Here is a 57,671-nt window from a genome sequence, read left to right on the forward strand (position 1 = left end):
ATGCCGAATTGAAAATTGGAAATGCGCACACGGTCTTTCTTGATCTCCCCCGCCTTGAAATAATGGGCGAAACGGTTGACCCATTCTTCCGGCAACATACCGATAGTGCCGTCATTCAGTTCAATGTAGTTTTGCTTCTTCAAAAAGGCTTTTTGTACATCTTTCAGGCTGACTACCTGATCGCCGTAGGAAATTTCAATATTGAGGTCGAACCAGTCAATGCCGGATTCCACATGAACAGACAGATGGGGTTTGTGCAAATTGTACTGGAACGATTTCAGCTCTTGCGCTCCCAATAAGGAAATATCCATTTCTTTCAGGCGGGCAGCAAAATCAATAAACCAGAAATTCTCGATTAATTGCTCAGGTGCCAGCACATAAGCACCTTGTGCATGCTGGAAATCAGGGTGCAGACTTTCAAAAGCATCAAGAAACTCTCGCTCCGCTTCCTCATTGCGTTTATTGTGATGAAAGCGGCCCTCCTCATCCAGATGCAGGCGCAAGGCCCGGCTATGTACGGGAATCAACTGATCGGCATATTGTGCGGCGGGACGGAACAGCACGGCACCATCCTGCTCGCTGACATACACTTGCCGGGTAAAAGTCAAATCCCCGGCAGAAGGATTCTTGTGTTCGATAAAGTCTTTGCTCTTGATTTCGTAACGCTCGGACAAGGGCGATAGAATCATGGATTGTAATTGGCCGACATTTTTCTTGATAACAGCCATGCTGGGTTGCGCCACACTGCGCAGCACATCGCATGCCGTTTGTACATCAGGATAAAGCACACTTTCGGGCTGGCGATAAATAAAGAACGGGGTAACGCTCTTTTCCAGCATTTTGGGTTGATAAGATTTCTTACCTATTTTGATACGGCTTTCCATGCGATATACTAAATCATCATCCTTGAAGTGATATTCCAGTCCGGCTTTTTCCGAGCCGATAACCATCGGGATGAGACTCTTGCGCGTATAGCCCATATGATATTTGGTCGCCGTATGGGTAAACAGGGGTAAATCGGGGAATTTGTTCAGGAGCTTGTTGAAGAGATTAACAATGTCCGCAACAGCGTCCGTTTTTCCCTGAGCCAAAAATGCTTCATAGCGGCGGGATAAGCGGCGCACAATTGCCCAGATTTCTTGGGTTTCCGATGGCAAGCCTTCGGCAAGCAGGACTTCTTCAAAATTGTATGGATTGACCTCACGAAAATTGGTGGCAAGTTCGCCTTTTTTATTATATTTGCCAACCAACAGGTTAAGATCGTAAATTCTGTCGCTATCCGGATCGATATTAAAGACCAGTGCCGGGCCATATTTTCTTTCCGCCTTTTCAACCATGTTTTCAGGGACAGTTGCGACGCGGGCAAGCGTAAAGTCCGCCGGCAACAGATCAGGTACTTTGCATTTGACACTTAATCCCTGAGCCTCCATTGTAAAATCAAAGAATGCCTGGTAATCATCTTCCAGTGTCAGGTTATAGGCTTTGAGAAATCCGGCAATTTTACGTTCGCGATAATCATCGCTCAGGCAGTCGTCACCCAGATACCTCCGGGCGAAATTAATCGCCTGCAATTGGTGGAAACAGTATTGCCTGTATTGTTTCCTGTTACAGTCGCAGGTCAACGTGACTTCTTGTCCTGTGCTGTCTTTTTGCAGCCCGACATGACAACCGTTATTTCCCCGGTTATAGAAGTCGTTTACTGCGATTTCCCATGCACCGGGCGCAAAGGAATGCACCGCACAGCGGTCATCACGCGTGTCGATATGATGCAAACGAAAGTCTTCCACGATGGCGGCAAAGTCGATGCGAGCATCTGTTACCAGTGGATAATGCAGCAGCGAAGCGGTGGCGTTATTTGTTGATACTGTGGGTGAGGTCAAAATGCCGACTCCTCCGTTGGCATAATCCGACATGATTTGCAGTTGGCGCAATGCGGAGACGATATGCTTGCAAATACCGCCATAATCATAAGGGCAGGTGCAGGATGCGGATAGTGGTTTTTTATCGTTAAAGGTAATGACCTGTTCATAAGTTGCTCCATATGAGCCCCGATAAGAGAATCTTGCTGTATTTTCGTCTTCATCAATCAGTTTGGAGGTGTATTGACTGGCCTTTTTGATACTTTTTAGCCCGGCTTTTTTCGAAATAAATAATTTGATCGCTTCGTATGGCGGATACATGATTTTTCTGAAAAAAAATTTATATAGCGGCAACCGGTGTGTTTCCGGGCAAATATCCGAGATGACTGTCCTGTCCGGGTTGCCCACGTACTCAGCCTGTTTCCTGGAATGGGTATCAGGGTCTGTTGGCCTTCGGTTTGCGCAGCGGATTTCTGCGACAAGAGCGGCAGATGCCGGATTTTGCCCGACACGCCGCCGCCGAGTGTCAACAAACCCTGATGGTGGTCATATGGATGGTGTGGCCGTCAGGCTTCGTAACGCACCGCGATGATTTCCAGCGTTTTGCGCCCGCCGGGGATGGCGACTTCCACCGTCTCGCCCTCTTCTTTGCCGAGCAGGGCGCGGGCGATGGGCGAGGTGTTGGAAAGCAGGCCGCTTTTGATGTCCGCTTCGTCTTCGCCGACAATTTTATAGGTCATTGCTTCGCCGCTGTCGGCATCTTCGAGTTCGACGGTGGTGCCGAAAACGACTTTGCCGTTGCGCGGCAGACTGGCCACGTCGATGACGTGCGCGTTGCTCAGTTTGTGTTCGAGTTCGCGGATGCGCCCTTCGATGAATCCCTGCTGCTCGCGCGCGGCGTGGTACTCGGCATTTTCTTTCAGGTCGCCGTGTTCGCGCGCTTCGGCGATGGCTTCGATGACACGCGGGCGGTCTTCGCTTTTCAGTTTTTCAAGTTCGGCGCGCAATGCCTGCTCGCCTTTTTTGGTCATGGGGATTTTGGCAACCATGGTTTCCTCTGTTGTGCAAGGGTTAAAGGCCGGATGTTCTCACGCCTCACCGCAGCGGTACTGCGGCGAGGCGAAAAAATCATGCGGCGGGGTGATATAAGAAAAAGCCTTGCGACTGCAAGGCTTTTGGTGCGGTGTATTTTACTGGATTACGCGCTCTTCTGCCTGCTGTTTTCCCACATTAGAATAATGCCTCGTCGTTGCCGCGCTTGCCCTGTTTCGGATGACGGAACAGCCGGCCCTTGATGCGTTTGCGCTCGCTGCCGTTGTGCATCCGCGCTTTCCAGGCGAGCATGACTTTCTGCCGCAGGTTTTCCTGCGAGGCCGCCATTTCGCTGACGATACCGATGCCGGAATCAATGCTTGCCTGACGCAGATCGTTGCAGAGTTCGTTCAGGACGGGGTTGTCCTCGACAATGGCATTGATGTCGCTTGCCATGACCGGCTCTTTGCCATAGAAGAGGCGGGCGGCGTTGATGTAGGCCAGCATTTCGTACATAACATCCGCACAGGCGAAGAAGCTGTCTTGCAGCGCCTCACTGCGCGCTTTCTGTTCCAGATAGCGGCGGTAGAGTTTGTCGTATTCCGCCTGGGTGTAAACGGCTTCCCGCTGCTCTTCCGCCGCAGCGGCGGCCTGCACCACCACGGCGGGGTCGATGTCCTGCTGGAGCAGTTGCCAGGCAGGGACGAGCGGGTTGTCAATCTCCGGTTCTTGCATGGATTTCGTGTTTTTTTGTTAATGCGGGATGCGCATTATAGTCCGCCTTGCGGCGTTTGCGGCGCTTCTTCTTGCGCCTTGTCTGCCGCCGCCTGCTGCCGCAGTTTGTCTTCCCAGAAGGTCGCGCCCTTGATGCCGAGCGCCTGCGGGTCGAAGGTATAAACGGGCAGGTTGGCTTTCTGCTGCCGCTCGTAATCGTAGAGGGCGACGATGGTCGGACGGCCAACGGTGAGGAAGATGATGAGCATGCCGATGATATTCAGCCAGGTGGTCATACCGACGCCGATTTCGCCGATATTCCAGATATAGCCCGCGCTGTTGATGGAACCGTAGCCCACCGCCAGCATCGCGCTTATTTTGACGATCAGGGTGGCGTTGCGGCGCAGCCCCAGCTTGTGCGCGAGGTAGATGATGTTGGTCTCGGCGATGTAGTAATAGGCGAGGATGGTGGTGAAGGCGAAGAAGAAGGTCGCAACGGCCACCAGCACCGGCCCGGTGGCACCAAAGACGCTGTGCATCGCTTCCTGGGTGAACGCGGTGGTGTTCGGGTCAATATGCTTCACTGCACCGGCGGCATCGTGCAGATAGGCGACGACGTATTGCGTTTGCGCACCGGCGAAGGTTTCGTTGGCGACGACGTTGTACTGCCCGGTGGTGAGGATAATCAGCGCGGTCGCAGAACACACCAGGAGCGTGGTGATATAGACGGAGAACGCCTGAATCAGCCCCTGCTGCACCGGGTGTTCGACATCGGCGGCGGCGGCGGGGTGCGCACCGGTACCCTGCCCTGCTTCGTTGGAATAAATGCCGCGCTTCACGCCCCAGCCGATGGCCGCGCCGAAGCCCGCTTGAGCGGTAAAGGCGTCGCCGATAATCAGGCCGATCAGGTGCGGTATCTGGGTGAAATTGAGGACGAGGATCAGCAGGGCGAGGCCGATGTAACCGAGCGCCATGAACGGCACCACCACTTCGGCGAAGTTGGCGATGCGCTTGATGCCGCCGAAGATGATGAAACCAAGCAGCACCAGGATGAAGGCGGTGGCGGTAAGGCGGTAGATGCCGATTTCGCCGGCAATGCCGCTGTTGACGGGCGTCCCTTCACCAAGCACCTGCACCACCGCGTTGGTCATGCCGTTTGCCTGCGGGCCGAGCAGGAAGATGCCGCAGGAAATCACGGCGGCGACGGCGAAGAGGATACCGTACCACTTCCAGCCGAGGCAGCGCTCGAAATAATAAGCGGGGCCGCCGATATGCTGGCCGGTGGCGGGGTCACGCGTCTTGTAAATCTGCGCCAGGGTGGATTCGACATAAGCGGTCGCCGCGCCGAAGAAGGCGCCGAGCCACATCCAGAACACCGCGCCGGGTCCGCCGAAACCGATGGCGGCGGCAACACCGGCGATATTGCCGATACCGACCCGCCCGGAGAGCGACACCGTCATCGCCTGAAACGAAGAAATCCCGTGTTCGGACTGCCCGCCCGATCTCAGCAGCAGGCGGCACATCTCACCGAGATGGCGCACCTGCACGAAGCGGGTCATGATGGAATAAAACAGCCCGACGGCCAGAATCAGCCAGATAAAGCCGGGGTTCCAGATAATACCGTTCAACCAGGAAACGGCGGATTCAAGGGAAGAAGCGTGCATGATAAATACCTCTCGGATGATTCCCCGCGACGTGCGGTAACTCAATCTAACACAGAATGAACGAATATCCACAATGTTTGGGACGATAAGAAACGGCCGCCTTGCCGCCTGCGAAGACAGCCGTTGTTTAAGATAGCGTTACCGTTTCCCCCAACCTTCCGGCGACATGAACGATTACGAATCCCTCGCTCTCACCGCTCTGCGCAACGCCATCCGCTCCCTGCAAGAAGCGGTGGACATCGCGGGCGATCACGATTTCATGACACAACAGACCCCGCCCGTGCAACGCACCCTGACCGCCGGGCTCATCCAGAACTTCGAGTTCACCTACGAAATCGCCGTCAAGCTCCTGCGGCGACGACTGGAACGCGACGCCGACAGCCCGGAAGAAATCGATGCCGGCAATTTTCGCGAACTGCTGCGCACCGCCGGCGAAAAAGGTCTGCTGGCAGACGTGGCGGCCTGGTTCGCCCACCGCAAAATGCGCAATATCACCCCGCATACCTACCGGCAAGAAAAAGCCGGGCAGGTTTGCCGCCATATACCCACCTTCCTTGCCGATGCTTACCGGCTCTTGCAGCAACTGGAAGCACGCAATGCCTGAACCCGCCCTCGATATCCGCCCCGAGCACCTGCGCATCGTGCAAGACATCCTGCAAGCACACATCCCGCAGCACACCGTCCGGGCATTTGGCAGCCGCGTCAAGCAGCGGGCCAAACGCTATTCCGATCTCGACCTTGCCATCATCACGGACACCCCGCTGCCGCTTCCCGTGCAGGCTGCTTTGGTTGACGCATTCAGCGAATCCGACCTGCTGTGGAAAGTCGATATCGTTGATTGGGCGAGTACCCATGCCGCCTTCCGCGACATCATCCGGCGGCAGCACATCATCCTGCAACAACCCGCCTGAACCCCGCCCGCCGCCGTATTGACAGGCTACAAGCCCGCCTTATACTGCGCCGCCTTACCCTATACGAAACAAGGCAGAACAACGTGAAAACCGTGGCAATCGGCATCATCGGATACGGCACCGTCGGACAGGGCGTGGTCGAAGTCCTCGCCCGTAACGCGCATGAAATCGAACGGCGCAGCGGCTACCAGTTACAAGTCAAACGCGTCGCCAAGCGGAGCTGGCAAGGCATTGACACCACCGCCCTGCCCTTTGCCTGCGAAACCGACCCTTTTGCCATCGCCCGCGACCCGGACATCGGCATCGTCATCGAACTGGCTGGCGGCGAACACCCTGCCTTCGAACTCATCAAAACCGCCCTCGAACACGGCAAACACGTCATCACTGCCAACAAAGCCCTCATCGCCCGCCATGGCGACACCCTCTTCGCTTTGGCCCGCGAAAAAGGACTGGACCTCACCTTTGAAGCGGCGGTGGCGGGCGGCATCCCCGTCATCAAAGTGCTGCGCGAAGGTATGAGCGGCAACGAAGTCAAACGCGTCGCCGGCATCATCAACGGCACCAGCAACTACATCCTGAGCGAAATGGCGCAGAAAGGGCGCGACTTCGCCGACGTGCTCAAAGAAGCGCAAGCGCTCGGTTACGCCGAAGCCGACCCGTCCTTTGATATCAACGGCACCGACGCTGCGCACAAAATCACCATCCTCGCCTCGCTCGCCTTCGGCATCCCGCTGCAATTCGACAGCGTCCACATCGAAGGCATTGATGCCCTCACCCCGGACGACATCCAGGACGCCGCCGAACTCGGCTACAGCATCAAACACCTCGGTCTCGCCGTGCGCCGCGATAACGGCGTGGAAATCCGCGTTCACCCGACCCTTGTGCCGCAAGACGCGCTGATTGCGAGCGTGAACGGCGTGATGAACGCCGTGCAAATCCAGGGCAACGCCATCGGCAACAGCCTTTACTACGGCCCCGGCGCGGGCAAACTGCCGACCGCCTCGGCGGTTGTCGCCGACCTCATCGACGTCGTGCGCGAGCTCAACCTCAAAGGCGAAGACCGCCTCGCCGAATTCGGCTACAGCCAGGTACTGGACCGCAACACCCTGCCCGTGCTGCCGTCCGAGGACTTCCATAGCGCCTACTACCTGCGCCTGACCGTGGCCGACCGCGCCGGCGTTCTCGCCGACATCACCCGCATCCTCGCCGACAACGGCATCTCCATCAACTCCGTCAGCCAGAAAAACCGCCGCAAACACAACGGCCATATCCCGCTGGTGCTGCTCACGGAAAAAGTCCGCGAAGCCGGGATGAACACCGCCTGCGCCCAACTCGCCGCCCTGTCCGCCGTCTCCGGCGCTGTCAAACGCATCCGCGTCGAAAACTTCGAATAACACAAAACCTTCCCTTCCCCCGCTTGCGGGGGAAATGGCGTAGGGCGATGGGGGCTTACTGCCCTCGCCTGCCATCACCTACGCCTAACGACCACATTCGCCTCGCGCTGAAAAGACCACAGCACACACCCCATGATCACCCCCCGCCCCCTGCGCATTGACACCGCCGCGCTGCCCGCCGACTGGCACCCGCTCGTAAAAAACATCTACGCCGGCCGTCTCAACCATCACGACGAAATCGAAAAACGCCTGCAACACCTGCTGCCGCCGGACAATCTCACCGGTCTCAACGCCGCGCTTGACCGTCTCGACCACGCTATCCGCCACCGCGAGCCTATCCTCGTCTATGGCGACTACGACGTGGACGGCGCGACGGCGACCGCGCTTACCGTGCGCGTCCTGCGCCAACTCGGCGCAGACGTTGCCTGGTTCATCCCCAACCGAAGCGTGCACGGCTACGGCTTCAGCCTCGCCGGACTCGCCGACCTGCCTGATGCAACGCGCCTTATCCTTACCGTGGACAACGGCATCCAGAGCCACGATGCCATCGCCGCTGCCCGTGCGCGCGGTATCGACGTCGTCGTCACCGACCACCACCTGCCCGGTGAAACCCTGCCGCCTGCGAACGCCATCGTTAACCCGAACCGGCGCGACTGCCCCTTTGCCGGCAAACACCTAGCCGGCGTCGGCGTCGCCTTCTACCTGCTGCTTGCCCTGCGCAGCCGCCTGCTTGCGGAGAGCCGCTGGCCGGATACCCTGCGCCTCTCCGACTACCTCGACCTCGTCGCCCTCGGCACCGTCGCCGACCTCGTCCCGCTCGACTACAACAACCGCATCCTCGTCAACCACGGCCTCGCCCGTATCCGCAGTGGTCACGGCAATACCGGCATTAACGCCCTGATGGCGGTCGCCAACCTCGACCCCGCCCGCCTCACCGCGCAAGACATCGCCTTTTCCCTCGCTCCGCGTCTGAACGCACTCGGCCGCCTCGGCGACATGGCCGATGGCGTCGCCCTGCTGCTTGCCGAAGACCGCCAGACCGCACTCGACTACGCGCAACAATGCGACGACCTGAACCGCGACCGCAAAGCACTGGAAAACGAAGCCGTACAAGAAGCCGCGCGGCAAGTCTCACCGGCGCTGCCGCTTGCCGCTGCCTACGATCCCGCCTGGCACGAAGGCATCATCGGCATCCTTGCCGCCCGCCTGAAAAGCCGCTTCGCCCGCCCGGCACTGGTCGCCACCGACAGCGGCGAAACCGGCTGGATCAAAGCCTCGCTGCGCTCCGTCAGTGCCGTGCCGCTGGTGCCGCTCCTGGATAGTGCCGCGCGCGACCTGCCACCTGCCGCCCTGCGCTATGGCGGCCATGCCGCTGCCGCCGGACTCTCCGTGCAGCGCGAACACTATCCGGCGCTCATTGCCGCCATCAACCGCGCCTTTGCCGAACACTACGGCGCGACCGTCCCGCCCGAACCCGTCTATATCGACGGCGAACTGCCCGCGACCCTGCTCAACCTCGACTGGGCGCGCTATCTCGAACGCCTCGAACCCTGGGGTGCGGCATTGCCCGTGCCCGTTTTCGTCAACCCCTTTGAAGTACTGGACTGCCGCCTGCTCGGCAGCGCACATACCCGCCTCGTCCTGCGCGAACTGGACAGCGGCAACATCTATAACGCCTCATGGTTCTTCCATACCGCTGATTACAAAAGCGGCACCCGCCTGCGCATCGTTTACCAACTGCAAGTGAACCGCTTCTACCACGACGAACGCCTTGACCTGCTCGTGCAATACGCCGAAGCGCTATAACCGCTTTCCCATGAAAAAAGCCCCTTTCCGCAAGAAAGGGGCTTCGCTTTCAAGCAGCGCATCAACGCGGCCGCGTCACCTGATACACATGCGATAAATCATAGACCTTATAGCGTCCCGGCTCGCCCCGGCCCTCGCCGGCGTAGCTCAAAATCAGCCCCTGCCGGCGCGCATAATCCGTCCAGCCGATAAACACACCGCTGTGCTCGATGTCGTTATACGAATGGTTGACGTAATACAGCCAGTCGCCCGGCTCCAGCAGCTCCGCCGGGGCATACGGCCCACCGCGCAGCGTGCCGGAAAATAGCGTCTGCCGCCGCTTCGTGGGAATGCCGGCGCGGTCGAAGCCCGCATGCAGATAATCCCAGCAGCCGCCGCGCACGATTTCGCGGTTCTGCACCATCTGCCGCAAGGTGAAGAGCACATTGCGCGCGGGCGGCTCGGCGGTGGTTTCGGCGTTCTCGATAAACGCCTGATAAGCCGAGGCTTCGGCGGTGAGCGGCGGGCGGACGGGCGCGCTGCTGCACCCTGTGGCGAGCAGGCTGAAAATACCCACATAACATACAATGTTCAGCATCAAAGACTCCCTGAAAAGAACCGCATGCCAGCATACCAAAGCCAGTTAGCCGAAAAAACCGCGCGCCTTGCCGCCCTGCTCGCCCCTTTCGCCGCCCCGCCGCCTGCGGTCTATCCCTCGCCGCCAACGGGCTACCGGATGCGCGCGGAATTTCGCGTCTGGCATGATGGGGATGACTGCTACCTTGCCATGACCAATGCCGCCGGAGAACGCGTCCGCTGCGACAATTTCCCGCCTGCCTATGACGCCATCAACCGCCTGATGACGCCGCTTATGGCCGCCATCCGCGAGCGTCCCGCCCTGCGCTACCGCCTCTTTCAGGCCGAATTTCACGCCGCGCAAACGGGTGAGGTGATGGTCAGCCTCGTCTATCATCGCCCGCTGGATGACGCCTGGCAGACGGAAGCACAAACACTCGCCGCTGCGCTCGGCGTCAGCCTTATCGGCCGCGCCCGCAAACAGAAAATCATCCTTGGCCGCGACTTCGTGCAGGAAACCTTCCATGTCGGCGGGCAGGATTTCCATTATCGCCAATACGAAAACAGCTTCAGCCAGCCAAACGCTGCCGTCTGCGCGCAAATGCTCGCCTGGGCCTGGCAGCAGGCGGGCAACCCGCAAGCCGACCTGCTCGAACTCTACTGCGGCAATGGCAACTTCACCCTGCCGCTCGCGAAGCGTTACCGCCGCGTGCTTGCTACCGAAGTGAGCAAGAGCGGCATCCGCGCCCTGCGCGAAAACCTCCTTCTGAATAACTGCACCAATATTGCCGTCGCCCGCCTTTCGGCGGCAGAACTGAGCGAGGCGATGCGCGGCGAACGCCCCTTCCGCCGCTTGCAACAGGACGGCATTGCGCTTGCCGCTTATGACTTCGACACCGTCTTCGTTGACCCGCCACGCGCGGGCATCGACGCGGCGACCCTCGCCCTGCTCTCCCGCTTCCCGCGCATCCTCTACATCTCCTGCAACCCGGCAACGCTTGCCGCCAACCTCGCCGTGCTCAATGCTACGCACCGCATCAGCGCCTGCGCCCTCTTCGACCAGTTCCCCTTCACCCCGCACATCGAAAGCGGCGTCTTGCTGGTGCGCCGTCAGGTGGGATAACGGCAGACAACAGACACCATATGAACGACAACACCTTTATCCTCCTCGACGACGCCCGCGCCAACCGCGCCCGCCTGTATCAAGACCACCGCGCCCGCATCCTGCTATCCGCCGCCCGCCTGGACGAACTGGACGACCTGCTCGCCGACGGCTGGGCGCGCGGCCTGCACGCCACCCTGCGCATCCCCTACGCATTCGGCCACGCCCTGCTCGGCCTTGACGCCCCCGCCGCACCGCTGGCGCTGGACTGGTACGCCGCCCTGCATCACCTGCGCGACGACACCATTGACGCCTGGCTCGCCGCGCAGGACGACGGCACCCCCGCCGGTCTTGCCGACCTGCGCGCCGACACGGACGCCACCGAATACCGCGCAACCATCGCCGCCATCCACGCAGAATTGCGCGCGGGCAACAGCTACCAGATCAACCACACCATCCGCCTGCACGCCGCCGCCTACGGTCAACCCGCCGCCCTCTACCGCCGCCTGCGCGCCCGCCAGCCCGCACCTTACGCCGCCTACGCCCACCATCCCGACGACGGCTACACCCTCTGCCTCTCGCCCGAACTCTATCTCGCCCGCGACGGCGGCCTGCTGCACACCCTGCCGATGAAAGGCACCGCGCCCGCCACAGGCGACGACGCCGTTGACGCGGCCGCCGCTGCGGCGCTTGCTGCCGACCCGAAAAACCGCGCCGAAAACCTGATGATCGTTGACCTCCTGCGCAACGACCTGAGCCGCCTCGCCGTCCCCTACGGCGTCAGCGTCAAACACCCCTTCCATGTCGAGCGGCATGGCCGCGTCCTGCAAATGACCAGCCGCGTCAACGCCCGCCTGCGCCCGCACACCACCGCTGCCGCCATCCTGCGCGCCACCTTCCCCTGCGGCTCCATCACCGGCGCGCCCAAGCACAACACCATGCGCCTCATCCACCGCTTCGAGCGCAGCCCGCGCGGCCTCTACACCGGCGCCCTCGGCTACATCGAACGCGACCGCCTGCGCCTCAACGTCGCCATCCGCACCCTCACCCTGCGCGACGGCGCGGCCACCTTCGGCGTCGGCGGCGGCATCACCATCCTGAGCGACGCCGCCGACGAATACCGCGAATGCCAAACCAAGGCCGCCTTCCTGCACGCCCCGCCCGACTTCGCCCTCTTTGAAACCCTGCGCATCGAAGGCAAACAAGCGCTGTTTTTTGCCGAACACCTCGCACGCCTTGCCGCCAGTGCCGCCACCTTCGCCATCCCCTGCGACACCGCCGCCATCCGCACCGCCGTCAGCCGCCACCTCGCGAACGGACGAGGTCTGCGCCGCTTGAAAATCACCCTGCATCCTGATGGCCGCCACCACATCGAAACGCATCCGCTGGACGAACAGCCGACCACTGTCGCCTGCTGCCTCTACCCCGAAGCACTGCCCGTGCACGACCTGCTGCGCCGCCATAAAACCAGCTACCGCGTCGTGAATGACCGTGCCCTCGCCTACGCCGCCACGCGCGGCGCCTTCGACGCCATCCTCAGCAACACACGCGGCGAACTGCTCGAAGGTAGCCGCAGCAGCCTCATCCTGCGCCTTGACGGCAGCTGGTACACCCCGCCGCTCGCCGCCGACATCCTCCCCGGTGTCATGCGCGCCCGCCTCATTGCCGACCCGTCCCCGCTCGGCGGCGGGATGCTCCGCGAACGCCCCCTCACCACCGCCGACCTCGCCCGCGCGGAGGCCGTCGTCCTCTGCAACAGCCTGCGCGGGGTGATGCGGGTAAACCACATCCGGGAATAACAACCATGACAGACTTCCTCAGCCTCCTTCTGAGATTATTGATGTTTGCCGGACTGTTCGGCTTTGGCCGCCTCATCGTGCACAGCCCGCCGCGCCGCGCCTGCCTCATCATCGTACTGGCGAACCTGCTGCTGCTCGCCTTCCTGCTGGCGGTACAACACAAATTCCACCGCACGCCCTTCGCTTTCGGCACGACCGATTACGCCCTCCTGCTCGTCCTCAACATCAGCGCCTGGCCGTTCCCCATCTGGCGGCATTACCATCCGCAAGAACCCACCCTGTCCTCCCGCGAAACCATCCTTCTGCTGCTGGGCGCGCTGTCCGGCAGCATCGGCATACTCACTGTCGCCGCGATGGGTTGGTGATCCCGAAAGCCGCCGCAGCCGCGCTAATGGCGGCCGCCCGTCCGGCGACACCCGTTTTATCTCCCGGCATCACTCCTGCGGCGGCAGCAGGAACACGCCCGCGTGGGCGAGGTGGACGTAGCCCTCGCGGCGGTCTTCCGCGAATTCTTCCGGTTTGAGGTTGATGAGCAGTTCCTTGCCCTGCCAGTCGGCGACGATTTCCCAGTGGTTGCCCATGTACACCGCGCTCTGGATGGTGCAGTGCTGTGCCGCTTCACCCGTGTCTTTCAGGGTGACGGCTTCGGGGCGGATGCCAACGAGGCAGGCACCATCTTTAATGCCGAAGGCGGCGGCGTCCGGCAGGTCGAAGCTGTAGCCGTTCACGGTGAGGTGGCTGCCGGCGAGTTCGGCAGCGAAGATGCTGGATTCGCCCATGAAGTTGGCGAGGAAAAGCGAGTTGGGGCGCTGGTAGAGTTCGCGCGCGCTCGCTTTTTGCATGATGCGGCCTTTGTCCATGACGATGACCTGATCCGAGACGGCAAAGGCTTCGCTCTGGTCGTGGGTAACGTAGAGCGAGGTGATGCCGAGGCTTTGTTGCAATTCGCGGATTTTTTCGCGCATGCTGCGGCGCAGGTTAGCGTCGAGGTTGGAGAGCGGTTCGTCGAAGAGCAGCACTTTCGGCTTGAGGACGAGGGCACGGGCGAGGGCCACACGTTGTTGTTGACCGCCGGAGATTTGATCGACGTAGCGTTCGCCGAATCCGGCCAAATCCACGAGCGCCAAGGCTTCTTCGATGCGGCGTTTGCGTTCGTCTTTACCGACGTTCAGCATTTTCAGGCCGTAGCCGACATTGTCGGCGATGCTCATGTGCGGGAAGAGCGCGTAGGACTGGAAGACGATGCAGATGTCGCGATGCTGGATGGAGGCTTTGGTGACGTCTTCGCCGTCGATATAGATTTGCCCGGAGGTCGGGCTTTCGAGACCGGAAACGAGGCGCAGGATGGTGGTTTTGCCGCAACCGGAGGGGCCGAGCAGGGTGGTCATGGTGCCGCGCTCGATATTGAGGTCAAGGTTGTCGATGACGACGGCCTTGCCGAAGCGCTTGCTGACGTTTTTCAGGACGAGAAAGGCGTTGTTTTCTGTACTCATGGGAATCTCTTATTGTGCGGGTTGGCGGGCTTTCGAGCGGGCGATGCGGGTGTCGCCGATGATCCAGTCGAAGAAGAGGATGATGCTCATCATGACGACAATCAGGATGGAGCCGTAGGCGATGGCAATGCCGTATTCGCCGTCTTCGACGCGGTTCAGGATGTAGGCCGTCGCGACGCGCGTGTCGGCGGTCACCAGGAAGATGATGGCGCTGACGGTGGTCATGGCTTTCACGAAACTGGTCACAAGTGCCGAGAGCAGCGCAGGCTTCAAGAGCGGCAGAATGATGTAAATGATGGTCTTGAAGGAGCTGCCTTTGAGCGAGAGCGAGGCTTCATCCAGCGATTTGTCGAGCTGGCCGAGGCCGGCGATAGCGGCGCGCATCCCTACCGGCAGGTCGCGCATGACCATCGAGATAATGACGATGATGCCGGTGCCGGTGAGATAAAGCGGGGCGTTATTGAAGGCGAGGATGTAGGACACGCCCGCTGCCGTGCCGGGGATGGCGAAGCAGAGCATGGTGAGAAATTCCAGCGCCTTCTTGCCGCGAAACTGTTTGCGCACCACGATGTAGGCAATCAGCAGGCCGAGCAGGGCAGTGAGCACGGCGGCGATGCCAGCGTAAATCAGGGTGTTAATCAGGGAAGGCCAGGCACCGTCACGCAGCCCCTGCCCGAAGAGCATGGCGTAGTTTTTCGTGGTCAGCGTGTAATCCACGCCCCAGTTCACGGTGAAGCTGCCGTAGAAAATGCTGCCGTAGAGAACGATGTTAAAAACGACCCACACCGCGAGCAGTGCGGTAATCGCGTTCTTCAGGCCGCGTGGCAGTTCCTGCACCTCACCGCGATAGGACTTGCCGGAAACAGTGATGTAAGAGCGGTTACCAATCCACAAATACTGCACGATAAAGATACCGAGCGAGAACAGCAGCAGGATGGTGCCGAGGGTACTGGCCGAGGCGTAATCCAGCTGGGAACCGGCGATGTAGAAATAAATCTGCGTGGCGATGACGTCGAAGCTGCCGCCGAGCACCAGGGGGTTACTGAAATCGGCGAGCGACTGGATGAAGACCAGCAGGAAAGCGTTGGCCAACGCCGGACGCAGCAGCGGGAAAATAATCTGGAAGAACGTCTGATAACGGTTGGCGCGCAGCGTGTACGACGCTTCCTCAATGGACGGGTGAATGGATTTCAGCGCACCGTCAAGAATCATGAAGGCCAGCGGGGTGAAAGCGAGGATCTGCGCTATGGCAATACCGTTGAAACCGTAGAGCCAGTTGGTATTGGTGAAGCCGAGGTGCATCAGCCATTCTGTGACATAACCGGAACGCCCCAGCATCAGCGTCACACCGAGGCCGACCACAAACGGCGGCGTGACAATCGGCAGAATCGAGAAAATCTTGCCGACAAAGGCAGTGCGGCGGGCAATCCGCGTCGTATAAAGCGCAAAAGCGAGACCAAACAGCGTGGACATCAGGCCGACAAAGCCGGAAAGCATCAGCGAATTGCCGATGACGCGCACGATGTAACTGCGCCCCAGAATATCGAGCACCTGACCGGGCACGAACGCGCCGCTTTCGTCATAAAACATCGCCTTGAAAATCGCGATCGTCGGGAAGACGATGAACAGCGCGATTAACAGGACAATCAAGAGCAGCGAGGCGATGATGAACTTGTCGCCCTGCAACACCTTCAAGCGGGCGAGCGCGAGGGTCGCCAGCGCAATCAGCGCCAGGGCGAGCCCCATCACCGCATAGCCCAGTGAGACATGGCGCAGATCGGCACTGATGACGACCAGCGCGGTAATCACAGCGGCCAGCGCCAGCTCGCTCTTGGCCTGCACGGCAGGCGCGAGCTTGAGCGCGGGCAAAAGCAGGAAACCGGCGAGCGGCGCGAACCACAGCCAGCTTATATTGAGCGAATGCCAGCCCATCGCGGCGAGACGCTCATCGCGCGTCGCCTCAAACAGCCCATAATCGAGGGCGAAAGACGGCAGCAGCAAAAATGCCGCGAATGCCAGCACGACCCAAAATACGGGTCGCTGCAAAAAACGTGAAAACAGATTCATAAAACCTCGATTGCAGGGTGGACGGATGCCCACCGGAAAAAGTTGGGATTAAATGCCCGCCGGGCGGGATACACGCCGGGTTTGCACCAGGGGGGCACAAGTTGCCCACGCGGTTTGCGACAGACAAAAACCGCCAAGCGACCAGGCGGGACAACCACGATTTTTTTGCCCCCTCCGGCCACTTCCCCCGCAAGCGGGGGAGGGGCTTGATGGCTATTTCCCCAATTTCACTTCATCGACCCAGCGTTTAATCAAGCGTTTGCGCAAATCGCTGGCACCGTATTTATCAAAATCGTAGTTAATCAGATTGACGGATTTGAAATCCAGCGAATAGGGCGACATTTCCGCTTCGCTATTGGTCAGGATTTGGTGCGTTTCCCCTTTCTTCCACGACAATTCTTGCGCCTCTTTGGATAACGCCCAATCAACAAACAATTTCGCGTTTTCCGGGTTTCTCGCGCCCTTGATAATGCTGACGCCGCCGATTTCATAACCCGTGCCTTCGCATGGCACGATTAATTCCACCGGTGCGCCTTTTTCTTTTTCAATGGAATGTTCGTGCAAGAAGCCGATGCCGATTGCCGCTTCGCCGCGTGCGGTGTTGCGGGTGGCGGTATTGCCGGATTTCGTATATTGCGAGACGTTTTTGTTGAGTTCCTTCAAGAATTTGAAAGCCTCTTCCTCGCCCCAGAGCTGCACGAAGGTGGCGATTTGCGTGTAGGCCGTGCCGGAGCTTTGCGGGTCGGCGGCCTGGATTTCGTTCTTGTATTTCGGGTCGGTCAAATCCTTCCAGCATTTCGGCACCGGCAGATTCAGCTTTTGCAGGCGTTCGGTATTGACGCCGAAACCGAGAATGCCGAGATAAATCGCCGAAGAATAATTGCCTTTGACTTTGGCCGGATCTTTCAGCGCATCGGGAATGTATTGCAGATTGGGTGATTTGTAGGCTTCGAGCAGGCCCATTTCGCCCGCCTGCGAATGCGGGTCCAGGGTGCCGCCATACCAGACATCGCCTTGCGGATTGGCTTTTTCCGCTTCAATGCGCGCAAAGATGCTGCCGGTGCTGCCGCGAATAAAACTGGTCTTGATGTGATGTTTCTGCTCGAATGCCAGCACTTCCTGCTCGCACATCGTATTTTGCGCGCTGCAATACACCACCAGGCGGCTTTCCGCCGCAGCAAAAACCGCACCGCTTAATACGACGCCGGATAGCGCAAGCGCCATGCGGGAAATTTTCATGATTTATGTCCTCAGCATTAAAAAAGTACGGCCTGACACACAGGCCGTACTTAAATTGTTATTTACCCATCTTGACCGTTTCTACCCATTTATCGATCAACCGCTTGCGCTCATCGGCAGAACCATATTTCGCAAAATCGTAGTCAATCAGTTTCAGCTGCGCGGGATCAGGCGTATTCGGGGCCTGCTCGGCGGTGGTATTGGTCAGGATTTGCAAGGATTCGCCCTGTTTCCAGGCGGATTCCTGCCCTTCTTTGGACAGCGCCCAATCCACGAACAGCTTGGCGTTGTCCATGTTGCGCGCGCCTTTCAAAATGCTGACGCCACCCAGTTCGTAGCCCGTGCCTTCACACGGCACGACTAGTTCCAACGGTGCGCCCTTGTTCTTTTCCAGGGTGTAATCGTGCAGGAAGCCGATGCCGATCGCCGTTTCGCCGCGCGCGGCATTGCGCGACGGGGTTACGCCGGATTTGGTGTATTGCGAGATGTTCGGGTGCAGCTGACGGAAATAATTAAAGGCTTCGTCCTCACCCCAGAGTTGCACGAAGGTAGCTAGCGCGGTGTAGGCGGTGCCGGCACTTTGCGGGTCGGCGATTTGCACCTCGCCCTTGTATTCCGGCTTGGTCAGGTCTTTCCAGCATTTCGGCACGTCTTTGATGCCGAGTTTTTGCAGGCGGTCGGTGTTCACGCCAAAGCCGAGGATGCCCATGTAAATGGCGGAGGTGTAGTTGCCCTTCACCTTGCCGGGATCGCGGAAACGCTCGGTAATCTGCGGCAGATTGGGCGACTGGTAGGCTTCGAGCAGACCGAGCTCACCGGCCTGCGACTGCGGGTCGAAGGTGCCGCCGTACCAGACATCGGCCTGCGGGTTGTTCTTTTCCGCTTCCACTTTGGCGAAGGTGCTGCCGGAACCGTTGCGGATGAACGACGCTTTCACGTCGTATTTCTTGCCGAATTCCTGCACGGCGTTTTCACACATCGCGTTCGTCGCGCTGCAATAAACGACGAGCCGCCCGGCAGCGTGGGCATGGGCGGCCAAAAGGGAACCGGCGGCAATGGCGGCGGCGAGTTTGGTGAAGCGAGACCATTTCATAGCAATTACTCCTGATAAAGAGGACGGAACAGGCGCCTGAAACACAGGCATAAGCGGTGAAATATGTGGTTTGGATTAGGCGTAATCAACACATTCCAACAGCGGTTGCACATTATAGCCACGCAGAGTTGAGGAAAGAAAGCGGGGATTTAACAGCCGCCTAACACGACGGCATGACGACCGGCAGGCGGCGTCCTTCGTCGCTGCTTTGTTGCGCCAGTTCAGTGAGATAGATGACACGCAGCGCCTGTCCGGCGGTAACCATGAGCGGCGCTTCGCCCCGGATGGCGGCGGCGATGTTGGCGTAGTAGGCGGGAAAATCGCCGCGCAGGGTTTCTATGCGGCGGTTGCCGTCTTCGCGGTAAAGAATGCCCTGTGGCGCGACGGCGTCTGTGCCGTAAGCGGGATCGACGGGCGTCATGCCCGCTTTGAGCTGGGCTTCCTGCGGATCGAGGCCGTATTTGACGTAGGTGGCAGTCTCGCCTTCGAAGTGGAAGCGGGCGACCGGGGCGCTGCAATAGGGCGAGGTGTGCAACACGACTTCGTGCGCGGGATAGTGCAACTGCATGTGGGCGTAGTCCACGGTGCGGCTGCCGGGGCGCAGGGCGCGGCAGTGCCCGGTGACGGCTTGCGGCAGGCCGAAGAGGTCAAGCGCCTGATCAAGCAGGTGCGCGCCGAGGTCGTACCAGATGCCCGCCCCCGCGCCGGGGTTTTCGCGCCAGCGGTCGCGCACGTGCGGGCGGTAGCGGTCCCAGCGGGAGATGAGGAGGCGTGGGGCGCCGAGGGCGTCGTTGGCGAGAAGCCGTTTCAGGGTGAGGTAGTCGCCGTCCCAGCGGCGGTTGTGGAAGACGCTGAGCAGGCGGCGGTTTTCGGCGGCGAGGCGGATGAGGGCCTGCCCTTCGGCGAGGGTGTTCACCATCGGTTTTTCGAGGACGACGTGGCGGCCTGCGGCGAGGCATTGCGCGGCAAGGTCGTAGTGAACGGCGTTCGGCGCGGTGATGATGACGAGTTCGGCGTCGCTTTCCGCCAGCATGGTGGCAGCATCGGGGTAGCGCGGGATGGGGATGTCGGGCTGCTCACGGCTGCTGACCAGCGCGTTCAGGCGGTAGGCGGGGTTTGCGGCGACAAGCGGCAGATGGAAGGTGCGGGCGGACATGCCGCAGCCGATGATGGCGGTGTTGATCATGGGGTGTCTCCGGTTCTCTGTTCACGGCGGTTTTTATTATCGCCCCTTCCGTTGCGGCGCGACACTGCCTGCGAGTACCGCGCTTTTAATCTGCGACAGGCTTTCGCCAGGCGGCGTGGTTGCCGGGTTATGGCGCCTGCATATGTTGAAGGCGCTGCCGGGGCAGCGCCTTTTCTTTGTGGGCGGATGGATTACAGCCCCTTGCAGTTGGCGTAGTAGGTCACGGTCGCCGGCCAGTCGCTGAAGATGCCGACGATGCCGACATCTTTGGCAAGCGCGTCGAGGTAATGGTAGGTGTCGCCGTCTTTTTTGCCGAGCGCTTCCACGCCGGTGAAGTACCAGCCGCCGCCTTTTGCCAGCGGGCCGGAGCGTTCCAGCGTCCAGGTGATGAGTTTGAAGCCGTTGTCTTTCGCCGCTTTGGCGTAGTCGGAGACGCCGAATGTGCCGCCGTCGTTTTTCACGAGCATCGGCATGGCGGGCGCGAGGTATTGCAGGCCGAGTGTGCGCCATTCGGGCATTTCCTTGATGCGGGCGGCGGTGTCGAGGGTTTCATCGAGGAATACCGCCTGTTTGCCGTAGTCGCCGCCTTTGGTCAACCAGTAGCGGATGACTTCCGGCTGGAAGGATTGCGGGAAGACGTCGCCGGGGGCGACGCCGGCTGTGGCGTAGTCATCGAGCATTTTTTGCGCGTATTGTTCGAGGGTGAAGCCGTCGTACGGCATGGCGACGACCGGTTCTTTCAGTTCCGGGGTCATTTTCACGCCGAGGCTTTTGAAGAGGGCGATGCTTTCTTTGTGCGTCATCAGTTCGCCGTTTTGCGTGTACAGCTCGGTGCGCCAGGCGGGCGTGCCCTGCATGTATTCTTCCACGCTGCGCGCGCCTTTGTTGCCGCCGTCCATTTTGCCTTTGAGCGTTTTGAATTCGGCGAGGGTGATGTCCGAGGTGCGGCATTCGGCCTCGGCTTCTTTCACCAGTTTGCCGTCGGCATCGTATTCGGCAGGTTTGAACGGCACACTGCATTTGGCGGCCAGCGGGGTGGCGAGGATGTTGGTGGTGTTGTGCAGGTCGTTTTGCGCGTGGCGGCAGACGAGTTCTTTGTCTTTGGTGAAGGCGACGTCGCATTCGAGGATGCCCGCCCCCTCCCGTGCCCCGGCGAGATAGGAGTCGCGGGTGTGTTCCGGGAATTGCAGCGCCGCGCCCCGGTGCGCGATGCTGAATGTGCTTCTTTTCGGGGTCTGCTGGGCGCAGGCTTTGAGTTCGTCTTTCAGCGCGCCGTCTTCGAGGTTATCGATGAGGTAGAACGGGCGCACGCCGTAGGTGAGCGGTTCTGCGGCGTAAGCGGCAGTGCTGAGGGCGGCACAGACGGCCAGGGTAAGGGAACGTGTCATTTTGTTGCTCCATTGTGTGAAATCCGCGCGCATTGTAGGCGTTTGCCACAGGATATTCACGGAATTGCCACACCCCTTCCCCGCTATAATGCGTTTTTTTCTATCCGACGGAATGTGTTATGCAAAAAATACTGCTGCTCTCTTTCGCCATCCTGCTCGCCGCTTGTGCCGCCGACGGGCGCGTCTCGGAAAGCATGGCGCGGGAAATCGTTTCGCCGCTGGTTGACCAGCAATGCCGCACCCAGCTCAACAAACGCCAGGAATGGCAAATCGCCTCCGCCCTGATGGGCGATGACGTAAAAAACCGCTGGGAAAACAAAGTCTGCGGCTGCGTCAGCGAGGAGGCGCCGGCGAACATGACCAATCAGGAAATGTTGCAGGTCATCAACCCCGCGACGCGCAACCAGGCGGTGACGAATGTGGCGGTGAAGACGCTCAGCGCCTGCATCAAGCGGGTGTTGCACTGACCCGCCCGGCATGGCGTTATGCGCAGTCGTTATCATCACCATCAGCCTATTTTGATACGATAACGCCGCCCGCCGCAGAGGGTTGAGCAGCGGCATTCCAGTATTTCCATCCACGCAAATTTCAAGGAGAACGGCATGAGCCATTACCTGTTTACTTCCGAATCCGTGTCCGAAGGGCACCCCGACAAAATCGCCGACCAAATTTCCGATGCGGTGCTTGACGCCATCATCGCCCAGGACAAACACGCCCGCGTCGCCTGCGAAACCCTCATCAAGACCGGCATGGTCGTGGTCGCCGGCGAAGTCAGCACCTCCGCCTGGGTCGATCTCGAACACATCGTGCGCGAAACCATCACCGACATCGGCTACAACAGCTCCAACGTCGGCTTTGACGGCGAAACCTGCGCCGTGCTGAACGCCATCGGCAAACAGTCCTCCGACATCGCCCAGGGCGTTGACCGCGAAGAAAAACGCAAACAGGGCGCGGGCGACCAGGGGCTGATGTTCGGCTACGCCTGCGACGAAACGCCGGCCCTGATGCCCGCGCCGATTACCTACGCGCACCGCCTCGTCGAGCGCCAGTCCAAAGTGCGCCGCGACGGCATCCTGCCGTGGCTGCGCCCCGATGCCAAATCACAAGTAACCTTCCGCTACGAAGACGACAAAATCACCGGCATTGACGCCGTCGTCCTATCCACCCAGCACGACCCGGATATCTCGCAGAAAGACCTGCAAGAAGCCGTGCGCGAACTCATCATCGACAAAGTCCTGCCCGCCGAATGGCTCGACAACAACACCAAATTCCACATCAACCCGACCGGCAAATTCGTCATCGGCGGCCCCGTCGGCGACTGCGGCCTGACCGGGCGCAAAATCATCGTCGATACCTACGGCGGCTCCGCGCACCACGGCGGCGGCGCCTTCTCCGGCAAAGATCCCTCAAAGGTGGACCGCAGTGCCGCTTATGCCGGGCGCTATGTGGCGAAAAACATCGTCGCCGCCGGGCTGGCCAGGCGCTGCGAAGTGCAAGTGTCCTACGCCATCGGCGTCGCCGAGCCGACCTCCGTCATGGTCAACACCTTCGGCACCGGCACCCTTCCGGATGAAGAAATCGTCAAACGCGTGCGCGCTGTGTTCGACCTCACCCCCTACGGCATCATCGAAATGCTCGACCTCATCCGCCCGATCTACCGCCAGACCGCCGCTTACGGCCACTTTGGCCGCGAACTGCCGGACTTCACCTGGGAAAAAACCGACCGCGCCGACGCGCTGAAACGGTAAGAATTTCCCGCCATTGCAAAACGCCGAATGCCACAAGCATTCGGCATTTTTATATAGAAAAAGGAATACACAATGCCAACAGAAGAAAAGAAACTTGAAGGATTAGGCGGCTGGCTGATATTGGTCGGCATCGGCCTATTTGTCAACCCGATACGCTTATGGATAGGAATGGCGCAAATTTATCAGGGCATGAAAAGCAACGGCTCCTGGGAATTGATTATGTCTGGCGAGGCGGATAGGTATTATCCGGGCATAAAGGCGTTAATTCTGGGTGAGTTTACAATATACGCTTTGCAAATTACTTTCTATATTGTGCTGATTACCCTGTTTTTTATGAAAAAAAGGTTATTCCCCAAGCTATTTATCGCAGTAGTGGTTCTAAATTGTCTATTTTGCTTTGCTGATACAATTTTCTCATCTAACATTCTGCCGAAAGAAATGCTTCCGGCCACCGGAAGCAGTGGAGTAATTATCCGCTATCTTGTTTATCTCGCTATCTGGGGGACCTATATGCTGATATCCAAGCGGGTAAAGGCAACCTTTATCCATTAAGCAGGCGCAAGTCTGCTTTTTGCGCTCTTGGCAGCAGCACAGAAGAAAAGACCGCCAAGCGGCGTCATTACCGGGTTCGTCAAGTGGCATTATTGCCGGGTTTTGTCGCTGCGCGGTTTGTTTGCTGCCCTCTCTCCAACCCCTCCGCCGGGTACCCACAAAACGCGAGCGTTTTTGTGGGGCGCGGCCACGGAGAAGGGGCTTTTTTTGTGCGCGTTTCAGGATTGGAGGCTCGCCGCCAGGCGGCGTAAAAACCGGGCCCGTCAAGCGGCGATAAAAAACGCCCCCGCAGGGGCGTTTTTCTTTTTATGCCGCAATCAGCGCCTGGCGGCGGTGAGAGTGCGGTGGGCGAAGACGCTCATCCCGCCGATGAAGGCGGCGAGGCCCAGCCAGGCGGCAGTCGTGCCCCAGTTGGCGAGATTCAGCGCCAGCGGTGCATCCGAGCCGCCGTTGGTGACGGAGATGACGATGACGAAGGCGAGGATGACACCAATCAGGCTTTCGCCGACAATCAGCCCGGCGGCGAAGAGTGTGCCGATGCGGTCAGCGGCAGCAACACGTTTTTCGCTGTCCGCACCGTAGCGGCTGCGAATATGGCCACGCAGGAAGGCAGCGAGGAAGGCGCCGATGATAATCGGCATGTTGATGGACGGCGGCAGATAGATGCCCATGCCGACCGCCAGCGCCGGCAAGCGTTTGTGGCCACGGCTCGTTTTTTTCAGCAGCAGGTCGGCGGCAATCAGCACCACGCCGATGGCGACACCGCTCAGAATGTATTGCCATTGCAGATCGTGCGCGAAGATGCCTTTGGTGATGCTGGTCATCAGTGTCGCCTGCGGTGCGGACATCGCTTCGGCTTCGTTCATGCCGGGACGCGGCATGGCGTCGGGGAAGCCGTAGGCCTGATAGAGCAGTTGCAGCACCGGCGCGACGACGACGGCGCCGACCACTACGCCGATGATCAGCGCCACCTGTTGCCGCCACGGGGTTGCTTGCAGCAGGTAGCCGGTTTTCAGGTCTTGCAGGTTGTCGTTGGAAATGGAGGCGACGCAGACCACCGCCGAGCCGCAGAAGAGGGTGAGCGCCAGCAGGAAGCGGCGGTTGCCTTCGTCGGCAAAGAGTCCGCCGGATTCGCCAATCAGGAGCAGCACCAGCGAGATGATGATGATGGAGATGATGCCGATGCCGGAAATCGGGCTGGAAGAGGAACCGACCAGCCCCGCCATGTAGCCGCAGGCGGCGGCGACGAGGAAGCCGATGATGACGGTGAGCAGCACGCAGGCGATGACCAGCAGCCAGGCGATGCCGCTGGGGATCGTCGCCGCATCAATGAAGTGGTAGAAACTGAAGCCGAGCAGCACCATCATGACGAGGGTGATGGCAATCATCGCTCGCGGCGACAAATCCTGCTCGATGCGCGCGGTGGAGGCGGGCGCGTTGCCGCCGAAGGTGCGAAAAGACTGCTTCATGCCTTCAACGGTCGGTTTCAGGAGGGTAATCAGCGTCCAGATGGCGGCGATACCGATGGTGCCTGCGCCGATGAAACGCACTTTTTCCCGCCACAGCGTCATGGCAAACGCGGTCATGTCCGCACCGTCCGGCATCGGCGTGGCCGCAGAAAAGAACGGCACCGCACCGCCCCAGGCGAAGGCGATGCCGAGCAGGATGGCGATGCCGCCGGTCAGCCCGACCAGATAGCCCGCGCCGAGCAGCGCCAGCGAGTAACCCATCGGCAGTTGGAAAATGGCGTTGCCGCTTTTGAACCAGTAACCGGCGCTGTCGCTGATGACGCGCAACCCCTGGCTCAAGAAGCCGATGGTGCCTGCGAGCAGCCCGCCCGCGACAATCTCGCGGATGCCGCTGTCGCCGCTGCCTTCTGCGGCGCTGTGGCTGCCGACTTTGAGGATTTCTGCCGCCGCAACCCCTTCCGGGTAGGGCAAATCCGTCTTCACCACCATCGCATAACGCAGCGGGATGGTGAAAATCACCCCGAGGATGCCGCCCGCGATGCAGAGCAGCGTCGTCTGCCAGAACGGGAAACCGGCCCAATAGCCCGCCACCAGCAGGCCGGGCAGGACGAAAATCACGCTGGAAATCGTGCCGGCGGCGGATGCCTGCGTCTGCACCATGTTGTTTTCCAGAATATTGCTGCCGCTGGCGAATTTCAGCACCGCCATGGAAATCACCGCCGCCGGGATAGAGGAGGCAAAGGTCAGGCCGACTTTCAGGCCGAGATACACATTGGAGGCGGTAAAAACCACCGTAATCAGCGCGCCCAGCACCATGCCGCGCAGCGTCAGCTCGCGCACATGGGCGAGTGGGTCGGAAAGCGGATTCACAGACATAAACAAAAACCTCATAAATGGACGAGCGCCGAATGTTGAAATTAAGTTAATGAAAAGTCAAGAAAAGGTGCGGAAAAAATACCGTGAACTGTGAAAAAATAACCACTCTCGCCCTTTTTTACGGAAAAAACCATGAAACTGAAACAAATCCTGTGCATAAGCGCCATCACCGTCATCGCCGGCTGCGAATCCATGGCCGACCTCGCCGGCTACAACTCGCAGGCGCTGAACCTCAAAGCCTCCGAAAGCTACTTCACCCTGCTCAGCGAGGCGCGCAACGAAAACGCGCTGGATACCCGCTCCTCCACCGCGCAGCGCGTCCACCGCGTCTTCAACCGCATGGTGCCGGTGGCAAACGCCGACAACCGCACCGGCATCCCGTTCGACTGGCAGATGAACGTGCTGCGTTCCGACGAATTGAACGCCTGGGCGATGCCGGGCGGGAAAATGGCGGTGTACAGCGGCCTTGTCGAAAAACTGCAACTTTCCGACGACGAACTCGCCGCCGTCATCGGCCACGAAATGACCCACGCCCTGCGCGAACACACCAAAGCGCAAGTCGGCCAGCAACTGCTCACCGGCATCGGCATGCAAATCGGCAGCGCGGTGCTGGCGAGCAAAGGCAACATCGACCCGGACATGCTCAACATGGGCTCCTCGCTGCTTGCCGAATACGGCATCAACAAACCGTTCAGCCGCCAGCACGAAACCGAAGCGGACATCGGCGGGCTGATGCTGATGGCGCGCGCCGGCTACAACCCGCAGGCGGCCATTTCCGTCTGGCAGAAAATGGCACAGGCGGGCGGCGGCAGCATGCCGACCTTCCTCTCCACCCACCCCAGCAGCGGTGACCGCATCGCTGTCCTGCAACAATACATGCCGGAAGCGATGAACCTCTACATGCAAAGCCGCCCGCGCTGAATGCGAAACACCAAAAAACCCCCGCTTGCGGGGGATTTTTTATGCGGGAAACGGGTATCCCTCCCGCTTGGCAATATCGGTAAATTGCAGAAGAAAATAACGGCGCAGGGCGGATTGCAGCCTGCCATCGGCATTATTGCGGCGGTAATGAAGCCTGCCCTGCACGAAACCTTGTTTTTTGCTTTCAGCATTATGACCTTTACACATCGACTTATGCCAAATCGTGATTTTACAAGCAGCGCTTTTGCCCATAAAGTAAGCGGCAACACCGTTTGACTGCAAAACAAAGGAGAAACCCATGGCAAAACATGATAAGCCCGCAGACAAGGCGAACGCGCAACAGGCAACCGGCATGGTGCCGTCCGGCTTGCCGTTCTTGCCCGGATGGCGCGTCAAATATGAGCAGTGGTCGGCAAATCATCATGATGACGGTGCGGCGGGCATCTTTCCGTCTGCGTACCATAACGGCGATGAAATCCCGGCGGACATGATTTACGGCGGAACAGGTGTCGATACCCTCTGTGGGGGCGAGGGAGATGATATACATGAATGCGACGGACATCACCTTTCGGGCAGCGGTCATGACGGCTTCCCCCATGACAACGACCGGATAGTACCGCCTGATTTCTTGCCCAATATCGGCCTGCACCATAACAACAGCGGAAATGACGACCGGGCAGACAATAATGACGATGACCCGCTCGCCCGCCTGCTGCGACGGTTAAGGCAAAGAAAACGGTAGCAAGCGTAGCGTGGGCAACTTGTCGCCTACGAGGATAAAAAGGCTATAAGAATCGGGAATTTGCAATGAATGGCACTACTTCAAATATCTTCCAGAAAATAGCGGATCATATCGACTACTATTACTGGAATCCTCAGCCGGGTCACCCGCCGCGCTGGTTGAATATCATGGTATTTTCTACATCACTATTCCTATGGTTTGTTGCTTGGGCACCGATCAAAGTAAAAACAACAGAGGTTTTACAACTTTCATCAGACAAAGGCGATGAAGTTTATTTAATAGAAAATACTGGAGAAAAAAGTAGTTACAGAGGCAGCATTTCAAGTGACTGGATGAAGCTCAAAATCAATAAAAAAGATTATTGGTGTATATGTAAAATGAATTTCTGTCCACATAGTGATACTAAGGCAAATAGAGCAAGGGGATTTACTATAAAGGATCCATTAATTAGAGGAGATTTAAAAGTAATTATTATTAACAATAAATATTGCCTTGTAATAGAAAAATATTTAGCAGAAGGCAAAGGAGGGAATAATATAAATTTTTCTCTATCTTCTTCAGAAATCAAGCACGAATTACGTAATGTTGGTCCAATGGAAAATTACAATTTTCAAAAATATATATGGGGATGGGTAGTATTTATATACCTAATAGGGTTTATCTATAAAGCTAAATTTAAATAGCTAATGATGCAAATCATATTAAATTTATTTACTACATTTTCTTGTTAACCTAGGAGTTTAAAATGGCTACAAATGGTGCAGCTTTAGTTATAAATAGAAAAGTATGGGAAGCTATTTCAATAGCTAATTATGGTCTTGCTGCGGGCCAGAATCTTGAAATATATAACTCTGATATTGGTGGTAACAAAATCATAGGCATTGCACAGGCTGCAAATGCAGGATCAGGTGTATTAGATACACTCAATATTGGAAACCCTAAAATACATAAATTTATAGGTTCAGTCTCCGATAATATTATAGTATTTGTTACATTTTATAGTGTATCTGCTGATAATAGAGAACTGTCGGATGCAGGTAATAAATTAACTATGGGTGATATATTAACACTAGGAGGTTATATTGCATCTAATTTTCCTCCTGGCGCTGTTTTTGCTATTGGCGGTGTTGTCTTTAATGCCGCCGGTATTGCATATACACTCTTTCAAAGTGTTGATGGGCATAATCAATGGACATGGGACTATCTGAATTACGGTTATGAACGCACTATCATGAGTGGTTTCATCAATGATTCTTGGGCAGATAATGATCAAATTGCTTATAAACACACCATTAAGGAATCCGGAGGTGCGCAAACACTTAAATGGATTATAGCGGCTATTGAGGGAGAGAATACTTTGGTTACGTATAACCAAGTTATTAATGATGTACAACCAAATAACTATCGTGATAAAGCCCTAAATTATATATATCTTCCAGAAGAGCGAGGAGGTGCCGGAATCAGGATTGCAACAGCGAATCAAGTAGATGTTCTAAATGAAAGTAGAAAATATCATCTCAGCTTCATCCGCCAATCCCCAGATGAACTGTATGAGTTTTTAAAACTCGAACAAGACCGGGGTAATGCCGATACAGTCACGGCCTACCTGAACGCGCTGAAAAATGTCAATCCGGTAGTGGTGCATAATCCGCACAAATTCCGGCATGAGCCGATGACGCTGGATGATGTCAGCGAGGAGTGGGTGAAGGCGCGTACCTGGCTGATTATGGAAATGCGCACCAAGCTGGGCATTCAGTATTATCAGGATGCACATGTGATTGGTGGCGAGGTCAATGAAAGCGATGCCAAAGATCTTGAAAAAAATCCTGATATTTATAACTTGCCGCAGAACGAAGATTATTTCAAGCAGCATATTGCCAATACTTTACGCGTGCGGGAAAGTTACGGTTTCGGCAAAGATGCACATATCCGCTTCGTCAATCATGGCAAATTTTTTGAATTTGATAACGGCAAAGATGGCGACGTGCATAATGTGGTCTTTATGGATTCTGAATATAGTGCCTCCTATACGGTTCGTGGCAGGAATGGCGATATCGTCATTGGCGACGAGGGAGACAATATCATTACCGGTAACTGGGGTGATGATACCCTTTATGGCGGTAAAGGTAATGACCGCCTGTATAGCAGTCAGGGCTTTGACAGGCTGGATGGTGGTGAAGGTCATGATACTTATGCTTTTTCCAATACAGCGGAAATGCGCGGCATTATTACGGATAGCGACGGGCAGGGCAAAATCACGCTTTTCGGCAAAGAACTGGGCAAAGCTGTGCAGTTTGAGCAGATAGCGCCCGGCAGTGATGTCTGGCAGGGTGAGTATCAGGGCGAGGTATTGAGAGCTACCCTGACACCCAATGGCGATTTGCATATTACCGGCACGACATCGCAAGCCGATTTGCTGATCGAAGGTTGGCGCGATATGGGGCATGACAAGCTGGGCATCATACTGGGGGAATTTAATGACAAGGCACCGGGTGACGGCTATACGCTGATTGAAGGCGATTGGCGTACCCGGGTGATTGGGGCGGAAGTTTATCAGGATGTAGCGGATTATCTTCAATTTACCTATGAAGACCGCTGGGATGAACGTAATGCTAATGGTGCTATTATTAATCCTTACGGTGTTTATCAGAAAGATTTTGATGATATTATTTTTGCAGGAGGACATAAGACGATTGCTCATGGCCGGGGCGGCGATGATGCCATTCAAGGCAGTCGAGAAAACGACCGCATTTATGGCGAATCCGGCTCGGATTTGCTGGCTGGTAATGGTGGTGCGGATATTATTGATGGCGGTGATGGCGATGATTTTATTTTTGCCGATGCCAGATTGACTTTTGGTGTGCGTCAGCAGCAGTCAGCAACCTGGCAACCATCCGGAAAATATCAGCAGATTATTTTCTCCGGCACCAAATGGGGTGTTTACAGGGATAAATCTGGAGCTATTGTCCATGATGGCATAGAGCGTATAGATATTTTTGATAAACCGTCCAATGAAGAGGGCGCCAAGTTATATGGCGGCAGCGGCAGTGATCATATCATCGGCAGCAACCGCAATGACTTTATCTCCGGTGATCTGGATACACAGGAGGCACATGTTGATAAAGATGCCGGTAATGACCTTATTTTCGGTCTGGGTGGAATGGATACCATCTATGGCGATAAGGGTAACGACATCATTTATGGTGATGGTAATACTGTCGGCCAGAATCTCGGGCAAGTAGAGGAAAGCCTGCATGGCAATGACACGCTTTATGGCGATGGCGGCAATGACTCGATTTATGGCGGTGGCGGTGGTGACTATATTTATGGCGGCGCCGATAATGACAGCCTCTTTGGCGATGAAGGCGACCGAATCGACCACAGTAATCAACAGCTCAGTGAAAAAGCACATGGTGAGGATCATGTTTTTGGTGAGGACGGCGATGATTATATTGTCGGCGGTGGTAAAGGGGATGAATTGTATGGCGGCAATGGCTCGGACCGTATTTGGGGCGATTATCACCGCAGCAATAATTACACGGCAGATGACGGCGATGACAAGATATATGGCGACGCCGGCGATGATTTTCTCTTTGGCGGCGGCGGGCATGATCGTATTTGGGGCGGAGATGACAAGGATCAGATTATCGGCGGCACCGGTAATGACAAAATCTTTGGCGATGCCGGCGATGATGTCATTTGGGGAGACGATGACCGGGGGAATACAACGAAAGATCACGGCATGGATACCATTTATGGCGGAGCCGGCCATGACGTTATTTTTGGCAATGGCAATACCGATTGGCTCTATGGCGAAGAAGGGAATGATGAATTGCAGGGCAATCAGGGCAGTGATCATCTCTACGGCGGCAATGGCAATGATGTGCTGTGGGGTCAGGAAAATGGCGATGAACTGCGTGGCGGTGCAGGGAATGACAAGCTCTATGGTGATGACAATAAGGTCGCCACGCTGGCAGATCACGGTCGGGATACTCTGCTTGGCGGAGATGGTAACGATGTGCTGGCCGGTCACGGTGATTATGATGAGCTTTACGGCGGTGACGGTGATGATCAGCTCTTCGGGGAAGATGTGGAGTATCCCAGCCGGCATGATCCTGCCTACAACACTTCCGCCAACGCACAACGCGGTGATTTTCTTGATGGGCGCACTGATTTTCTTGATGGCGGCAGGGGCAATGATTATCTCGATGGCGGCTTTGGTATGGATACGCTTTATGGCGGCGAGGGTCATGATTATCTATGGGGCGGCAGTGGCGAGGATTTTCTTTACGGCGAAGACGGCAATGACGAAATCTCCGGCGATACCGACGATCCCGACAAACTTGATCCACAGGAATGCCACGATGACACGATTGATGCCGGTGCCGGCAATGACAAGGTTTCCGGCGGCGCCGGAGGCGATACCATTTGGGGCGGTGCAGGCAATGACATCATCCACGGCGATAATCTGCTCAATGAACGTGGCGAAAGCCGGATCATCGGCAATGACACTATCCATGGCGGCGACGGCACGGATTATCTTTACGGCGATGGCGGCAACGACAAGCTCTATGGCGATGACGGTGATGATTATCTCCTCGGCGGCAGCGGCAATGATGTGCTGCAAGGCAGCGAGGGCGAGGATTATCTGCACGGCGGCACCGGCACCGATTATCTCTTTGGCGGGCTCGGCACGGATTATTACTACTTCGCCCGGGGCGACGGCGAAACTTATATTGATGATCCCTTCGGTGCATCGTTATTGACGCTCGATACGTTCAGCAATCTCCGTCTGGGCAGTTATGCGGAAGGGATGGTGATTTATAACGGCGTCGAAGGCGATGCGGTGTATCTGAAAGGTTATTTCCCGCATGACACCGAGCATTCCCTGCCCTGGAACAATCTGCTGCTGCAAGCGGCCGATACCGGGCAGCGCATGACGCTGGGCAACGCGCTGCTGCGGCAGTTGCAGCAGCAGGGCGGTAACGGCAATGATGCGGATGATGTGCTGACCGGCACGGAAAATGATGATTTCTTCTTTGCCGGTGACGGCGATGATCTGCTCTTTGCCGCAGGCGGCAATGACGCAATCGACGGCGGCAATGGCGATGATGTGCTGCACGGCGGTGAGGGCAATGACACTATCTACGGCAAGGCGGGCGATGATGTGCTGCACGGCGACGGCGGCGATGACCGCTTGAGCGGTGGTGCCGGCAGTGATCATCTGCACGGCGATGGCGGGCGCGATGTGTTTGTCTTCGACGTACTGGAAGAGGCTTCATTCGACACGATTTACGATTTCACGGCGGGCGAGGACAAAATCGCCTTGCAGCACGAAGTTTTCACCGGCCTGCACTTTTGGGTCAAAGAGGAAAACTTTGCTTTCGGCAAGACGGCAACGACTGCCGAACAGCGCCTGCTGCTCGACAAAGTGGACGGCAAACTCTATTACGATGCCGACGGCACCGGCGACGCCGCCGCGATTCATATCGCCACCCTGCAAAACAGCGCGCTGGAACAGATCAATCACAACAGCTTCATGCTGCTGTGAGTGGCGGGATGATGTCGTAGCGGCGCTTATACCAATCCCCTTCGTGCACGACAAAAATCCATCGCCCGCCGAAGTAGTGGATATCAATGCTTCGTCAAGCGGCGTGGTTATCAGGTTTGTTGCTTCGCGGATTTGTCTGGCCCTCTCCCCCAGCCCCTCCCCCATAGGGGGAGGGCTTTTTGTCGTGTACGAAGCCAATCCCGATAAACAAGCGGGCTTCAGCCCGCCGTAGCGATATTGATGGCGCGCCGAAGCCCGCCCTGCAAACGTCGTCTTGTTTCTTGGGGTCGGTGTTATAGTTGAATAGATAAAAAAGCGTAACAAGGCGCGTCGCCGCAGACAGCACAAGTAGTACGGCAAGGCGACGCAACGCCGTTACGATTTTCTAGATGTTTAACTATATCGACTGCCGCGTTCAATCTATTGCCAGATGCGGGTGTTCGCGATCCACGATGCCGTGGCGGGCCGCAACGTCGAAATGCGTACGCAATGCCGCAACCAGCGCCGCCACCGCGCGCCGCACCTGTTCGTCGTTGCTGCCGGCAAAGCCGTCGATTGGGAAGAAGACGCGGCGGGTGGCGGCGGTGATTTTGCCGTGTTCGCTTTGCCGCCAAGTCCAGCGGCGGGTGCGGATTTGTTGCCCGACGGCATAGACGGCTTCACCCACATCCGGCGTCTCCGTGGCACCGCCACCGAAGGGCAGGAAGACGTCGCCCGCGCGGGCGGGGCGCAGGGTGATGTCGTCATCCGCGCCGCCGAGATCGTGCGTGCCCATCGGCAGGGTGTGTTCCAAGCTGATGGCATTGTTGAGGTCAACCAGCGGATTGATGGCGGGCAACCCCTTGCCTTTGCCGATGCGGCTGAGGAGCGCCTCGATACTGCACGAATATTTGTTCGGGTTGATGCCGAGCGCCTGAAAAGCGGCGCGATAGGGCGCAATGGCGGGCGCTTCCCGGATTTTTACGCCCTGCCAGCGCGCGGCGGCGGCGGTGATGGCGGTATGCAACTGGGCTTCGATGGCGGGGCGCGCAGTGGCGTTGTCCACACCATCGGCGACCACGACCCCGATATAAAGCCCGGGCAGGGCGGCAAAAATCTCCGGCGCAACGGTGAATTTCATGCTTTTCCCTCCACTTTGGGCAAGGTGGCAATCGGCAGGCTCCGGAAGAGGTAGCCGTCAAATTCCGGCGCGTCCACATCGGAGAGCAGCAGCAGCGTTTCGCGCACGTTTTCCAGGTGCTGCCACATTGCGTGTTTGGCGGCGACCGGGTCCTTGCGTTTCAGCGCATTCAGCACGGCGCGGTGGTCGTCCAGCCAGCGCTGCCAGTACGTGGTGTTGGCGATGTGGCGGTGCAGTTGTTCCCACATCGAGCTGCGGCGGCGTTGCAGCCAGAGATGGCGCACGCTTTCCGCCAGCACGCTGTTCTGCGTCGCCTCGGCCACACGCAGGTGGAACTGTTCGTCGCTGCCGTAATCGGTGCTGCCTTCGCGCACTTCCTGTGCCTGAATGTTCAGGATGCGTTGCAGGTCTTCGATGTCGCTTTTGGTCACGGTGAGCGCGGCGGCTTCGGCGATGCTGCTTTCCAGCACCTGCCGCGCCTGCATCAGCTCGAAGGGGCCGATGTCGCCGTCGTCGTCATTTTTCGGCGTGCTACCGTCCGGCAGGCGGATGATGTACACGCCGGAACCCTGCCGCACTTCAACGAGGCCCTGGATTTCCAGCATGATGAGGGCTTCGCGCAACAGGGCGCGGCTGACGTCGAGCTGCTCGGCGAGGTTGCGCTCGGCGGGCATTTTGTCGCCGACGGCGAAGTTGCCGTTTTTGAGCATTTGCCGCAGTTCGGCGGCGACTTCGGGGTAACGGCGGCTGATGCTGGGGGTGTTCATGATGTCGTTCCTTGTGGTTGCAGCATGTGCATGATGAGGCGGATAAGCGTGTCTTTTTGTGCCGGGGCGGATTCGGCGACAAGCAGGGTCAGGGCAGCGAGGCCGGTGTCGTTGATGACGGGCTCACCGTCAGCGCGCAGCAGGCGGTGGTTGCGGTGCAGGAAATCCACGAACAGGAAGGCACCGCTGCGTTTGTTGCCATCGGCAAAGGGGTGATTCTTCACCACGAAATAGAGCAGGTGCGCCGCCTTGCTTTCGATGGTGGGATAGGCGGGGGCGCCAAAAATGCTTTGTTCGAGGTTGCCCAGCAGGGCGGCGAAACCGTCTTCCCGCTCGCGGGCGAAGAGTTCGGTCGCCTCGCCGCGCGCGATGAGTTGTTGTTTGAAGGTATGCAGCGCGGTGCGCGCCTCTTGCACATTGGGCAGGACGCCGCCGTTTTCACCCGGCGGTTCTTGCAGCAGGCCTGCGTCATATTGCTGCAGCCAGAGGAAGGTGTGGGTGTAGCGGCTGACGATGTCCACCAGACCACGCCCGCTGTCCACGGTCAGTTCGGGGGAAGCAGCGGTTTTTTGGATGAGCCGCAGCGCCTGTTCGAGTTCGGCAGCGTTTTGTCGCAGGCGTTGTTGATTCAGCGCGTAGCCTTTGAGCAGGTAATCTTTTAGCCGTGCCGTCGCCCAGCGGCGGAAGGCGACGCCTTGCGGTGACTTGATGCGGTAGCCCACCGAGATGACGGTTTCCAGGTCGTAGTAGGTGACCGGGCGGTCGGCAGAAGCAATATGCATTTTTTGCATATTGCTTTTTGTATTGATCTCGCCTTCTTCCAAAGCATTGTTTATATGGCGGGAAATGACGGATTGGTCACGGCCAAACAGTGCCACCATTTGTGCCTGTGAAAGCCAGACGGTGTCGGTGTCAAAGCGGACTTCGACTTGGGTTTGTCCGTCCGCACTTTGGTAGATTTCGATGGGGTTGTGGGTCTGTGTCATGATGCGGTCATCGTTTGGTTGACCTCTTATGTTAGCAGAATGCGCCCGCAGGGGATGCGGGCGCAGTAGGGGGAAGGGGAAACGGGGCTTATTTTTTCCGCTGATAAATCAGCACGGCGCGGTCATCAAAGCTGTAATTGTCTTTGCTGATGCCTTTGGTGGATGGATGCTTGATGCGCATCGGGTCAGCCGCGAGTTGTTCACGCAGGGTTTTTTCGTAGCTGTCCACGCTCGCTTCGGGCGGGTAGATTTCGTAGCCGTCCGAGCTGAGTTCGATGACTTCCGGCGCTTTGTCGAATTGCCATACGCGCAGTTTGTCGTGCGGGATGGGGAAGCCGTCAATGGCCCAGAACTGGAAGGCGGCGGGCGTATGGTTATCCGCTTGGCGGCTTTTTCAGTAATTGCAGGCCACATGGACAAATAGCGTCCACTCTGCGGTTGCCCACTGATAGACAAATAGGGGAGCAGGGAGTACAAACACGCTTCCCAAACCACTTTGACCCATATGAAAAGCCTGCTTTCCTGCCTGCTGTTTGGCACCGCATCCGCTGCCCAGACCATCGCGCCGCCTTATCACCCTGGCTATCCGGTGGGACATACCGCCAGCGCAGAACCACCGCTCACCGCCCTTTTGTCCCACCTGCGCACCCTGTACCAGCAGGGGAAAGCCGCCCTGAGCGGGCAGGACGGCGATGACGAAACCTATCCCGTTGCGGATATTTACACCCGCTATTACCCATATGACTATCCTGAAAAGGCCTGCCATGCCGATTACCCCGCCGACAGTCCGTTCAGCCTTGAGGACCCGCCGCATTGCATGAAGCTGCATAGCCGCCGCATCCTGAAAACTGACAGTGGTCGCCGCCACCTGCTGCTTTTCACCGGCAATACTTTTATCAGCGTGCATCCCATGAAGGGGCGCGCCACGCTCTACATCTACGACGAAAACAGGCAAAACCCCGCAAGAGACATCCTGCGCGGCTATCGCAGCACCCTTATTGGTGATTTCGGCGAAGCGCCGAAAAACTGGCGCTGGCTGGAACTGGGGCTTGGGCGCTGGGGCGTCGTGGGGCTTGATTACGATGTACATACGGGGGACGAGGAAGCCCGCTACATCATCCTGCGTCCGGATGACAACGACGACATGGTCAATATAGTAGAGCACGTTCTTATCGACAAAATCCCCGCTTTGCGTGACAACAGCGGCGCATATGGTGACTGCGAGGAGGAAGAAGATGTCTTTGGCAGAACCCGTGCGCAATGCCTGAGCGGACGAATCAGCCGCCACAGCACCCTTAATGTGCGCAAAGACCTCGCGCCAAATGCGGGCTATTATCCGCTGGAAATCCACATTTTCGATCCGAAAGGGCTTGATAAACCGGATAAAAGCACATTCATCCTGCCCTATAACCCGGACAAAGCCACATGGGAAATCCCGCCTGATTACCCTATCCGCTAGATAGGCAAACGCCCCGCAACGGGGGCGTTTGTTTCGCAGGGATAATGTGCGGATAAGGCAGATTGACGCAGCAAATCCAGTGTTTATCCCGCTTAGCACATGTCCGCTTTATTTTTTCCGCCGGTAAATCAGCACGGCGCGGTCATCAAAGCTGTAATTGTCTTTGCTGATGCCTTTGGTGGATGGATGCTTGATGCGCATCGGGTCAGCCGCGAGTTGTTCACGCAGGGTTTTTTCGTAGCTGTCCACGCTCGCTTCGGGCGGGTAGATTTCGTAGCCGTCCGAGCTGAGTTCGATGACTTCCGGCGCTTTGTCGAATTGCCATACGCGCAGTTTGTCGTGCGGGATGGGGAAGCCGTCAATGGCCCAGAACTGGAAGGCGGCGGGCGCTTCGGGGTTGTTCTGGAATTCGGCCTGGCGTTGCAGGAGCGGCAGGATGTAGTAGCGGCCGAGGTCGTTCTCGCGGATTTGTTCGTCGCTCAGTTTGAGTTCGTCGATGACCTTGACGCGCAACGCGCTGTTTAGGGTGTCAACCAGTTTTTCTTCGTCGTTGTAGGCTTTGCCGTCGATGCGCGCTTTGGAATCCCCAATGGCGACGAGTTCGTTTTTGTCGAGGTTGTACCAGATCAGGGTGGCAGTCGGTCGGTTGACCGGTTCTTTGGCGAAGTCGATGTCTTTGTTCGCAGTGTAGAAATCCTGGTATTTGTCGTTGATGCGTTTCAGGATTTCTTCTTTTTCGGTATTGGGCGGCAGGTTCTGGAAGATGTCCTGGATGATGTCTCGGCTGACGCGGCCACCTTTTTTGCCGTCGTAGGTTTTGCCGGATTTGTCGGTCGCCCCGTCAAAGACGGCGAGGTAGTGGTCGTTGTAGAAAAGGCCGTCTTCGCAGACGGCGTTGTTTTTTTCGCCCGCGCCTTTTTTGCTTTCGAGGAAGTAGGCGATTTTGCTGCCATCCGTGAGGGTGGCGGCGGTTTCTTTGCTGTATTGCAGGTCGTCTTTGCCCCAGGCGGTGAGGCTGAGGGCGGCGATGGCTGCGGCAAGCAGGGTCTTTTTCATGGCTGTTTTCCTTTATTTGGGGTAAGGGGTGCCGCCGGATGCGGCTTGCATCCGGGCGGCGGCCGGTTTGCGGCGGAGGCCGCCGGGCGGGATGGTTGCCGGGTGTGTTTGCGGTGTTGCGGCAACGCCGCTGCATTTGCCGCGCTGCCGTGGAAATTCCGCTATCCCCGCACACATCCGGCATTTATCCCGCTTGCTGTGAACGGGTTCACTGCACTTGCGGCTCGAAGTAGCGCTTGGCGTTGCCGTAGCAGATGTCTGCCACCATTTGTCCGAGCAGCGGCAGGTGGTCGCGCGGCGCTTCGCCCGCTTCCACCCAGCTGCCGATGAGGTTGCACAGGATGCAAGTATTCGTGGCGGGTGTAGGAGAGGAAGCTGCGGCTGTCGGTCAGCATGCCGACGAAGGTCGAGAGGATGCCCATTTGCGCGTGGGTGGTGAGTTGCGCTTCCATGCCGTCTTTTTGGTCGTTGAACCACCAGCCGGAGCCGAACTGTACTTTGCCGCGCACGCCTTCGCCCGCGTAGTTGCCGCACATGGTGGCGAGCAGGGCGTTGTCGCGCGGGTTGATGGTGTAGAGGATGGTTTTCGGCAGTTGTCCGGTTTTGTCGAGGGCGTCGAGCAGGGCGGCGAGGTTGTCCGCGATGGGGCGGTCGCCGATGGAGTCGTAGCCGCTGTCCGGGCCGAGGCGGGCGAACATGCGGCTGTTGTTGTTGCGGATGGGGCCGATGTGCAGTTGCATGACCCAGCCGCGCCGCGCGTATGCGCGCCCGAGGTGGACGAGGAGGGCGGTCTGGAATTGTGCGGTCTCTTGCTCGCTGGGTGTTTTGCCGCTCAAACGGTTGGCAAGGATGGTGTCGAGGGTTTTTTCGTCCGGCACGGCGGCGTAGCGCAGGATTTCCAGGCCGTGGTCGGAGGCGAGGCAGCCGTGAGCCGCGAAGTGTTCCAGGCGTTTGTCGAGAGCGGCGGTGAGGTCGTGGTAACGGCGGATGCTGGTGCCGCTTGCCGCTTCGAGGCGCTCGATGTAGGCGGGGTAGTCGGCGTGTTCGATTTTGATGGCTTTGTCCGGACGCCAGCTGGGGCGGATTTTGACGGTAAAGGTTTTGTCGGCGGCGATGGCGGCGTGGTGTTCGAGGCTGTCGCAGGGGGCGTCGGTGGTGCCGACCATTTTCACGTTCATTTGTTCAAGGATGCCGCGCGCGCGGAAGGCGCTCTCTTTGAGGCGGGCGTTCGCTTCTTGCCAGACGGCTTCAGCGCTTGCGCCGTTCAGCAGGGTGGTGATGCCGAAGGGGCGTTTGAGTTCAAGGTGTGTCCAGTGATACAGCGGGTTGCCGATGAAGTGCGGCACGGCTTCGGCGTAGGTTTGGAATTTTTCGCGCGGGCTGGCGTCGCCGGTGATGAGGCGTTCGGGGATGCCGAGGGTACGCAGGCCGCGCCATTTGTAGTGGTCGCCTTCGAGCCAGATGGCGGCGAGGTCGGCGAACTGGCGGTTCGCAGCGATGTCGGCGGGCGGCAGGTGGCAGTGGTAGTCGTAGATGGGCTGGTCTTTGGCGTAGTCGTGGTAGAGGGTGCGCGCGGTGTTGTTGTGGAGGAGGAAGTCGTCGGTCAGGAAGGTCATGGTTGGCTCCGGTTGGTTTGTGTGTTGGGGTGTCCCGTCAAGCGGCGTGGTTGCCGGGTTTTGTCGCTGCGCGGTTTTTTAGTCCCTCTCCCACAGGGCGAGGGCTTTTGGCGGGCTGAAGCCCGCCCTACATTTTATGCCTGCTGCACCGCCATGTTGCCGCTGGTGATGAGGCGGCGTTTTTCGCCGGGCGGCAGGGTGACGCGGATGTTGTCGCGGTAGGCGGGTTCGTAGTCGCCGCTTTCGTTGAGGCGCAGGTAGAGGTTGTGCGCGTCGCCATGCAGTTTCCAGTCGAGGCGCCAGTAGGGCTCGCCTTCGCGCGCGGTGCCGTTGTCGTCGTAGATTGTGCCGCTGTTTGTGCTGGTGCCGGGGTCGGGGTAGAGGCGCAGGGTGCGTTCGGTGTCGTCGTCCGGGCTGTCGGCGTGCAGCAGGTTGCCTTCGGCGATGAGGCTGCCGGCGCGGATGTAGAGCGGCAGGTGTTCGAGCGGGGCGGCAACATGCAGGGTTTGCCCGCCGCTGTGGTACGCGCCGCTGTAATAGTCGTACCAGCCGCTGTGGTTGTCCGGCAGGTACACGTCGCGTTCGCGCACGCCTTCTGTGGTGACGGGGCAGACGAGGATGTCGCGGCCAATCATGTGGTCGTCGGTGTCGGCGTAGGTGCGCGGGTCGTGTTCGTGGTCGAGGAAGGTGGGGCGGAGGTAGGGTTCGCTGTTTTCGCGGGTCTGCCAGAGCAGGGTGTAGAGGTGCGGGATGAGGCGGTAGCGTTGTTCGATGGCCTGGCGCACGGCATTGGTAACGCTGGGGTGCATCCACGGTTCGTTCGCGCTGCCGTCGTCGTTCCAGCTGTGGATGGTGAAGCGCGGCAGGAGCAGGGCGCTTTGTATCCAGCGCAGGAAGAGTTCGGGCTCGGGTTTGTCGCCGGCGAAGCCGCCAATGTCGTGCCCGATGTGGTACATGCCGGAGAGGCTCATGCCGACACCCATGCGGATGTTCCATTTGAGGGTATGCCAGTTGGTGCGGTTGTCGCCGCTCCAGGTCTGGACGTAGCGCTGCATCCCCGGACAGCCGCTGCGCGAGATGAGGTAGGGGCGCTCGTGGCTGGCGGCGGTTTGTGCTTCATGGGAGTTGCGCATCATCAGGAGCGGCATGAGCGGGCGGATGTGGTGGATGGGGATTTCCCGCCCGAAGCCGTGGCAGCGGGCGTTGTCGTCCCAGATTTCGTATTCGTTGTTGTCATTCCAGGTGGCGTCGATGCCGTAGTCAATGAGTTGTTCGCGGATGTTTTTTTGCCACCACGCGCCGGTGGCGGGGTTGGTGAAGTCGAGGTGTGAGCCGGTGTCGTCCCAGAACATGGATTCTTCCGGCGCGTCGCTGTCGCTGGCGCGGATAAAGAGGCCGTACTCGGCGGCTTCCTGGTAACGCGGGTGGTCATGCAGCAGGCAGGGTTTGATGTTGGCGGCGAGGCGCACGCCCGCGTCGTGGTAGGCGGCGAAGCAGGCTTTGGGGTCGGGGAATTTGTCGCGGTTCCAGTTGAAGACGTAGCGTTTGCCGTCGATGCTGGTGTAGCCAGAGGAGAGCTGGAAGCTGTCGCAGGGGATGGCGTGGGCGCGGATGTCGCGGATGAAGTGTTGCAGGCGGTCTTGCGCATCCGGGGCGTCGGTGTAGCTCATGGTGGAGCCGGAGTAGCCGAGGCTCCATTTGGGCGGGAAGGTGTGGCGGCCGGTGAGTGTCACGAAGCGGCGGGTGTTGTCGAGGATGCTTGTGCTGTGGATGAGGTAGTAGTCGAGGTCACCGTCTTCGGCGCGGTAGCTGCGGTAGCGCGGGTGGTAGTTGTCCAGCTCGTTACCCATGTCGAAGGTGCTGGTGTTGAGGTTGTCGTAGTAGAGGCCGTAGTGCGTGCCTTCGCTGTTCACGACCTGGTAGTAGGGCCAGTGTTTGTAGAGCGGGTCGGTGGTCTCGGCGTTGTAGCCCATCGCGTCGAGGCTTTTCATTTGGTAGCGCTTGCCGTAGCGGTCCACGGTGCCGGCTTTTTCGCCGAGGCCGTAGTAGCGGTCGCCTGCGCCCAGTTTCATGTAGTGGGCGATGCCGGGGCGCGAGTGGCCGAGTTGGTAGGCACCGGTTGGGCGGTCGCTGGCGATGGTGCGCCAGTCGTCGCCGTGTTTTTCTTGCCATTCGAGCCACAGCGGGCGGTGGACGATTAGGCGCAGGGTGCTGCCGGTGAGGGTGAGGCTGTCGTCATCCTGGCGGATGGTGACCGGCGGGCAGGTGAAGCCCGCGCGGCTCGCCCGCTCGCGCCCTTCCATCGGGCAGGGCGCGGTATCAGGTGAGATGAGCCAGGTGCGGTCGAGGCGGCTAGCGCCGTCCTGCATGAGCCAGATGCGCCAGAGGTAGTCTTCGAGGACGATGATGTGCAGCAGGTGGCGTTCGTCGCAGAGAAGTGTCACACCGTCCGGGTTTTCGCTGTGCAGTTGCCAGTGTTTGAGGGTTTTCACGGTTTAGCCTCCGTAGCCGAGCAGCAGTTGCGGCAGGATCAGGGAGATCTGCGGGATGAAGGTTACGAGCAGCAGGGTGATGATGAGCGCGATGTACATCGGCAGCATGAAGGGGATGACTTGCGCGAGGCGCACTTTGCCCACGGAGCAACCAACGAAGAGGCAACTGCCGACCGGCGGGGTGACGATGCCCATGCAGAGGTTGAAGGTCATCATCACACCGAAGTGCACGGGGTCCATGCCGAGTGATTGTGCGATCGGCAGGAAGATCGGGGTGAAGATGAGGATGGCCGGGGTCATGTCCATGAAGAAGCCGACGATGAGCAATATCAGGTTGATGGTCAGCAGGATGACGATTTTGTTCTCGGACATGGCGAGAATGGCTTCTTCGATGATGAAGGGGATGTCGGCATTGGCCATGGCCCAGCTCATGCCGGAGGAACAGCCGATGAGCAGCATCACGATGGCGTTCGTCACCATGGAATCGAGGAAGATTTTCGGCAGGTCTTTGAGTTTGACTTCACGATAGACGACGACGGCGAGGAAGAGAGCATAGACCACGGCGATGGCCGCAGCTTCGGTCGCGGTGAAGTAGCCTCCAACAATACCGCCAACGACGACAATCACGAGCGATAGCGGCAGGATGGCCTGGATGAAGGCACCGACGGCGACGTTGAGTGATACGCGTTCGTTCACCGGATACTTGCGCCGCCAGGCGATGATGCCCGCAACCACCATGATGCCGAGCCCCATCAGGATGCCGGGCAGATAACCCGCAATGAAGAGAACCGCCACCGATGTGCCGTTAGAAATCAACGAATAGACGATGAAGGTGTTGCTGGGCGGAATCAGCAGGCCGGTCGGGCAGGAAGCGATGTTGACCGCTGCTGCGTAACCAGGGTCATAGCCTGCCTTGCGCTGCATCTCGTTCATCGTGCCGCCGACGGCTGCGGCGGCGGCGACCGCCGAGCCGGAAATCGAGCCGAAGAGCATGTTGGCGATGACGTTGCAGTGCGCCAGCGCACCGGGCAGGCGGCCTGCCAGCACCAGCGCCAGATTGATGAGGCGTATGGCAATCCCGCCCCGGTTCATGATGTTGCCCGCGAGGATGAAAAACGGCAGGGCGAGCAGGGCGAAACTGTCCAGCGCGGTAATCATCTTCTGCGCGGTGACGAACAGCGCCGTGTCAAACGGCATGGTGATCAGAATCGTCGCTACCGTGGCGATGCCGATGGAAAACGACACCGGCACGCTCAAAAACATCAGCAGGAAAAACAGCCCGAACAGGACCAGAATACTCAACATCTCCGGGCTCATGCGGCACCCCCTTCACGACCAGACAACGCGTTCACAATTTCCACCACGGCAAAAAACACCATCAAGGCGCCTGCAAGCGGCACGACCAAATAGACATAACCCATCGGCCATTGCAGCGCAGGCGTGACCTGGTCATTGGCAAACGTCTTCGCCGCGAGCGCCCAGCCACCCTTGATCATCACCAACGCGGCAAAAGCGATGATGCAGCACTCAATAACTACATTCAGCGCGCGTTTCGCACCGCCTTGCAGTTTCATGGCCAGCAAATCAATCGCCAGATGCTGCTTGTAGGCGGATGCCTGCGCGGCGCCGAGCAGCCCGACCCACATAAACATGAAGCGCGCCAGCTCATCCGTGACCGTGCTGGGCTTGATTAGGCGTAACAGGTCAGCCAGAAAAACCAGGGGCATCTTGTTCGCCCATACCTGCGTATAGCGTGACATCACCTGCCACACCACACAGACCACCAGCGCAAACGCCAGCACCGTCAACACATAACCGTTCACCAGACGGACGACGGCGGCGAGCCGCGCCAACGGCGAACGGGGGGAAACAGCAACATCAGATATAAACACCTCGCGGAGAATAGAAAACGGGCGCAGATTAACCATTTTTCTGTGAGTGGTCAACCAATGTATTGACAAAAAAACACAGGAAGACATAACATAAACCACAGGCATTCACACACAACGGAGAAAATCCATGACCTTCACGAAAAAAGCCCTTGCCGCCGCCCTTGCCTTTGGCCTCGCTGCCGGTAGCCAGGCCGCCGTCACCCTCAAACTCTCCCACAACCAGAGCAAAGACATCCCTGTGCACAAAGCCATGGAAAACTTCGCTGACAAAGTGAAGGAATACACCAATGGCGAAGTCAAGATCCGCATCTACCCGAACGCCCAGCTCGGCACCCAGCGTGAATCCGTTGAACTCGTGCAATCGGGCGGCCTTGCGCTCGCCAAATCGAACGCCGCCGAACTCGAAGCCTTCGAGCCGCTCTACGGCGTCTTCAACCTGCCCTACATCTTCAAAAACGAACAGCACTACTACGACGTGCTCACCAGCGACATCGGTGACGAAGTATTGAACGCCTCCAAAGACAAAGGCTTCATCGGCATCACCTACTACGACGCAGGCAGCCGCTCCTTCTACGCCGGTAAACCGATTAAAACCCCGGACGATTTGAAAGGCATGAAAATCCGCGTCCAGCCCAGCCCGACGGCGGTAAAAATGGTGGAAACCCTCGGTGCCAACCCCACCCCGATTGCCTTCGGCGAACTCTACACCGCCCTGCAACAAGGCGTGGTTGACGGCGCGGAAAACAACGAATCCGCACTGGTTGACAACCGCCACGGCGAAGTCAGCAAGTATTACAGCTACGACCGCCACACCATGATTCCGGACGTCCTCGTCATGAGCACCAAAGACTGGGACAAACTCACCCCTGAACAGCAAGCAGCCATCAAAAAAGCCGGTCGCGAATCCATGATGCTGCAAAAAGACCTGTGGAAAGAAAACACCGAGAAAGTCATCAAGGAAGCCAAAGACAAACTGGGCGTGACCTTCGTGGAAGACGTGGACACCGCCGCATTTGCTGCCAAAGTCCTGCCGATGCACGAAGATGCGGCAAAAAGCTCGGAAAAAATGGCCGATCTGATCAAACGCATCAAAGACAAAGCGCCGCAATAACACGGCGCAGAACAAACGTTTGGCGGGCTTCGGCCCGCCAGCGGATAACCGCGCTTCCCCGCCTGCACGACAGCGCTACGGCAGCGCGGAACAGGTAGCGGGGTTGCCACGCGACGTCCCTGCTTTCCCCCGCACCGCCGCGCTACCGGAAAAACCGTCAGACGATTCAACCGCGCGCTTTCGCCGCGCCCGTCAATTCATGCAGCAGCCGCATCGCGTCTTCTTTCGCCAGCCACGGCAAGGCGAGCGGCATGGACAGCCCCGTGCCCATCGTGTCTGCCGTGACGTTCGCCATGCCGTAGCGGCGGTCGAACGGGCTTTCCGTCAGTTGCAGCGCCTGCACCTTGTCCGCCGCCGCGAAGCAGTGCGTGCGCCACAACCAGCCGTCGCGCCGATGCAGGAAGCCGTTATTGAATGCCCAGGCGGCGTGGCGGCAGCGGCGGGTGGCGGCGAGATGCAGGCTCGGCAGGGACGCCAGCCACAGCAGCGGCAGCGTCATCAACCACATTTGCGCAGCGAACAGCCGGGCAAAGCACAGCGCGACCGTTATCCAGAAAGCAAGCCACAACGCGTAGCGGCGGAAGAGCCGCCGCGCCGCCTGCGGATGGATGGGGTTAAGCGGCACGGCAAGCGGGTCGCAGCCCGCCCAGCGCGCAAGCAGGCGGCTGAGGGTCGCCGCATCCGCCAGCGGCAGCAGTTCGCGGATGCCGCGTTCACCCTGCTTGCCCGGCACGACCACGGTATCGATTGCGACCGCATACAGCCCGCACAGGCGGTACAGCGGGCTTTGCTGCACCCGCCACACTTGTATGCGCGCAAGCGGCATATGGCTTTCCACGCGGGCAAAGAGGCCGCGCCGCTGCGTGAGCAGGCCGTCGCGTTCGCCCAGATAGAAATGGCTGTACCGGAAAAACGCGCCGGCGAGCATGGTCAATTTGCCGAGCAGCAGCGCCAGCACCAGCACGAGCAGCCACGACGCGCCGCTGTGGTACCAGTCATCCGGCAACAGCCGTTTGAACAGCCACTGCATCAATGCCGTCATCCAGTCCGGGCTATTTGCATCGGGGAGCATCGCCAGCAGCGCGAACGAACCGCCGACAAGCACGCCGAAATCATTCAGCAGTCCGTAACGCAGCAGGGCGCGGTTGTCGAGCGGCAGCAGGTTGTCGTCCGCCGCCTCCGGCGGTGTCTCGCGCAGCACCAGTTCCTCGAAAAGGCGGGCATCGGCCAGCGACAGCACGCGCAGCCGCGCTTCCGCCGTCTCGCCCGAACCGCCCGTTTCCAGCGTGACCTCGGCGACGCCGAGCAGGCGGTGCGTGAGCGAGCGGGTGAGCGTGACGTTATGCACCTTGTCCAGCGGCCACGCGCCCCTGATAGAGCAGCACGCCGTAGCGAATGAACAGCGTGCCGTCGCGCACCACGAAGCGGTACGAGCGGCAGAAGAGCAGCGAATAGACGAGGCAGCAGATGAAAAGGGCGGTGATTAACGATGCCGCGATCAGCAGCTCAAACGGCACTGTTTCCCGGTTGGCGAAGACGTTGACCAGCAGCGGGCCGACAAACAGCCAAATCCACCGCCGGAAATAGCCCAGCGCGACGAACCACCATGAATAGCGGTGCAGGCGGCGTTCTGCCGTGGCATGCAGCGCTGCCGCGAAATCAGCACGCATCGTGCGCCTCTCCCGTCAACGCCGCGCGCATCGCCTGCGCTGCGGCCAGCGTCACGTCCACCAGCTGCACCGACGCCAGCCGCGCCCCGGCGGTAACCACCACCAGCGTCGCGAGATCAAAACGCCGCCCCAGCGGGCCCTGGCGCACATCCGCATACTGCACCCGCGCGCGGGGCACCACCGTCTCGCGGCGGAAGCAGATGCCGCGCCGGATGACAAGCGCCTGCGCCGTCAGCGCGAACGAGCAGCGGCGGTAACTCAGGCCGCATAACCAGAAAAACAACAGATAGTAGCGGCACGCAGCCCGCCGCGCCGTAAAACAGGAAGGTGCGCAAACCACCTGCCGGCACGGGCACCGCCGGCACACAGACCAGCAGGGCGGCGACCGCAAAAAACAGCAGCCATGCCAGCCGCCGGCAATGCAGGGCGGCGGGCGGCAGCGGCGAAAAAGCGGCTTCTTGAAACACCGGATATTCCTTTCTTTGCAAAACACGGGAAAGACCAAGCGGGGAATGTGCCAAGCGGATGAAGCGCGCGTTTTCGGCACAGTGTTTGCATGGTGAAAAATGATATTGGCGGCCGCCGCAAGCAGCGGCAGCCACACATTGATACCAACCGGAGAATCCAGTGAAATTTTTCATTCCCGCTCTCGCGGGCCTGCTGGCCGCCGTCGCCGGTCATGCGCAATCGGGACGGCTCATCGGCATGGACGCACTGCCGGATAGCGCCACGCGGCGCCTGGTCGGCGCGGATGAGGCGGATTGCAGCCGCATTCCGGATGCCGCCGCGCGGCAATCCTGCGAGGCCGCCCGGATACCCGCCATCCCGCCTGCCGATGACCGCGCCCTGCTCGCCGCGCGCATGACGCCGCAGGCGCGGCAGGCGGCCGCGCCCAAGTCCTTGCAGGACACCATCGTCTGCGAACGCTTCAGCCCGCAGGAAAGCGAGCATTACGCCATCGCCGCCACCGGTGCCAGTCAGGAAATCGTGGACGGCAACGCCTATCTGTATGTCAGCGTCAGCAAGGAAGGCGACATCGAGGAACTGCCGGACGTGTTTGTCGGCGATACCCTGCCCACAACCTTCACCGTGCGCATGAGCGACGGTGCCATCCGCCATCTCGGCGACGGCAAATGGCTGGAAGAGAAGACGCGGGTGCAGGCCGGAGAAAGCTACCGCGTCCGCCTGACCATCCTCGCGCCGGACAGCACCGGCATCGCGGAAAGCCTGGCCTGCCTGACGCCGTAACACAAGCGGCATGCTTTCCGGCGGCTTGACACGCTGCGCAATATCTGTTTGGCTTCATGAAGTTCCCGCTATATGATGACGACAAACCACAACACGGGAGAATCATCATGGCCATCAAGCCCATCCCCACCCTGATCGCGCTCGCCATCGCGCTCTGCATCTGGTTTGTCCTGCCCGTACCGCCGGGGGTCAATGAAAACGGCTGGCACCTGCTCGCACTCTTCGCCGGCACCATCGCCGCCATCATCGGCAAGGCGCTGCCGCTCGGGGCGGTATCCATCATTGCCGTGGCGCTAGTCGCCATCACCGGCGTGACGGTCGGGGCAGAGGTGAAAAACCCCGGCACCCAGGCCATCAAGGACGCCCTCTCTTCTTTTTCCAACCCGCTCATCTGGCTTATCGTCATCTCCATCATGGTCGCCCGGGGCGTCATCAAGACCGGCCTAGGCGAACGCATCGGCTATTACTTCATCGCCCTCTTCGGCAAACGCACCATCGGCATCGCCTATGCGCTGGCGCTGTCCGAAACCGTCCTCGCCCCCATCACGCCATCGAATACCGCGCGCGGCGGCGGCATCATCCACCCCATCATGAAATCCATCGCCGCCGCCTTCGATTCCGATCCGGCGAAAGGCACGCAGGGCAAAATCGGGCGCTATCTCGCCCTGGTCAATTACAACGCCAACCCCATCACTTCCGGCATGTTCATTACCGCTACCGCGCCCAACCCGCTGGTGGTGGACGCCATCAACAAAATGGTCGGCAGCGATTTTCACATGAGCTGGACGACCTGGGCGGTCGCCATGTTCCTGCCGGGCATGGCCTGCATCCTGCTGATGCCGCTGGTGGTTTACCTGGTTTATCCGCCGGAAATCAAGGAGACCCCCGATGCCGCCGCCTTCGCCCACAAAAAACTCGCCGCCCTCGGCAAAATCAAGCGTGACGAATGGTGGATGCTCGGCGTCTTTGCCCTGTTGCTCTGCTTCTGGGCGGACATTCCTTTCCACCTCACCCACATCGCCGCCCTGAAACTCAACCCGACCACGACCGCCTTCCTCGGCCTCGGCATCCTGCTCGTCAGCGGTGTGCTGGCCTGGGGCGATGTGACGGCGGAAAAAGGCTCCTGGGACACGCTCATCTGGTTCGGCGCGCTGGTGATGATGGCCGACTGGCTGAACAAACTCGGCATCGTCACCTATTTTGCGGGGCAGATTCAGGGCGGTATCGAGGCGCTCGCCCTGCCCTGGTTCTACTCGATGATCCTGCTGGCGCTTATCTACCTCTACGCGCACTACGCCTTTGCCAGCACCACCGCGCACATCTCCGCCATGCTGGTCGCTTTCTACGGCGCGGGCATTGCCCTCGGCGCACCGCCGCTGCTCTTCGGGCTCGTCCTCGCGGCGGCAGGCAATATCATGATGAGCCTCACCCACTACGCCACCGGTACCGCACCCGTCATTTTCAGCTCCAACTACGCCACCCTCGGCGAATGGTGGAAGACGGGCTTCATCACCAGCATCGTCAACTTCGCCGTGTGGATCGCCGTCGGCATGCTGTGGTGGAAAGCGCTCGGCTACTACTGAATCATCCTGCATCTGCCCCGGCCGGGCGACAGCCCGGCCGGGAAAGGAACCTTCCATGCCCCTCACCTGCACCCGCTACTACTACCCTTCGCTGTCCGTCTTCATCCGCCTGCTGCCCGCCTATCTCATCATCCGCACGCTGGCGGACATCCTCTTTTCCCCGCAGGCGGTGATGCTGGTCATGGGAAACCCCGCCCTGCTTTTCCGGCAATACCTGTTCCACCCCGCCTTTTTCATCTCCGCCCTCGGTGCCGTGGCCTGGGCCGTTTGGCGCCGCGCCACTTACGACAGCCGCGATGTTTTCTACACCGCCGCCGTCTGCCCGGTGCTGGAAATCATCATGCAGCTCTGCCTGCTCAAACGCTATCTCGCCACCCTGCCCGACAGCTATTCCCCCGACGCGGTTTTCCGCGCCGCCGTCCCCGCCGTCATGCTCCATGCCGCCCTCGGCGCCGTTATCATGCTGATGCTGGCGCGCCTCATCCTGCCCGCCACGGCGGATGACGATTGACCACCCGCCCCGTATCCTTATGGAATCCAGCCAGATCAGCCGCCAGCGCAAAGCGCGCCGCACCGGCATCATCCTTATCTGCACCGTCCTCATCCTGCTCACGCTCAACAGCATCCACAGCTTCGGCCAGGCGGCGATGAGCGGCCAGCCGCTGCAACAAAGCCAGCTCGCCCTCATCAACATCACCATCGCCGGCCTCGGCGTCTTGAGCCTCATCACCCTGTGGCAGATCATCCGCAGCGCGCGCGAGCACCGCCGCAAAAAGAAGAGCAGCCTCGGCTTCTATTACGGCTGGCGCATCTTCACCACCGCCATCATCCCCGCCGCCATCATCGCCGCGTTCAGCTGGCAGTACCTCACCTACGACCTCGGCAAAGTCTTCAACACCCGCATCAACAACGCCCTCGACAACGCCCTGCAACTCTCCCGCACCGCCATCGCCATCCGCACCGGGCAGACCCTGGAACAGACCCGCATCCTGCGTCAGGCGATGGGCGACATGAACCAGGCGACGCTCATCGCCAATATCGAACCGCTGCGCCAGCAAACCGGTGCGCTCGAACTCGCCGTCTTCGACCTGCAAGGCACCATCGTCGCTTTCAGCAGCATCGACCCCGGCAAACTCATCGTCGAAGCGCCGAGCACCGCCGCCATGCTTAACGCCACCGACGAAGAAGAACACTTTGAATACGGCGACAACAACGGCGAATACACCATCACCGTCCTCACTATCATCCGGAAACCGGAAAACACCTTCTACCTGCAAGCGGTGTACAGCATGCCCGAAGCCTTCAACAGCCAGGCCGAAGACGTGCGCGAACAATACCGCCAGCACCAGAGCTACAACGCCCTGCAACCGCGCATCCGCGCCAACATCATCCTCGTCTTCGCCACCACCATCCTGCTCACCACCCTCATCATCATCTGGCTTTCCGCCCATTTCAGCGAACGCCTCGGCCACCCGCTGCGCACCCTGAGCCGCGCCGCCGAAAATATCGCCGGCGGCGACTACCACGCGCGCATCACCGATCTGCCGCAAAACGAACTCGGCAACCTCGGCCGCCAGTTCAACCACATGAGCCAGAGCCTCGAAGACGCGCGCGAGACCAACGACCGCGTGCAGCGCCTGCTGGTCGAACAAAAAGCGCGCCTGGAAACCATCATGGACAACATCACCGGCGGCGTGCTCACCCTCGACGGCGGCGGCCGCCTGCAAAGCTGGAACAGAAACGCCGGCAAAATCCTCGACCTCGCCCTCGTCAACCTGCACAAAACCCCGCTGCCCGAAGCCGACAAACCCAGCGAAAACAGCTATCAGGAACTCATGCAGGCACTTTTGCCCATCATCACCACCAACCAGGAAAACTGGCAGCAGGAAATCACCCTGAACCGCCACGGCACGCGGAAAATCCTCATGTGCCACGGCAGCCGCCTGCCCGATGCCGGCAAACGCGGGCGCAACGGCCACGTCATCGTCATCGACGACATCACCGAATTCCTGCACGCGCAACGCAACGCCGCCTGGGAAGAAGTCGCCAAACGCCTCGCCCACGAAATCAAAAACCCGCTCACCCCCATCCGCCTGCAAAGCGAACGCCTGCAACGCCGCCTCGCCGACAAACTCGCCGACGAAGCGGACCGGCAAATCCTTGCCAAAGCGACCGGCACCATCATCGACCAGGTCGAAGCCATGCAGCAAATCGTCGCTGATTTCAGCCAGATAGCGCGCCCGCTGGAAACCAGGCGGCAAAACCTCTACCTCAATCCGCTGCTCAGGCAAATCGCCGAACTCTACCGCGAGCACCACCCCGAACTCGATCTCGCCGAAGCGCAGCGCCCCGTGCATGCCGACCCGGTGCACATCCGGCAAATCCTCATCAACCTCATGAAAAACGCGGTTGAAGCCGTGCAGAACGAAGCGAACCCGCGCATCCGCTGGCGCACGCGCGAAGAAGGCGGCAACATCATCCTCGACATCGAAGACAACGGCCCCGGCTTCGCCGACCTCACCAAAGACCCGTTCGAGCCCTACGTCACCAACAAACCCAAAGGCACCGGCCTCGGTCTCGCCATCGTCAAAAAAATCGTGCACGAACACGACGGCACCATCAGCGCCGGCCATAGCCGCGAACTGGGCGGTGCTAGAATAACCATCACCCTGCCCGCCACCCAACCCGCGAGTCCCCAGACATGACCAGCACCGCTCCCGACATCCTCATCATCGACGACGAAACCGGCATCCTCGACACCCTCACCGACATCCTCGGCGACGAAGGCTACACCACCTACACCGCCGCCAACGCCGAAGAAGCCCGCCAACTGAACCAGCGCTATAAACCGCAACTCATCCTCCTCGACATCTGGATGCCCGATACCGACGGCATCAGCCTGCTGCGCGAATGGCAGCAAAGCGGCACCCTGCAATGCCCCGTCGTCATCATGAGCGGGCACGGCACCATCGAAACCGCCGTGGAAGCCACCAAACTCGGCGCCTACGACTTCCTCGAAAAACCGCTGTCCAGCGCCAAACTGCTGCTCACCGTGCAGCGCGCCCTGCAAGCCCACGACCTGCAAACCCAAAATGCCGCCCTCCGGGCCAAAATCAGCCCGCCCGCCGAAATCATCGGCAAAAGCGCGCAGACCCAGGAACTGCGCCAGCGTGCCGCACAACTGGCCGACCAGAGCATGCCGCTGCTCATCCACGGCAACGCCGGCACCGGCAAACAGCACCTCGCGCGCCACATCCACCAGAACAGCATCCGCCGCGACGCCCCCTTCATCAACACCAACCTCGCCGCCATCGACAGCAACGACATCCCGCTCATCCTGCTCGGCGACCACAAACGCCCCGGCCTCATCGCCCAGGCGGGCGAAGGCACCCTCTACCTCGACGAAATCGGCAACCTGCGCGAAGACATCCAGACCACCCTGCAACACCTGCTCGAACACCACGAATACTACCCCGGCGGCAGCAGCGGCACGCGCATCAGCCGGGCGCGCATCATCGCCGCCACCCGCCTGCCGCTCAACCTCCTGAAAGAACGGCTGAGCGCCGCCCTCTACGACCACATCACCATCGCCACCATCGCCATCAGCCCGCTCGAACAACACAGCGAAGACGTCCCCGAATTGCTCGACTACTACAGCCAGCAATACGCCGACACCGAACAACTGCCCTACCGCCACTTTACCCTTGCCGCACAGAACGTGCTGCGCCAGCACAACTGGGCGGCGGGCAACATCCGCGAACTGCGCAACCTCGTGCAACGCCTGCTCGTACACAGCGACGAACCGGAAATCGACGCCGAAGAAGCCAAAGAGGCACTCATCCCGAACGAACACAGCAGCCCCGACAGCCTGTGGTCGCAAATCATCCCGAAAGACATGACACTGCGCGATGCGCGTGAAGTCTTCGAGCGCCAGTACCTGCTCGAATACTTCCGCCAGTGCGACGGCAACATCGCCAAACTCGCGGGCAGGGTCGGCATGGACCGCACCAACCTCTACCGCAAACTGCGCAGCCTCGGCATCGATCCGACCCACAAACCCAAATAAAAACTGCCCACAAGGGTGGTTGCTTAGAATCTATCCCGTTGCCGGGCCTGGAATCAGGGCAGCCTCTTTGCCGAGTGGCATAGGTATAGTCGCTTCAAACAGAAATGATACGGTCAGGCTCGCCAACATCGTATCATTTCTGTTTGAAACGACTATATCTGCGCTTGGGGGATGTTTCCTGATTACCGCGAAGGCTATTTTTAAATAACCGGCAGTTTTTTCAGGCAAAAAGAAAGCCCCTGACAGGGGCTGATAAGCAGGCATGGAGGCTGGGGTCGGAATCGAACCGGCGTCCACGGATTTGCAATCCGCTGCATAACCACTTTGCTACCCAGCCTGAATTAAAAGAGCCTCAATATTGAGGCTCGGAGGAAATTGGAGCGGGAAACGAGGCTCGAACTCGCGACCCCAACCTTGGCAAGGTTGTGCTCTACCACTGAGCTATTCCCGCGTCGTGGGCGCGCATTATAGCGGGATGTCTCACCGGGTCAAGCGGTCTTTGTATTATTCTTTTAATGTTCTGTTTTCCGTGATTTTTATGGCATTGTCATTGCGTTGGTGTTGTGGCCTTCCGGATGAATGCCCGATTTCTCTCACAATGCATCGCGATACCAGTCCTCCGTTGCCGTGTTTACATCAAAAACCTGACCCAAAAGCGGGGTAAGCGGGTTGATACCGAGAGTGCGGGCAGCGGGGATGCTGCGCAGGACAGGTTCGTTCCAGCGGTGCAGCGCCATCGGGTAGGCACCCCAGTGGATGGGCATGAAGCGGGCGGGCGCGAGTTTGGCGGCGACGGCGGCGGTTTCTTCAGGAAAGAGGTGGTTGTCCGGCCAGTGTTCGCTGTATTGGCCGTTTTCGATAAAGGCAATATCAATGCGGCCGACGCGGGCGGCGATGGCATCGAAGTGTTGTCCCCAGGCGGAATCGCCGTGGTAATAGTAGCGTTCGTCGCCGTATTCGATGAGATAACCCGCCCACAGGCTGCGGTTGTGGTCGAACATTCCGCGCCCGCTGTAATGGCGCGCCGGCAGTGCAGTGTAGCGGATGCCGTTGCGGTTGATGCTTTGCCACCAGTCCAGCTCGCTGATACGCGCGGCGGGAACGCCCCAGCGCCGCAACCGCGCACCGACGCCAAGCGGGACGAGGTAATGCGCGCGGCCATGCGCCAGTTGTTTATGGGTGGCGCGTTCGAGATGGTCGTAGTGGTTGTGCGAGATGAGGACGGCATCAAGCGGCGGCAGTTCGGCAACGGTCGCCGCCGGCGGCTGGAAGCGGCGCATGGTGAAAGGGGCAGGCGAGACGTTGCCGCCGAAAACGGGATCGGTGATAAGGGTTTGCCCGCCGATACGCATCAGCAGGGTGGAATGGCCGAACCAGATGAAACGGCTTTTGGCAGCGGGCGCGAGGAAGACCGGCCAATCGGGGCGTACGCTTGGCAGCGGCGCGGGCGGATACGTATGGCGGCCGCAAATCATCATCTTCCACAGCGCGGCAAGGCCGTGCTGCACGGGGCGGGGCGGTTCGGCGGCGTAAAAGCGGCGGCGGTGCGGGTCGTAATGATCGCTGGCGGGGTAGTGGGCATGGCGGTTTCCGGGCAAGAAGCGCGGTATTGTACGGATGGACGTTATTTTTTGCGGTTTTTATTATTTTTACTTTCAGTGAGTTGTGTATTTTTTTAAAAAAGTACCGAAAATGTCTTGATTAAGATAATAGGAACATTTACTATTATTCCCGACGGAACAGCTAATGCTAACTGTCACATTGCCTCATGATGATTATTGCCCCGCACCTTGCGGGGTTTTTTTTGGCCTGCCCGGACAGGATGTTGCCGTGTACACCGGGGCGGGCTGCTACAATGCGCACCGTTTTTTTCTAGTGAGGTGTAGTGTTATGGCGATGAACCCGATGCTGACAATTGCCCGTCGTGCCGCCGAGGAAGCGGGGAAAATATTGCAACTGGGGCAGCGGCAGCTCGACCAGATTCAGGTTGAGGAAAAGGGGCGCGGTGATTTGGTCAGCGTGGTGGATCGCCGCGCCGAGGAAGTGATTAAAAACGTGCTGCTCGACAAATTCCCGCAGCATGATTTCCTCGGCGAGGAATCGGGCGAGACCCGCGCCGCTGCCGGGGAAAGCGAGTTCTGCTGGGTCATTGACCCGCTTGACGGCACCACCAATTTCCTGCACGGCCTGCCGCAGTTTGCCGTGTCCATCGGCCTGCTGAAACGCGGCCAGCCGGAACTCGGCGTGGTCTATAACCCCATGACCGAGGAATGGTTCACCGCCGCCCGTGGCGACGGCGCGCAGTTAAACGGTCGCCGCCTGCGCGTCAGCGGTCTGCGCGACGGCAGCCGCGCCATCGCCGCAACCGGCTTCCCCTTCCGCTATCCCGAATTGCTGACGCGTCAATATGCGCTGCTCGCCTCGGTGATGCAGGAAATCGCCGATGTACGCCGCCTCGGTTCGGCGGCGCTGGATTTGTGTTTTGTCGCCGCGAACCGTCTCGATGGTTATTTCGAGATGGGCATCAAGCCGTGGGACATCTGCGCCGGGCTGCTGATTGCCCGCGAAGCAGGTGCCATCGTCAGCGATTTCGGCGGCGGACAGGCGATGCTCGACCGTGGCGAGATCGTTGCGGGCAACATTTACCTGCACAAAATCCTGCTGGCGCGCATCGCTGCCGCATGATCACCCGCTGGCTGACCCGCTTCCTGCAACCGCGCTGCATCGGCTGCGGCGCGGCAGAAGTGGTCGGCCTCTGCGACGACTGCGCGGCGCGCCTGCCGCACCTCGGCACCCATTGCCCGACCTGCGCCAATACAGTCGCCGACGCGCGCTTCACTTGCGGCGCCTGCCTGCGCCGCCCGCCTGCGTACAGCCGCCTGCTCGTGCGCTGGCAGTTCCGCGAGTTGGTGCGCAGTACCATTCTGCGCGGCAAATTTCAGGCAGACCGGCTGGCGCTGCGCGTGCTCGCAGACGAAGCCTGCCGCCTGCTGCGCGCCCAGCCGGTAGCGGTTGATGCCGTGCTTGCCATGCCGATTGCCAACAGCCGCCTGCACCGGCGCGGCTTCAACCAGACCCTTTTCCCCGCCCGTGCCGCCGCCCGCCTGCTGGCAGTGCCGCTTGTCGCCGAGGGCATCTTCTGCAAACAGGCACGGCAACCGCAATCGCTGCTGCCCACCCACGCCGCACGCCGCCGCAACATGCGCGGTGCCTTTGCCGTATGCGGCGACCTGCCCGCCCGCCTCCTGCTTGTGGACGACGTCATCACCTCCGGTGCGACCCTGCACGAAGCGGCGCAAACCCTGCGCGCCGCCGGTGTGCAGGAAGTCGTCGCACTCGCCATTGCAGCGGCGCACCGCCGCTCCCCTTAACCTTACGACCCAAGGAAAACCATGCAAGAATTCTTTCCCGCCCTCGCCTTTGTCCTCGCCTACATCGTCGCCG

Annotated in this window: 49 protein-coding genes, 2 tRNA genes and 1 pseudogene (2 of these 52 cut by a window edge); 25 read left to right on the forward strand and 27 right to left on the reverse strand. The window is 59.2% G+C overall.

The window, feature by feature from the left end:
* From Q0562_RS10730 to Q0562_RS10745, 4 genes are all read right to left on the reverse strand, one after another.
* A protein-coding gene (locus Q0562_RS10730; RefSeq protein WP_298644254.1) for a DEAD/DEAH box helicase crosses the window boundary here: on the reverse strand, window positions 1–2,267 show its 5' portion. It extends 1,510 nt beyond the left edge of the window; the window shows 2,267 of its 3,777 coding nt (coding positions 1–2,267); it begins with the start codon at window positions 2,265–2,267; its stop codon lies off the left edge, out of view.
* A 158-nt stretch (window positions 2,268–2,425) separates the two neighbouring features.
* Entirely contained in the window at window positions 2,426–2,908 is a 483-nt protein-coding gene (greA, locus tag Q0562_RS10735) for a transcription elongation factor GreA (RefSeq protein ID WP_298644255.1), read from the reverse strand.
* Window positions 2,909–3,089: 181 nt separating this feature from the next.
* Window positions 3,090–3,626, reverse strand: coding sequence for a hypothetical protein (locus Q0562_RS10740; RefSeq protein ID WP_298644257.1), 537 nt, complete (start codon window positions 3,624–3,626; stop codon window positions 3,090–3,092).
* 35 nt (window positions 3,627–3,661) lie between these two features.
* Window positions 3,662–5,269 carry an alanine/glycine:cation symporter family protein gene (locus tag Q0562_RS10745; RefSeq protein WP_298644258.1) on the reverse strand — a complete coding sequence of 536 codons (1,608 nt, stop codon included), beginning with the start codon at window positions 5,267–5,269 and terminating at the stop codon, window positions 3,662–3,664.
* A gap of 166 nt (window positions 5,270–5,435) precedes the next feature.
* On the opposite strand from Q0562_RS10745, the gene Q0562_RS10750 reads away from it, so the two are divergent.
* The 4 genes from Q0562_RS10750 (at window position 5,436) to recJ (ending at window position 9,380) form a co-directional block, all read left to right on the forward strand.
* On the forward strand, window positions 5,436–5,873 hold the full coding sequence (locus tag Q0562_RS10750) for a nucleotidyltransferase substrate binding protein (RefSeq protein WP_298644259.1): 438 nt from the start codon (window positions 5,436–5,438) through the stop codon (window positions 5,871–5,873).
* Window positions 5,866–6,180 (forward strand): nucleotidyltransferase domain-containing protein, encoded by a 315-nt coding sequence (locus Q0562_RS10755; RefSeq protein ID WP_298644261.1) that lies wholly within the window; start codon window positions 5,866–5,868, stop codon window positions 6,178–6,180. Before Q0562_RS10750 ends, Q0562_RS10755 begins: the two co-directional genes overlap by 8 nt.
* Window positions 6,181–6,263: 83 nt before the next feature.
* Window positions 6,264–7,574, forward strand: a complete 1,311-nt coding sequence (locus tag Q0562_RS10760) for a homoserine dehydrogenase (RefSeq protein WP_298644262.1) — start codon at window positions 6,264–6,266, stop codon at window positions 7,572–7,574.
* 132 nt (window positions 7,575–7,706) lie between these two features.
* A complete protein-coding gene (gene recJ, locus Q0562_RS10765; RefSeq protein ID WP_298644263.1) occupies window positions 7,707–9,380 on the forward strand; it encodes a single-stranded-DNA-specific exonuclease RecJ in 1,674 nt (557 codons plus the stop codon).
* 61 nt (window positions 9,381–9,441) lie between these two features.
* On the opposite strand, the gene Q0562_RS10770 is transcribed toward recJ, so the two are convergent.
* Window positions 9,442–9,957 carry a hypothetical protein gene (locus Q0562_RS10770; RefSeq protein ID WP_298644265.1) on the reverse strand — a complete coding sequence of 172 codons (516 nt, stop codon included), beginning with the start codon at window positions 9,955–9,957 and terminating at the stop codon, window positions 9,442–9,444.
* 24 nt (window positions 9,958–9,981) lie between these two features.
* On the opposite strand from Q0562_RS10770, the gene trmA reads away from it, so the two are divergent.
* Genes trmA through Q0562_RS10785 form a run of 3 tightly spaced genes read left to right on the forward strand, consistent with a single transcriptional unit; the run spans window position 9,982 to window position 13,201 of the window.
* Window positions 9,982–11,058 carry a tRNA (uridine(54)-C5)-methyltransferase TrmA gene (gene trmA / locus Q0562_RS10775; protein WP_298644266.1) on the forward strand — a complete coding sequence of 359 codons (1,077 nt, stop codon included), beginning with the start codon at window positions 9,982–9,984 and terminating at the stop codon, window positions 11,056–11,058.
* A gap of 20 nt (window positions 11,059–11,078) precedes the next feature.
* Window positions 11,079–12,836, forward strand: coding sequence for a bifunctional chorismate-binding protein/class IV aminotransferase (locus Q0562_RS10780; protein ID WP_298644268.1), 1,758 nt, complete (start codon window positions 11,079–11,081; stop codon window positions 12,834–12,836).
* Between the two features lie 5 nt (window positions 12,837–12,841).
* Complete coding sequence (locus Q0562_RS10785; protein ID WP_298644269.1) at window positions 12,842–13,201, forward strand: hypothetical protein; 360 nt, start codon at window positions 12,842–12,844, stop codon at window positions 13,199–13,201.
* A gap of 69 nt (window positions 13,202–13,270) precedes the next feature.
* Here Q0562_RS10785 and fbpC read toward each other — a convergent pair whose 3' ends face one another.
* The 6 genes from fbpC to Q0562_RS10815 all read right to left on the reverse strand — a co-directional run bounded on the left by fbpC (window position 13,271) and on the right by Q0562_RS10815 (window position 21,302).
* Entirely contained in the window at window positions 13,271–14,329 is a 1,059-nt protein-coding gene (gene fbpC, locus Q0562_RS10790) for a ferric ABC transporter ATP-binding protein (RefSeq protein ID WP_298644270.1), read from the reverse strand.
* A 9-nt stretch (window positions 14,330–14,338) separates the two neighbouring features.
* Entirely contained in the window at window positions 14,339–16,396 is a 2,058-nt protein-coding gene (locus Q0562_RS10795) for an iron ABC transporter permease (RefSeq protein WP_366144761.1), read from the reverse strand.
* 213 nt (window positions 16,397–16,609) lie between these two features.
* Window positions 16,610–17,635, reverse strand: a complete 1,026-nt coding sequence (locus Q0562_RS10800) for an ABC transporter substrate-binding protein (RefSeq protein ID WP_298644273.1) — start codon at window positions 17,633–17,635, stop codon at window positions 16,610–16,612.
* A gap of 58 nt (window positions 17,636–17,693) precedes the next feature.
* Entirely contained in the window at window positions 17,694–18,728 is a 1,035-nt protein-coding gene (locus Q0562_RS10805) for an ABC transporter substrate-binding protein (protein ID WP_298644275.1), read from the reverse strand.
* 160 nt (window positions 18,729–18,888) lie between these two features.
* Entirely contained in the window at window positions 18,889–19,914 is a 1,026-nt protein-coding gene (locus Q0562_RS10810; protein ID WP_298644276.1) for a Gfo/Idh/MocA family oxidoreductase, read from the reverse strand.
* A gap of 191 nt (window positions 19,915–20,105) precedes the next feature.
* On the reverse strand, window positions 20,106–21,302 hold the full coding sequence (locus tag Q0562_RS10815) for a glycerophosphodiester phosphodiesterase family protein (RefSeq protein WP_298644278.1): 1,197 nt from the start codon (window positions 21,300–21,302) through the stop codon (window positions 20,106–20,108).
* Window positions 21,303–21,421: 119 nt separating this feature from the next.
* Between Q0562_RS10815 and Q0562_RS10820 the strand changes: the two genes are divergently transcribed.
* The 3 genes from Q0562_RS10820 (at window position 21,422) to Q0562_RS10830 (ending at window position 23,602) form a co-directional block, all read left to right on the forward strand.
* Window positions 21,422–21,769, forward strand: coding sequence for a hypothetical protein (locus Q0562_RS10820; RefSeq protein ID WP_298644279.1), 348 nt, complete (start codon window positions 21,422–21,424; stop codon window positions 21,767–21,769).
* Between the two features lie 135 nt (window positions 21,770–21,904).
* Window positions 21,905–23,050: a methionine adenosyltransferase gene (gene metK, locus Q0562_RS10825; RefSeq protein WP_298644281.1), complete on the forward strand. Its 1,146-nt coding sequence runs from the start codon at window positions 21,905–21,907 to the stop codon at window positions 23,048–23,050.
* 72 nt (window positions 23,051–23,122) lie between these two features.
* Window positions 23,123–23,602, forward strand: coding sequence for a DUF2569 domain-containing protein (locus Q0562_RS10830; protein WP_298644283.1), 480 nt, complete (start codon window positions 23,123–23,125; stop codon window positions 23,600–23,602).
* Between the two features lie 317 nt (window positions 23,603–23,919).
* Here the strand turns inward: Q0562_RS10830 and Q0562_RS10835 are convergent, their stop codons facing one another.
* A complete protein-coding gene (locus Q0562_RS10835) occupies window positions 23,920–25,947 on the reverse strand; it encodes an oligopeptide transporter, OPT family (RefSeq protein ID WP_298644285.1) in 2,028 nt (675 codons plus the stop codon).
* Between the two features lie 132 nt (window positions 25,948–26,079).
* On the opposite strand from Q0562_RS10835, the gene Q0562_RS10840 reads away from it, so the two are divergent.
* The 5 genes from Q0562_RS10840 (at window position 26,080) to Q0562_RS10860 (ending at window position 33,161) form a co-directional block, all read left to right on the forward strand.
* Window positions 26,080–26,868 (forward strand): M48 family metallopeptidase, encoded by a 789-nt coding sequence (locus Q0562_RS10840; RefSeq protein ID WP_298644286.1) that lies wholly within the window; start codon window positions 26,080–26,082, stop codon window positions 26,866–26,868.
* Entirely contained in the window at window positions 26,869–27,144 is a 276-nt protein-coding gene (locus tag Q0562_RS10845; RefSeq protein ID WP_298644287.1) for a hypothetical protein, read from the forward strand.
* Between the two features lie 22 nt (window positions 27,145–27,166).
* Complete coding sequence (locus Q0562_RS10850) at window positions 27,167–27,610, forward strand: hypothetical protein (RefSeq protein ID WP_298644289.1); 444 nt, start codon at window positions 27,167–27,169, stop codon at window positions 27,608–27,610.
* Window positions 27,611–27,675: 65 nt separating this feature from the next.
* On the forward strand, window positions 27,676–28,293 hold the full coding sequence (locus Q0562_RS10855; RefSeq protein WP_298644290.1) for a hypothetical protein: 618 nt from the start codon (window positions 27,676–27,678) through the stop codon (window positions 28,291–28,293).
* Between the two features lie 62 nt (window positions 28,294–28,355).
* The gene (locus Q0562_RS10860; protein ID WP_298644292.1) at window positions 28,356–33,161 is read left to right on the forward strand and encodes a calcium-binding protein; all 4,806 of its coding nucleotides are present in this window, start codon (window positions 28,356–28,358) and stop codon (window positions 33,159–33,161) included.
* Window positions 33,162–33,576: 415 nt separating this feature from the next.
* Here Q0562_RS10860 and Q0562_RS10865 read toward each other — a convergent pair whose 3' ends face one another.
* The 4 genes from Q0562_RS10865 to Q0562_RS10880 all read right to left on the reverse strand — a co-directional run bounded on the left by Q0562_RS10865 (window position 33,577) and on the right by Q0562_RS10880 (window position 36,263).
* A complete protein-coding gene (locus tag Q0562_RS10865; protein WP_298644293.1) occupies window positions 33,577–34,281 on the reverse strand; it encodes a phenylalanine--tRNA ligase beta subunit-related protein in 705 nt (234 codons plus the stop codon).
* The gene (locus Q0562_RS10870) at window positions 34,278–35,048 is read right to left on the reverse strand and encodes an FCD domain-containing protein (RefSeq protein ID WP_298644295.1); all 771 of its coding nucleotides are present in this window, start codon (window positions 35,046–35,048) and stop codon (window positions 34,278–34,280) included. The genes Q0562_RS10865 and Q0562_RS10870 overlap by 4 nt, the downstream gene beginning before the upstream one ends.
* Window positions 35,045–36,034 carry a RhuM family protein gene (gene rhuM / locus Q0562_RS10875; RefSeq protein WP_298644297.1) on the reverse strand — a complete coding sequence of 330 codons (990 nt, stop codon included), beginning with the start codon at window positions 36,032–36,034 and terminating at the stop codon, window positions 35,045–35,047. Before rhuM ends, Q0562_RS10870 begins: the two co-directional genes overlap by 4 nt.
* Before the next feature lie 88 nt (window positions 36,035–36,122).
* A complete protein-coding gene (locus tag Q0562_RS10880) occupies window positions 36,123–36,263 on the reverse strand; it encodes a hypothetical protein (RefSeq protein ID WP_298644299.1) in 141 nt (46 codons plus the stop codon).
* Between the two features lie 276 nt (window positions 36,264–36,539).
* Between Q0562_RS10880 and Q0562_RS10885 the strand changes: the two genes are divergently transcribed.
* On the forward strand, window positions 36,540–37,493 hold the full coding sequence (locus Q0562_RS10885) for a hypothetical protein (RefSeq protein ID WP_298644301.1): 954 nt from the start codon (window positions 36,540–36,542) through the stop codon (window positions 37,491–37,493).
* A gap of 108 nt (window positions 37,494–37,601) precedes the next feature.
* Here Q0562_RS10885 and Q0562_RS10890 read toward each other — a convergent pair whose 3' ends face one another.
* The 5 genes and pseudogenes from Q0562_RS10890 to Q0562_RS10910 all read right to left on the reverse strand — a co-directional run bounded on the left by Q0562_RS10890 (window position 37,602) and on the right by Q0562_RS10910 (window position 44,585).
* Window positions 37,602–38,549, reverse strand: a complete 948-nt coding sequence (locus tag Q0562_RS10890) for a hypothetical protein (RefSeq protein WP_298644302.1) — start codon at window positions 38,547–38,549, stop codon at window positions 37,602–37,604.
* A 208-nt stretch (window positions 38,550–38,757) separates the two neighbouring features.
* A pseudogene (gene uxaC / locus Q0562_RS10895) lies at window positions 38,758–40,165 on the reverse strand (glucuronate isomerase).
* A gap of 134 nt (window positions 40,166–40,299) precedes the next feature.
* Window positions 40,300–42,657 carry a TIM-barrel domain-containing protein gene (locus Q0562_RS10900; RefSeq protein WP_298644304.1) on the reverse strand — a complete coding sequence of 786 codons (2,358 nt, stop codon included), beginning with the start codon at window positions 42,655–42,657 and terminating at the stop codon, window positions 40,300–40,302.
* Between the two features lie 3 nt (window positions 42,658–42,660).
* Window positions 42,661–43,974 (reverse strand): TRAP transporter large permease, encoded by a 1,314-nt coding sequence (locus Q0562_RS10905; protein WP_366144763.1) that lies wholly within the window; start codon window positions 43,972–43,974, stop codon window positions 42,661–42,663.
* The gene (locus Q0562_RS10910; RefSeq protein WP_298644309.1) at window positions 43,971–44,585 is read right to left on the reverse strand and encodes a TRAP transporter small permease; all 615 of its coding nucleotides are present in this window, start codon (window positions 44,583–44,585) and stop codon (window positions 43,971–43,973) included. Before Q0562_RS10910 ends, Q0562_RS10905 begins: the two co-directional genes overlap by 4 nt.
* A gap of 91 nt (window positions 44,586–44,676) precedes the next feature.
* Between Q0562_RS10910 and Q0562_RS10915 the strand changes: the two genes are divergently transcribed.
* A complete protein-coding gene (locus tag Q0562_RS10915) occupies window positions 44,677–45,660 on the forward strand; it encodes a TRAP transporter substrate-binding protein (RefSeq protein WP_298644311.1) in 984 nt (327 codons plus the stop codon).
* A gap of 166 nt (window positions 45,661–45,826) precedes the next feature.
* On the opposite strand, the gene Q0562_RS10920 is transcribed toward Q0562_RS10915, so the two are convergent.
* From Q0562_RS10920 to Q0562_RS10930, 3 genes are read right to left on the reverse strand one after another with little or no spacing between them, the layout of a single operon-like run.
* Entirely contained in the window at window positions 45,827–47,008 is a 1,182-nt protein-coding gene (locus tag Q0562_RS10920; protein WP_298644313.1) for a PH domain-containing protein, read from the reverse strand.
* The gene (locus Q0562_RS10925) at window positions 47,001–47,330 is read right to left on the reverse strand and encodes a hypothetical protein (RefSeq protein ID WP_298644315.1); all 330 of its coding nucleotides are present in this window, start codon (window positions 47,328–47,330) and stop codon (window positions 47,001–47,003) included. The genes Q0562_RS10920 and Q0562_RS10925 overlap by 8 nt, the downstream gene beginning before the upstream one ends.
* On the reverse strand, window positions 47,320–47,934 hold the full coding sequence (locus Q0562_RS10930; RefSeq protein ID WP_298644317.1) for a PH domain-containing protein: 615 nt from the start codon (window positions 47,932–47,934) through the stop codon (window positions 47,320–47,322). Before Q0562_RS10930 ends, Q0562_RS10925 begins: the two co-directional genes overlap by 11 nt.
* Window positions 47,935–47,957: 23 nt before the next feature.
* On the opposite strand from Q0562_RS10930, the gene Q0562_RS10935 reads away from it, so the two are divergent.
* The 5 genes from Q0562_RS10935 to Q0562_RS10955 all read left to right on the forward strand — a co-directional run bounded on the left by Q0562_RS10935 (window position 47,958) and on the right by Q0562_RS10955 (window position 54,227).
* Window positions 47,958–48,578, forward strand: coding sequence for a hypothetical protein (locus tag Q0562_RS10935; protein WP_298644319.1), 621 nt, complete (start codon window positions 47,958–47,960; stop codon window positions 48,576–48,578).
* Between the two features lie 107 nt (window positions 48,579–48,685).
* Entirely contained in the window at window positions 48,686–50,161 is a 1,476-nt protein-coding gene (locus tag Q0562_RS10940) for a DASS family sodium-coupled anion symporter (protein ID WP_298644320.1), read from the forward strand.
* A gap of 55 nt (window positions 50,162–50,216) precedes the next feature.
* The gene (locus Q0562_RS10945) at window positions 50,217–50,672 is read left to right on the forward strand and encodes a hypothetical protein (RefSeq protein ID WP_298644323.1); all 456 of its coding nucleotides are present in this window, start codon (window positions 50,217–50,219) and stop codon (window positions 50,670–50,672) included.
* Window positions 50,662–52,866, forward strand: coding sequence for an ATP-binding protein (locus Q0562_RS10950; RefSeq protein ID WP_298644325.1), 2,205 nt, complete (start codon window positions 50,662–50,664; stop codon window positions 52,864–52,866). Before Q0562_RS10945 ends, Q0562_RS10950 begins: the two co-directional genes overlap by 11 nt.
* Window positions 52,863–54,227, forward strand: a complete 1,365-nt coding sequence (locus tag Q0562_RS10955) for a sigma-54 dependent transcriptional regulator (RefSeq protein ID WP_298644327.1) — start codon at window positions 52,863–52,865, stop codon at window positions 54,225–54,227. Before Q0562_RS10950 ends, Q0562_RS10955 begins: the two co-directional genes overlap by 4 nt.
* A gap of 263 nt (window positions 54,228–54,490) precedes the next feature.
* Here the strand turns inward: Q0562_RS10955 and Q0562_RS10960 are convergent.
* From Q0562_RS10960 to Q0562_RS10970, 3 genes are all read right to left on the reverse strand, one after another.
* Window positions 54,491–54,564 (reverse strand) — tRNA-Cys (locus Q0562_RS10960).
* Window positions 54,565–54,603: 39 nt separating this feature from the next.
* Window positions 54,604–54,678, reverse strand: a tRNA-Gly gene (locus Q0562_RS10965).
* Between the two features lie 142 nt (window positions 54,679–54,820).
* Window positions 54,821–55,825 (reverse strand): MBL fold metallo-hydrolase, encoded by a 1,005-nt coding sequence (locus tag Q0562_RS10970; protein ID WP_298644329.1) that lies wholly within the window; start codon window positions 55,823–55,825, stop codon window positions 54,821–54,823.
* A 292-nt stretch (window positions 55,826–56,117) separates the two neighbouring features.
* Here Q0562_RS10970 and Q0562_RS10975 point away from each other — a divergent pair, with 292 nt between their 5' ends.
* The 3 genes in view from Q0562_RS10975 to Q0562_RS10985 are tightly spaced (at most 21 nt apart) and all read left to right on the forward strand, a layout consistent with a single transcriptional unit that may run on beyond the window.
* A complete protein-coding gene (locus Q0562_RS10975; protein ID WP_298644330.1) occupies window positions 56,118–56,912 on the forward strand; it encodes an inositol monophosphatase family protein in 795 nt (264 codons plus the stop codon).
* Complete coding sequence (locus tag Q0562_RS10980) at window positions 56,909–57,598, forward strand: double zinc ribbon domain-containing protein (protein ID WP_298644331.1); 690 nt, start codon at window positions 56,909–56,911, stop codon at window positions 57,596–57,598. The genes Q0562_RS10975 and Q0562_RS10980 overlap by 4 nt, the downstream gene beginning before the upstream one ends.
* A gap of 21 nt (window positions 57,599–57,619) precedes the next feature.
* A protein-coding gene (locus tag Q0562_RS10985) for an inner membrane-spanning protein YciB (protein WP_298644333.1) crosses the window boundary here: on the forward strand, window positions 57,620–57,671 show its beginning. It continues 512 nt past the right edge of the window; the window shows 52 of its 564 coding nt (coding positions 1–52); its start codon is at window positions 57,620–57,622; its stop codon lies off the right edge, out of view.

The sequence above is a fragment of the uncultured Cardiobacterium sp. genome (assembly GCF_938028825.1).
Taxonomy (GTDB): Bacteria; Pseudomonadota; Gammaproteobacteria; order Cardiobacteriales; family Cardiobacteriaceae; genus Cardiobacterium.

Bases quoted from the DNA above. Each gene is read 5' to 3' on its own strand.
- Q0562_RS10845 (WP_298644287.1), top strand. From the start codon at position 26,869: ATGCGAAACACCAAAAAACCCCCGCTTGCGGGGGATTTTTTATGCGGG.
- Q0562_RS10810 (WP_298644276.1), bottom strand. From the start codon at position 19,914: ATGATCAACACCGCCATCATCGGCTGCGGCATGTCCGCCCGCACCTTC.
- Q0562_RS10820 (WP_298644279.1), top strand. From the start codon at position 21,422: ATGCAAAAAATACTGCTGCTCTCTTTCGCCATCCTGCTCGCCGCTTGT.
- Q0562_RS10840 (WP_298644286.1), top strand. From the start codon at position 26,080: ATGAAACTGAAACAAATCCTGTGCATAAGCGCCATCACCGTCATCGCC.
- Q0562_RS10860 (WP_298644292.1), top strand. From the start codon at position 28,356: ATGGCTACAAATGGTGCAGCTTTAGTTATAAATAGAAAAGTATGGGAA.
- Q0562_RS10915 (WP_298644311.1), top strand. From the start codon at position 44,677: ATGACCTTCACGAAAAAAGCCCTTGCCGCCGCCCTTGCCTTTGGCCTC.
- Q0562_RS10785 (WP_298644269.1), top strand. From the start codon at position 12,842: ATGACAGACTTCCTCAGCCTCCTTCTGAGATTATTGATGTTTGCCGGA.
- Q0562_RS10855 (WP_298644290.1), top strand. From the start codon at position 27,676: ATGAATGGCACTACTTCAAATATCTTCCAGAAAATAGCGGATCATATC.
- Q0562_RS10870 (WP_298644295.1), bottom strand. From the start codon at position 35,048: ATGAACACCCCCAGCATCAGCCGCCGTTACCCCGAAGTCGCCGCCGAA.
- Q0562_RS10865 (WP_298644293.1), bottom strand. From the start codon at position 34,281: ATGAAATTCACCGTTGCGCCGGAGATTTTTGCCGCCCTGCCCGGGCTT.
- Q0562_RS10830 (WP_298644283.1), top strand. From the start codon at position 23,123: ATGCCAACAGAAGAAAAGAAACTTGAAGGATTAGGCGGCTGGCTGATA.
- rhuM (WP_298644297.1), bottom strand. From the start codon at position 36,034: ATGACACAGACCCACAACCCCATCGAAATCTACCAAAGTGCGGACGGA.
- greA (WP_298644255.1), bottom strand. From the start codon at position 2,908: ATGGTTGCCAAAATCCCCATGACCAAAAAAGGCGAGCAGGCATTGCGC.
- recJ (WP_298644263.1), top strand. From the start codon at position 7,707: ATGATCACCCCCCGCCCCCTGCGCATTGACACCGCCGCGCTGCCCGCC.
- Q0562_RS10740 (WP_298644257.1), bottom strand. From the start codon at position 3,626: ATGCAAGAACCGGAGATTGACAACCCGCTCGTCCCTGCCTGGCAACTG.
- Q0562_RS10940 (WP_298644320.1), top strand. From the start codon at position 48,686: ATGGCCATCAAGCCCATCCCCACCCTGATCGCGCTCGCCATCGCGCTC.
- Q0562_RS10745 (WP_298644258.1), bottom strand. From the start codon at position 5,269: ATGCACGCTTCTTCCCTTGAATCCGCCGTTTCCTGGTTGAACGGTATT.
- Q0562_RS10925 (WP_298644315.1), bottom strand. From the start codon at position 47,330: ATGCGTGCTGATTTCGCGGCAGCGCTGCATGCCACGGCAGAACGCCGC.
- fbpC (WP_298644270.1), bottom strand. From the start codon at position 14,329: ATGAGTACAGAAAACAACGCCTTTCTCGTCCTGAAAAACGTCAGCAAG.
- Q0562_RS10795 (WP_366144761.1), bottom strand. From the start codon at position 16,396: ATGAATCTGTTTTCACGTTTTTTGCAGCGACCCGTATTTTGGGTCGTG.
- Q0562_RS10910 (WP_298644309.1), bottom strand. From the start codon at position 44,585: ATGGTTAATCTGCGCCCGTTTTCTATTCTCCGCGAGGTGTTTATATCT.
- Q0562_RS10755 (WP_298644261.1), top strand. From the start codon at position 5,866: ATGCCTGAACCCGCCCTCGATATCCGCCCCGAGCACCTGCGCATCGTG.
- Q0562_RS10950 (WP_298644325.1), top strand. From the start codon at position 50,662: ATGACGATTGACCACCCGCCCCGTATCCTTATGGAATCCAGCCAGATC.
- Q0562_RS10770 (WP_298644265.1), bottom strand. From the start codon at position 9,957: ATGCTGAACATTGTATGTTATGTGGGTATTTTCAGCCTGCTCGCCACA.
- Q0562_RS10885 (WP_298644301.1), top strand. From the start codon at position 36,540: ATGAAAAGCCTGCTTTCCTGCCTGCTGTTTGGCACCGCATCCGCTGCC.
- Q0562_RS10905 (WP_366144763.1), bottom strand. From the start codon at position 43,974: ATGAGCCCGGAGATGTTGAGTATTCTGGTCCTGTTCGGGCTGTTTTTC.
- Q0562_RS10980 (WP_298644331.1), top strand. From the start codon at position 56,909: ATGATCACCCGCTGGCTGACCCGCTTCCTGCAACCGCGCTGCATCGGC.
- Q0562_RS10805 (WP_298644275.1), bottom strand. From the start codon at position 18,728: ATGAAATGGTCTCGCTTCACCAAACTCGCCGCCGCCATTGCCGCCGGT.
- Q0562_RS10835 (WP_298644285.1), bottom strand. From the start codon at position 25,947: ATGTCTGTGAATCCGCTTTCCGACCCACTCGCCCATGTGCGCGAGCTG.
- Q0562_RS10815 (WP_298644278.1), bottom strand. From the start codon at position 21,302: ATGACACGTTCCCTTACCCTGGCCGTCTGTGCCGCCCTCAGCACTGCC.
- Q0562_RS10750 (WP_298644259.1), top strand. From the start codon at position 5,436: ATGAACGATTACGAATCCCTCGCTCTCACCGCTCTGCGCAACGCCATC.
- Q0562_RS10945 (WP_298644323.1), top strand. From the start codon at position 50,217: ATGCCCCTCACCTGCACCCGCTACTACTACCCTTCGCTGTCCGTCTTC.
- Q0562_RS10890 (WP_298644302.1), bottom strand. From the start codon at position 38,549: ATGAAAAAGACCCTGCTTGCCGCAGCCATCGCCGCCCTCAGCCTCACC.
- Q0562_RS10955 (WP_298644327.1), top strand. From the start codon at position 52,863: ATGACCAGCACCGCTCCCGACATCCTCATCATCGACGACGAAACCGGC.
- metK (WP_298644281.1), top strand. From the start codon at position 21,905: ATGAGCCATTACCTGTTTACTTCCGAATCCGTGTCCGAAGGGCACCCC.
- Q0562_RS10800 (WP_298644273.1), bottom strand. From the start codon at position 17,635: ATGAAAATTTCCCGCATGGCGCTTGCGCTATCCGGCGTCGTATTAAGC.
- Q0562_RS10850 (WP_298644289.1), top strand. From the start codon at position 27,167: ATGGCAAAACATGATAAGCCCGCAGACAAGGCGAACGCGCAACAGGCA.
- Q0562_RS10975 (WP_298644330.1), top strand. From the start codon at position 56,118: ATGGCGATGAACCCGATGCTGACAATTGCCCGTCGTGCCGCCGAGGAA.
- trmA (WP_298644266.1), top strand. From the start codon at position 9,982: ATGCCAGCATACCAAAGCCAGTTAGCCGAAAAAACCGCGCGCCTTGCC.
- Q0562_RS10780 (WP_298644268.1), top strand. From the start codon at position 11,079: ATGAACGACAACACCTTTATCCTCCTCGACGACGCCCGCGCCAACCGC.